The following is a 55548-nucleotide window of genomic DNA, read 5'->3' on the forward strand; positions in this document are numbered from 1 at the left end:
ACATCCCGTGTGGCGGGTTGACTTGGGTGGTGGCCGGCTGTTCCATGGGCCTCCGGTCCGGCGGGGAGACGTAAGGGTGCCTGGTGGCCCTCCCGGTCTTCAAAACCGAGGTGTCCGAGCAACTCGGGCAGGCGGGTTCGATTCCCGTCCGTCTCCGCGGGCCGCTCCGCCCCGGTGCTTCAGCCCTCATCGGACTTGCCCGGCGCTTTTGCGGCGCCCGCCCCGGGGCAGCGGCGGACGGCACCGTCCAGCCGGACGGTGCGGCCCTGCCGGTCCAGGTGCTCCAGCAGGGGGATGACGACGCGCCGGGTGGTGTCCAGGGCCCTGCGCGCCTCGCTCGCGGTGAACGGCTGCTCCAGCCCGGCCAGTACGGCTGCCGCCTGCGCGTCCGCGCCCGGCAGCAGCACGAGGCCCTCGCCGATCCTCAGCAGCGCGCCCGCCGATTCGGCCGCCGCCAGGAGCTTGGGGCTCAGCCCGAGCTGCTCCAGCCGTTCGGCCTCCGGCGCGCGGAACGGCGTACGTGCCAGATCGGCGCGTACCGCCTCGACGGCGGCCTGGGCCGCGGGCGGCAGCGTAGGGCGGGCGTGGCTCCCGTACAGCCTGCCGTCGCCGTGCCGCAGGCCCGGTACGGCCGAGGCGAGTGCCTCCACCAGGGTGCGGTCCGGCAGTCCGAGCGCCTGGCGGGCCGACTCCAAGGGCATGCCCGGCTCCAACGGGTGACCTACGGCGTGCTCCTCGACCGCCTCCCGCAGCCGCTCACGCAGCGCCGCCCAGTGCTCCGGGTCCGCCAGCCAGTCGCCCGCCACCGGGTCGCCCGGTGCCGGGACCCCCATGGCGAGCAGTTCCGCGCGCCGGACCAGTCCACGGCGGCGCAGTCCCGCAGCCCCGTCCCCGACCCCGGCGGCGGACCGGAGTTCGGCGGCCCGCGCCGCCGCAGCGCCACGGCGGGTCAGCCGGGGCGGACGGACGTCGAGGACGGTGAGCCCCGCGGGGATGCGGTGCCGCCCCGGGTCGCGCAACAGGGCCGTGTCGGCGACCCGCAGGGGCAGCGCCGTCGCCAGCCGCAGGCGCGCACTGTCGTCGCCGAGCGGACGGACCGTCACCGGCACGGCGGCCGAGCCGGCGTGCAGCATGAGTTCGCGGGGCAGGTCGCCGGAGGGGTCGCCGCGCAGCCGCACGTCGACGAGGTCGGTGGTCAGCCAGCGGTCCGGGGTGAGGAGCGCGTCCCCGCGCCGCAGGTCGCCCGCCGCGGGCCCGGTGACGTTGACCGCCACCCGGGCGACCGCGCCCACCTCCTGCGTCGGCTCCTTCAGGGACTCCAGGCCCCGCACGCGCAACGGCCGTCCGTCACGGGCGAGGTGGAGGTGGTCGCCGACCCGGACGGTGCCCGCCGCGAGCGTGCCGGTGACGACCGTGCCCCGGCCCCGCACGGTGAACGCGCGGTCGACCCACAGCCGTACGTCCGCCGCCGGATCGGGGGCGGGCAGCCCGCCCGCCAGCCGGACCAGGGCCGCCCGCAGTGCGTCGAGCCCCGCGCCGGTGACGGGGCTGACGGCCACGCACTCCACGTCGCCGAGCGAGGACTCCGCGATGCGGGCCCCGGCCTCCTTGCGTGCCGCGTCGGGGTCGGCGAGGTCGCAGCGGGAGACGGCCAGGACGCCGTGCCGCACGCCGAGGGCGTCCAGGACGGCGAGGTGCTCCTCGGACTGCGGCTGCCAGCCCTGGTCGGCGGCGACCACGAAGAGCACCGCGGGAACCGGGCCGACACCGGCCAGCATGTTGCCCACCAGGCGCTCGTGGCCGGGCACGTCCACGAAGGCCACGTCCCCCGCGCCGGGGAGCCGCGTCCACACGAACCCGAGGTCCAGCGTCATGCCGCGCCGGCGCTCCTCCGCCCAGCGGTCGGGTTCCATCTCGGTCAGGGCCCGCAGCAGCGCGGACTTGCCGTGGTCGACGTGGCCCGCGGTGGCGATGACGTGCACGTCAGCCCTCCGTTCCCGGCAGGATGCCGGCCCGGCGCACGGCCACCGCCAGCTCCTCGTCCGCCTCCTCCGGCACCGCCCGCAGATCGAGCAGGCACCGGCCCTCCTCCACGCGGGCCAGTACGGCGGGATCGGCCCGCCGCAGCAGGACCGCGTACGCGGCGGGCAACGACACGGCGGCGCTGGGCAGGGTGACGCCGGGGGCACCGCCCCCGCCGACGACCGCCAGCGAGTCGCACGCGTGGCTGTCGAACCCGTCGGCACGCAGCCCGGCGGCCAGGCGTCCGGCCCGGTCCCGCAGCCGTGCGGGGTCGGCGTGCAGCGCCGTCCGGGTCGGGGTGGCAGGGCCGCGGACGGTCGCCTCCAGGGCCGCCAGGGTCAGCTTGTCCACGCGCAGCGCACGGGCCAGCGGGTGGCGGGCGAGCCTGCGCACCAGGTCGGCGCGGCCCAGCACGAGGCCGCACTGCGGTCCGCCCAGCAGCTTGTCGCCGCTGGCGGTGACCAGGGAGGCCCCCGCGCGCAGCCAGCTCGTCGCGTCGGGTTCGTCCGGCAGCACCGGGTCGGGGACCAGCAGCCCGGAACCGATGTCGGCCACCACGGGCACGCCGAGCCGCGCCAGTTCCGCGACGGGCACGTCCCGGGTGAAGCCGGTGATGCGGAAGTTGGACGGGTGCACCTTGAGGACGAACCCGGTGTCCGGCCCCACGGCCGCCGCGTAGTCCTCCGGCGCGGACCGATTGGTCGTCCCCACCTCGCGCAGCCGGGCGCCCGTGGAGACCAGCAGGTCGGGCAGCCGGAAGCCGTCCCCGATCTCCACCAGCTCACCGCGGCTGACGACGATCTCCCGGCCCTGTGCGAGCGCCGTGGCCGCCAGCACCAGCGCCGCGGCGCCGTTGTTGACCACATGGGCCGCCTCGGCGGCGGGCACCTGCCGCAGCAGCGCCTCCAGCGCCGAACGCCCCCTGCGGGAGCGCGCGCCGGTGGCGAGATCCAGCTCCACGTCCGTCGTCCCGGAGGCGGCCAGCACCGCGTCGCGGGCCGCCCCCGACAGCGGGGCACGACCGAGGTTCGTGTGCAGCAAGACGCCGGTGGCGTTGAGCACCGGACGCAGCCCGGCGGCGGTCGCCGGGAGCGCCGCGACGGCCCGCTCGGCGAGTTCGTCGACGGGGACCTCTCCGGACCGCGCCCGCTCCTGTACCCCGGCCACCACCTCCTTGACCACGGTCCGCCCGAGCCGCTCCGCGGCCGCGGCGAGCCGGGGGTCGGCGAGCAGCGTGTCCGTGCGGGGCACCCGGCGGCGGGCGTCGGCGGGCGGGGAGGGAGCGGTGGAGGTCCGGTCGCGGTCCATCAGCAGCACCTTCGCTCTGGCCTGGCTGCGGCCAAGGGTACGGCGGCGGTGGCCGCGGGGCGCTCCCGCCACACCGGCGCGCAGCCCGGTGCCGCGGGATGCTGTGGTCCGGGGCTTGCGGTTGCCGCAGGGGCAACCTCTACCGTCCTGACCAGGGCCGGAGGGACCGGCCCGAGGAAGCGGTCGTGAGGGAGCGGCGATGGAGTGGCCGATCGCGGAGGTCGCCCGGATGTCCGGCGTCACCGCCCGGACCCTGCGGCACTACGACGAGACGGGTCTGCTGCCGCCTGCCAGGACCGGCGCCGGCGGTCACCGCTACTACGGGCAGGCGCAGCTCCTGCGGCTGCAGCAGATCCTCGTCCTGCGGACGCTGGGGCTCGGCCTGCCCGAGATCGGCCGGGTCCTCGCCCGGCAGGTCGACGAGGTGGACGCGTTGCGCGGGCACCACCGGCGGCTGCTCGCCGAACGGGACCGGCTCGACGCACTCGCCCGCACCGTCTCCCGCACGATCGCCGGACTGGAGAAATCCAGGAAGGACGGCACACCCATGGACGCCATCAACCGCCCCGACAACCTCTTCGAAGGCGTGCGGCCGGACCAGTACGGCGAGAGCCTGCGCGACTTCCCCGAGCACGCCGAAGCGGTCGCCCGCAGGACCGCCGGCATGAGCGAGGCCGAGATCGACGCCGGGCACCGCGAGCGCACCGCACAGATGATCCGGCTGGCCAAGCTGATGGCCGCCGGCGTCCCGGCCGACGGGGCACCCGCCCAGGCCGAGGCCGATGTCCAGTACCGCGCGCTCACCGCCATGCGCCCCGTCACCGCCGACGAGTACCGGGCGATCGGGCGCGCCTGCGTCGACGACGAGCGGTGGCGCACCGCGTACGAGGCGATCGCGCCGGGCCTCGCGGCCTACCAGCGCGACGTCAACCTGGCCTACGCCGACTCCCGGCTGGGCTGAGCACCCGGGTCTCGGTGGGGCCGTGGCCGGCCGCCGGTATGTGCCGGAAGCCGTTCACGCCCGGGCACCGGCGGGCCGGACCGGCCCGTGGCGGCCTCGTTCGACCATGGCGCCGCCCACCGGGCGCAGCACCCTCCGCGCACCCCCTGGCGCCAAGGGCCGCCGGGGCGTGGCTGCGTCGTGGCAAGGGTCAGTGCGGTGAGCGCGTCGCCCGGCGCGACGCACTCGGACGCCTCGCGCAGGCCGCCTCCGTCATGGGCCCGCCCACGGCGGCTCACACACGGCTGCGCCCGGCGAGGTCGGCCCGGTCATCGCAGCGTCACGCCCCGGCGCAGCGGTCGTCGTCCTCGGCGCGTGCCTCGCGCTGGGGTTTCACCACGTAGGCGGGGTCTTTCGCGGAGGTGACGCCCGCTTCGAAGGTGCCGAAGCGCTGCAGGGCGCTGCCCGCCATCAGGGCCAGTCCGCCTACGGCGGCGCGGACGCGGCTGCGCCGGGCGGGGTCGGCGCGGTCGTCGCACCGCCGGGGTGAGGGCCCGTGACGGGAGGGTGCCCGGGGGTCACGTCCCGGCGCAGCGGTCGTCGTCCTCGGCGTGGGCCTGGAGGCGTTCGCGCTGGGGTTTCACCACGTAGGCGGGGTCCTTGGTGGAGGTGACGCCCGCTTCGAAGGTGCCGAAGCGCTGCAGGACGCTGCCCGCCATCAGGGCCAGTCCGCCCACGGCGGCGCGGACGCGGCTGCGCCGGGCGAGGGTCAGCGCGGTGAGCGCACCGCCCAGGGTGAGGGCCCGCGAAGGGCGGATGCCCGGGGGTCACGTCCCGGCGGGACCGTCGTTTCCCTCGGCGCGTGCCTGGAGGCGTTCGCGCTGGGGTTTCACCACGTAGGCGGGGTCCTTCGTGGAGGTGACGCCCGCTTCGAAGGTGCCGAAGCGCTGCAGGGCGCTGCCCGCCATCAGGGCCAGTCCGCCCACGGCGGCGCAGACGCGGCTGCGCCGGGCGAGGGTCAGCGCGGTGAGCGCACCGCCCAGGGTGAGGTACTCGGACGCCTTGCGCAGGCGGTGCGGCCGGCCGGTGGTGTAGGCCTCCGTCACCAGGCCCGGGCGCCGGTCGATCAGGCGGGAGGCGACGACCTCGGCCGCCGCGCCGACCGCGCCGAGCCGCCGCGCGGGGCCCGCCTCGGCCACGGGGGCCAGGAGCATGCCCAGGCCCGCGCCGCTCGCCGCCGCCGAGCCGGTGAAGACGAACGGCAGCTCGCCACGGGCGTCGTGCCATGCCGGTACGGCCGTCTGCGACAGGAGCACGGCCGTGTACGAGGCGACGCCCGGCGCGAGCAGGGCCGCCGACAGTCCGGCCGGGCGGGCGGCCGCCCGGAGCAGCTTCCCGGGCAGCGTGGCGCGCACTCCCGCGGGCAGCACCTCGGCCGCGGCGGCCAGGGCGCTGCCCGGCCCGTACGCGACGAGGATCCAGGTGCCCACCGACATGGGCGAACTCGGCTTGGCGACCCGCAGCATGTGATGGAAGCGCTCCGGCCGCCCGAGGTCCGCGACGAGCAGGTACATGCTCGCGAGCAGGGCGCCGAAGCCGCCGACCCGGCCCGCCCGGGCCAGCCCGGGACGCCGCGTCAGGTCCGCGCCCGCCGCGAGCAGCGCGGCGCCGGCCGACAGCCCGCCGGTGAACAGGTAGGCGGGGATCTTCCACTCCCACACCGGCGGCTTGAGCACCGGACGCCCGTAGTACGAGCGGAACGTGGCCCGCGGCACCATGGGGCGCTCGCGGCTCCCGTCGTCGTCGCGGCCGCCCCGGCCGTGCCGCACGGCCCGGTCGCCGCTCACCGCCGCCTCCCGCCGAGGAACACCGCGGCCGAGGCGGCGAGCAGCGCCGACGCCGCCACGCCCGCGTGCTTCCACATCGACGCCAGGTCGCGGGTCGGCACGACCGGGTCCGGCGGGAGCCCGTACACCTCCGGGTCGTCGAGCAGCAGGAAGAACGCGCCGTCCCCGCCGACCCCGTCGTCGGGGTCGCGTCCGTACAGCTGGGCCTCGGGCACCCCCGCTTCGTGCAGCGTCTCCAGGCGCCGGTCGGCGCGTTCGCGCAGCTCGTCAAGGGGGCCGTACTGGATGGAGTCGGTGGGGCAGGCCTTGGCGCACGCCGGTTCCATGCCGTCGCGGAGCCGGTCGTAGCACATGGTGCACTTCCAGGCCCGGCCGTCGTCGGGCCGCCGGTCGATGACGCCGTACGGGCAGCCGGACACGCAGTAGCCGCAGCCGTTGCAGATGTCGGGCTGGACGACGACCGTGCCGAACTCGGTGCGGAACAGCGCGCCGGTGGGGCACACGTCCAGGCAGCCGGCGTGCGTGCAGTGCTTGCACACGTCCGAGGACATCAGCCAGCGGAACTCGCTGCGGGCCTCCGCGCCCGTCCCGGCGCCCGGCAGGTCGAAGGAGGGGAAGCCCAGGTCAACCGGGGCGGTTCCCAGGTCGCCGCCACCGCGCTTCGCAACCTCCAGGGCGTCGGCCACCACCTCCTCCGTCGCCTCCGTCGCGGACGGGCCCACGGGCAGCCCCGCCAGCCCCGCGTCCTGGCGGCCGAGCGGGCGCTGCTGCTCGATGAAGGCGACGTGCCGCCACGAACTCGCGCCGAGCATGCCGGTGTTGTCGAACGACATGCCCAGCAGGTCGATGCCGTCCTCGGGAATGGCGTTCCACTCCTTGCAGGCCACCTCGCACGCCTTGCAGCCGATGCACACGGAGGTGTCGGTGAAGAAGCCCATGCGCGGCGGGTGGTCGCGGTGGCCGGCGTCCTCGGCGGGGTCCGCGAGCGGCCCGTAGAAGCTGTTGTCCTGCGTCATGACGGCTCCTCCGGCGGGTCCGGTTCGAGGTGCGCCCGCTCGGCGCGGCCGCCGGCCGTCGCTATGCGGGTACCGGTCTCCGGCGTGATCCCGGCGCGGCGGCGGTAGTCCTCGACGTACGTGAGCAGTTCGGGCCCCCGCGGGCGCCGCCCGGGCCGGACGTCGCAGGTCAGCACCTTGCTCTCCTGGATGAACACGTTCGGGTCGGCCACCACGCCGATCAGGTCGTTGACCACGTCGCCCTTGGTGAGCCCGGTCTGGCCCCAGTGGTAGGGCATCCAGACCTGGTGGACGACCCGTCCGTCGACGCGCAGCGGCGCCATCCGGTCGGTCACCATCACGCGCGCGTCGACCGCGGTCCTGCTGGTGACCACATGGGCCCAGTCCAGGTGGCGCAGCCCGCGCTCGGCCGCCAGCTCCGGCGAGACCTCCACGAACAACTCCGGCTGGAGCTCCGCCAGGTAGGGCAGCTGCCGGCTCATCGCGCCCGCCGTGTGGTGCTCGGTCAGCCGTGCCGCGGTGAACACGTACGGGAACACCTCGGAATGCGCCTCGGGCGGCGCCGGGTTGGACGGGTTGTCGGGGCGACCGTAGACCTTGCGCACCGGGTTGCCCTGCTGGCCGTAGAGCAGGTTGCGCATCGGCGACTCGTGCGGCTCGTAGTGCGTGGGCAGCGGGCCGTCCGCGAGCCCGGCCGGGGCGAACAGCCAGCCCTTCCCGTCGCGCATCATGATGAACGGGTCGTCGCCGTCGAGCGCCTCGACGCCCGACGCGCCCTCCGGTGCCCGGTAGTCCGGCGGCTTGTTCTTCTCGAAGTCCGGGGTGTCGTGGCCGGTCCACTCACCCGCCTCCGCGTCCCACCAGACCAGCTTCTTCCGCTCGCTCCAGGGCCGCCCCTGCGGGTCGGCGGAGGCGCGGTTGTACAGCACCCTGCGGTTGAGGGGCCATGTCCAGCCCCATTCGGCGTCGTACGGGCCCGTCTCGAAGCGCGAGGTCCGGCGCCGGGACTGGTTGGTCTCGTTCGCGTAGACGCCGCTGTAGATCCAGCAGCCGCAGGCGGTGGTGCCGTCGGCCTTCAGGTCGGGGTAGCCGTCGACCGTCCGGCCGGTGCGCAGGTCGATGCCGTTGATGTGGCGCAGCACGTCCGCCGGGGACGGCTCGTCGCCCTCCGTCTCGTAGTCCCAGGCCAGGTCCAGCAGGGGGCGGTCGCGTTCGTCGGCCGAGCCGGCCAGCTTCTCCTTCAGCAGCACGCCCAGTTGGTGGAAGAACCACAGCTCCGACCGCTGGTCCCCGGACGGTTCGACGGCCTGGTCGCGCCACTGGAGCATCCGCTGCGTCTGCGTGAAGGTGCCGGCCTTCTCCACGTGCGAGGCGGCGGGGAAGAAGAACACCTCGGTGCGGCACCGCTCGGTGGCGATCTCCCCGGTCTCGATCTCGGGCGCGTCCTTCCAGAACGTGGCGCTCTCGATCATGGTGAGGTCGCGCACGACCAGCCAGTCGAGGTTCGCCATGCCCAGGCGCTGCAGCCGCCCGTGGGCCGAGCCGACCGCGGGGTTCTGCCCCAGCAGGAAGTAGCCGAAGACCTTCCCGCCGTCGACCATGTCCATCACGGTGCGGTAGGTGCCGTGGTCACCGTTGATCCGGGGCAGGTAGTCGAAGCAGTAGTCGTTCTCGGCGGTCGCGGCGTCGCCCCAGTACTCCTTGAGCAGCGAGACCGTGTAGGCGTCGGCGGCGCCCCAGAACCCCTTCTGCCCCCGGCCGCGGACCCCTTCCAGGTACGTGGCCAGGTCGTCGTGGGTGGTGTCCGGCATCGGCAGGTAGCCCGGCAGCAGGTTGAAGAGCGTGGGCACGTCCGTGGAACCCTGGATGCTGGCGTGGCCGCGCAACGCGAAGATCCCGCCGCCCGGGCGGCCGATGTTGCCCAGCAGCAGCTGGATGATCGACCCGGCCCGGATGTACTGGGCGCCCACCGAGTGCTGGGTCCAGCCGACGCTGTACACCAGCGCGGTGGTGCGCTCCCGGCCGGAGTTCTCCGTCCAGGCCCGGCACACTTGCAGGAACAGCTCCTGCGGCACGCCGCAGATGCGCTCCACCATCTCGGGGGTGTAGCGGGAGAAGTGCCGCTTGAGCACCTGGAACACGCAGCGCGGGTGCTCCAGCGTGGGGTCGGACTCGATCCCTCCCGCGGCCCCCTCGATGAACGGGCCGCCCGCGCCGTGCTGGAACGGGGCGGACGACTCCTTGAGGTGGTGGCCCGGCCGCTCATCCATGGGGGCGCTCGCGTACGTCCAGCTCGACGCGTCGTACGCGGCGGTGTGCGGGTCGTACCCGCTGAACAGCCCGTCCAGGTCCTCGGTGTCCTGGTAGCGCTCGCTCAGCAGGAAGGGCGCGTTGGTGTACGCCTCCACGTACTCCCGGAAGTCGAGGTCGTGCGTGAGGATGTGGTTGATCACGCCGCCGAGGAACGCGATGTCGGTGCCGGCCCGGATGGTGACGTGCTGGTCCGCGTGCGCGCTCGTCCGCGTGAACCGCGGGTCGATGTGGATGACCCTGGCACCGCGCGCCTTGGCCTCGATGACCCACTGGAACCCGACCGGATGGGCCTCGGCCATGTTGGATCCCATGATGACGATGCAGTCGGAGTTGACCAGGTCCTGCTGGTAGTCGGTGGCGCCGCCACGTCCGAACGAGGCTCCCAGACCGGGAACCGTGGCGGAGTGTCAAATGCGGGCCTGGTTCTCGATCTGCAGGGCGCCCAGGGCGGTGAACAACTTCTTGATGAGGTAGTTCTCCTCGTTGTCCAGCGTCGCCCCGCCGAGACTGGCCAGGCCCATGGTGCGGCGCAGCGTCCTGCCGTCCGCGTCCGTGTCCTGCCAGCCCTTGCGCCGTGCGTCGAGCACCCGGTCGGCCACCATGTCCATGGCGGTGTCCAGGTCCAGCTCCTGCCAGGCGGTGCCGTACGGCGGGCGGTAGAGCACCCGCTGCTCCCGCTGGGGCCCGGTGACCAGCTGCTTGCTGGCCGAGCCCTTCGGGCACAGCCGGCCGCGGGAGATCGGGCTGTGGGGGTCGCCCTCGATCTGCACGACCTTCTCGTCCTTGACGTACACCCGCTGCGCGCAGCCCACGGCGCAGTAGGGGCACACCGAGCCGGCCACCCGGTCGGCGCTCTCCGTGCGGGCCCCGAGTGTGGCCGACCGGGCCGACTGCGCGGCCTTTCCCCGGCCCAGCGGGTCCGTCCCGGTGAGCTGCCGGTACACCGGCCATGCCTCGATCCACCGTTTCACGCCCATCCGCGTGCTCCTTCGTGCGGGGGTCGTGCCCTTCGTCCGCCTTTTCGACGCTACCGCTCGGGGGGCCGCCCGCAAGTCCGTGGCGGCTCCCGGATCAGGCGAGGGCGCCGACGGCCGCGGCGAGCAGCCCGGAGGCACGGTCGACGTCGTCCGCGGTGGTCCAGCGCCCCACCGACAGGCGTACGGCGGCCTGGGCGCGGGCCTCGTCCAGGCCCATCGCGCGCAGCACCGGGGACGCCGTACGACTGCCGCTGTGGCAGGCCGAACCGGTGGAGGCCGCGAGCCGGGGCACCGAGGCGAGCAGTTCGTGGGCCGGGACGCCGTCGATGCTGACGTTCAGCGTGGTGGGCAGGCGGTGGCGGACGGACCCGTTGAGGTGGACCCGGCCGGGCAGCGCCCGCGTCAGGCCCTGGTGCAGGCGGTCGCGCAACGCCTCGGCACGCTCGGCCCCGCCGTCGGCGAGTTCGGCGGCCGCCAGCTCGGCGGCGGCCCCCAGCGCCACCGCGAGGGCGACGTTCTCGGTGCCGGCCCGCAGCCCGCCCTCCTGCCCGCCCCCGTACACCAGGGGCTCCAGGCGGAGCCCCGGGCGCACGTAGAGGGCGGCCACCCCCTTCGGCGCGTACATCTTGTGCCCCACCACCGTCAGCAGGTCCACCCCCAGCCCGCGCACTTCCAGCGGGACCTTCCCGGCGGCCTGGGCGGCGTCGCAGTGGAACAGCGCGCCCCGGGCGCGGGCGAGCCGGGCGAGTTCCGCGACGGGCTGCAGGGTGCCGGTCTCGTTGTTGGCGGCCATGACGGAGACCAGCACGGTGCGCCCGGTGAGGGCCGCGGCCAGCGCGGCCGGGTCGACCCGGCCCTCCCGGTCCACCGGCAGGTACGTCACCCGCACCCCGTGCAGCCGCTGCAGCGCGCGGCAGGTCTCCAGCACCGCCGGGTGCTCGGTGACCTGGGTGATCACGTGCGGACGGTCGGTACCCGCGGCGAGCACCGCGCCGCGCAGGGCGAGGTTGTCCGCCTCGGACCCCGACCCGGTGAACACGATCCCCTCCGCGGTCGCCCCGATCAGCGCCGCGACCTGGCGGCGCGCCCGCGCCAGCGCCGCGGCCGGCTCCGCGGCCCAGGCGTGCCCGCTGGAGGGGTTGCCGAACCCGGTGGTGAGGCAGGGCCCCATCGCCTCCACCACCCTCGGGTCGACGGGGGTGGTGGCGTTGTGGTCCAGGTAGACGCGGTCCCCGCCGAGGCCGGGATGCGGCGGCACCTTCATGGGCGAGGGTCCTTCCGGAGGGGGTGCGGTCAGCCGATCGCCGGCTGACCGCCGTACGCGTCCAGGACGGCGCCGGTGACGTACCCTGCGCGGTCCGAGGCCAGGAAGACGATCGCCTCGACGATCTCGTCGACCTCGGCGACCCGGCCCAGGACGGTGTTCCGTGCGACGGCCGCCAGCGCGTCCTCGCCCATCCCGACGGTTCCGGGGGTGCGGACCGGCCCGGAGGCCACGGCGTTCACCCGTACCCCGCGGGCGCCGAACTCGTCGGCCCACACGCGGGTCATGAGCTCCAGCGCCGCCTTGGAGGCCCCGTAGGCGGCGGCCCCACGGGCGGGGACGCTCGCCGCCAGGGTGCTCAGGTTGACGACCGCGCCCCGGCCGCGGGCGGCCATGCCGGGTGCGAGGGCTCCGACGAGCAGCAGGGGCGCGCGGGCGTTGACGGCCATGTGGAGGTCGAACATCCCGGCCGTGGTGCCGGCGGCGCCCGCGAACCGGTAGATGCCCGCGTTGTTGACCAGCACGTCCACCGCGCCCGCCGCCTCGGCGAGGCGCAGCACGTCGCCGGGGTCGGAGAGGTCGGCGGCGACGAACCGGGCGCGCCCGCCCGCGTTCGCCACCTCCGCGACGACCTCCGCACCGCGCTCCCCGTCCCGCCCGTGGACGACGACCTCGGCGCCCAGTGCCGCCAGCCGCAGCGCGACCCCCCGCCCGATCCCTGCTGTGGCGCCCGTGACGAGGGCGGTGGATCCGGAGAACTCCTGGGTCACGGCTGGCTCCTCGGGGCGGCGACATGGGCGGCGGACACACACGCTCCGTGTCCGCGCTGGTTGTCTACCTCACGTACCGTCACCCCCGAAGTCGGCTCGCCGCCGGGACGGCCGTTCGGGACGGCTGCCGCTGCGGCCCGGTGGTCACCGCGCCGTCGTTCAGCCCTCGCCCTCCAGGACGCCCGCGAAGTGCCGGAACCCGGTCCGTTCCCGGTGGATCGCCCACAGGGCGCGCGCCAGCGCGGCCGGATCGTTCCTCGGGTGCCCGGGCGCGATGACCCCGGGAATGATCATCTGCGCGACGTGGATGGCCTCGGCGGCCAGCGTGTCGTGCAGCATCCGCGCGTAGGCGGTCTCGGCCGCGTACGCCACGGAGGTCCCCGCGCGGGACGGCAGCGGCCGCACCGCACTGCCGCCGTTGACGAAGAGGATCGTGCCCCGGCCCAGGAAGCGCATGTCGGGCAGCACCGCGTGGACGGCCGTGACCACGCCGTACAGGGAGAACTCCAGCGGTCCCGCGAAGTCGGCGGGCGTGCTGTCCAGGAGGGGCTTCATGAAGTCCCGGTGCGGCGCGGGACTGTACTGCAGTACCTCGATCGGCCCGAGCGCTGCCGCGGCGGCGTCCAGAGCGGCCCCGAGGGCGACCGGGTCGCGGACGTCGGCGGCGAACCCCCGCGCGGTCACGCCGTCCCTGTCCAGGTCGGCCGCCAGGCAGTCCACGCGGTCCTGGTCGCGGGAGACGAGCGCGACGTCGAAGCCGTCGCAGCCGAACTGGCGCGCCGCGGCGGCGCCCAGACCCTGCCCCGCCCCGACGATGACCATGGTCGTCATGTCAGCGCGGCACGAGCTTGAGCGTCGCGGCGCGCGCGGTCCCGGCCACCATGGGCTCCACGTACTCCGCGCTGTAGTGGCCGTACTTGCCGCGGTAGGCGGCGTCGAGGCGTTCGTTGACGTCCGGGTCGTCGACCTCGACGAAGGTGACGTCCCGCTCGACGCCGCCGGCGCTGATCCGGCCCTCGTGCCGCGTCTGCGCGGCGCGGAACCAGGTGCCGCCGCGCCCGCGGTAGGCCCGTACGTACAGGTCGGCGCCGTCGCGGACCACCCAGATGGTGGTCGGCGGGTCCAGCGTGCCGGGGTCGCGCCGCGGCGCGATGGCGAGCTCGTCGGCGTGCTCGATGCGGTCCAGTTCGTCCTTCGTCCACGTCGTCATCGGCGCGACTCCTCGGCGGTGGCGGGAACCAGGTCCGTGCGTCCTGCTGCAATGATCGACAATTTCGGCCCCCGGCTGTAGCCGCGTGGGGCCAGACGGGTACCTGACCGGGCGGTTCACTCCACGGGATGGTCTGCGGTGGCTGCAGTGGCGATTGCCGGGGAGCGTGTAGGGATCGCCAGCGGGAGATACCGGGAGGGTGCGTGGGGAGGGCCGACGAGGAGATCTTCGGTGGCCCGGCCGAGGTGGGCTGGTACGTGCGGCTGCTCCCGGTCGTGGTGCTCGTCGGCGGTCTCGTCGTGGACTTCCTCACCCCGACGCAGTACACGAGCGCGTCGTTCTACTCCGTCGCCCCGGTGCTCGCGGCCCCGCTGCTGTCGATGCAGGGCACGATGGTGGTCGGTCTGGCGGCGATCGTCGCGGACGCGGCGATCCTCGCCCACTTCGGCCGGCTGCGGGGACTGAGCGGGATGAGCGAGCTGCTGACCGTCTCGCTGGTCGCCGTGGTCGCGGTGTTCATCAACCGGCTGCTGGAGGCGCGCGAGGACCGGCTGCGCTCCGCCCGCTCGATCACCGCGGCCGTCCAGCGGGCGGTGCTCCCCGAACCGCCCGCGCGGGTCCGGGACCTGCGGATCGCGGCCCGTTACGAGGCGGCGGAGGCCGAGGCGGAGATCGGCGGGGACCTGTACGCCGTCCAGGACACGTCGTACGGGCTGCGCTGCATCGTCGGGGACGTACGGGGCAAGGGTCTGGACGCCGTGGAGGCGGCGACGCTGGTGCTCGGCAGCTTCCGGATGGCGGCCGACGAGCAGGCGACCCTGGCGGACGTGGCGGGGCACATGCTGCGGGCCCTGTGGCGGGAGTTGAGCCGGCGCGAGGAGGGCGAGCAACTGGAGTGGTTCGCCACCGCGGTCCTGGTGGAGTTCCCGCACGGCGGCGACCACGTCCGGTTGGTGAACCTCGGTCACCCGGCACCGCTGCTCCTGCGGCGCGGCAAGGTGCGTGCCGCCGAGCCCTCGCGGTACGGGCTGCTGCTGGTGGAGGGCCTGGGGAAAGGAGAGGCCGTGGTGGACACGGTGCCGTTCCCGCCGGGTTCGACCTTGCTGCTGTGCACGGACGGCGTCACCGATGCCCGCGATGCCAAGGGGCGTTTCTACGACCCGCAGGCGCGGCTGGCCGGGGTGGAGCGCGGCGGGCCGGCCGAGTTGCTGGAGGCGCTGCTCGACGACGTGCACCGGCACGCGGGCGGTCCGACCGACGACGACATGGCGCTCCTCGCGGTGACGCGCGACAGCTGAGGCGGCGCCCGCCCGGTTCTCGCGCGGTCCCTTCCCCACCGGGCGAGTCGCCGACCGCCTCGGCCCCGCCCGTGCGGCGGCCGTGTGGTTCGCCGTGACCGCCGTCCCCACCTGCCTGCCGGGCGTCCGCATGCCGTCGGCGGTCACCTTCGTCGTGGCCGGCGGCTCCACGACGGAGAACCACGCCGCAGTCCTCGGCCGGCCCGCCGGACAGGCCGCTTCGCCACCGTCACGATCGGCCTCACCGGCCTGCGTCCCACCTCCCGGAACCCCACCGACCAGCCGCTGGTCACCACCGGCTGACCGCGCGGGCACGGCGCCGCGGGACGCCTCCCGGCGCGGTCCCGCGGCGCCGCGGCCCGGCCCCGTGAAATGCGGTGGAGCCGGACGGAGCCCGCTGCTTAAGGTCGGCGGATGAGCACACGCACCTTCCGCGTCACCGTCCGCGGCGCCTTCGACGGACTCACCACCGAGCAGCGCGCCGGACTCCTCGCCCGCGCACCGGAACACGACGTCCTGCGCGCCGCCTTCACCCCCGAGGGCCACCTCAGCTACGACATCGCGGCACGCCCCGCCTTCACCTTCCGCTTCGTCGACTCCGGCGAGGCGGAGGAGGACATCCTCGACGCGACCGAACGCGCGGAGGAGGCGGCCAGGGCCTGGCTGGACGAGCGCGGCTACGGCTACAAGAACCTCAGGTCCCAGGCCGAGGACCTCTCCCAGGCGCCGCTGGGCAAGCGGCAGCGCCGCGCCGCCGCACAAGGGCACGCCTGACGTCCCGCCCCCGCCCCCGCCCCCGCCCCCGCCCCCGGCGCTGTCAACCAGAGTTGACAGTGCCGCGTCTGTCAACGTAAATTGACAGACATGACCGAGGCAACCGATCTCGCCGAGCGGGCGGGCGACCGCGACCCGAGGGTCGGGCTGCGGGCCGTCGCCGCGCTGCGGCGGCTGCTGGAGCAGCTGGAGACCGTACAAGTCAGGAGCGCGCGGGCGCAGGGGTGGTCGTGGCAGGAGATCGCCCACGAACTCGGCGTCAGCAGGCAGGCCGTGCACAAGAAGTACGGGAGGCATTGAGGATGTTCGAGAAGTTCACCAAGAGCGCGCGCGAGGTCGTCGAGGGCGCGGTCGGGCACGCCGAACGGGCGGGCGACCCGACGATCGGCGAGGAGCACCTGCTGCTGTCGCTGCTCGACCTGGAGGGCACCCGGGCCTCCGCCGCCCTGGCCGCGCTCGGCGTCGACCGGCGCCGCGAGGCCCTGGAGGAGGCGCTGGGGGAGACCCGGCGCCGCGGCGGGGTCTCACGGGCCGACGCCGACGCGCTCGCCGGGCTCGGCATCGACATCGCCGCGATCGTCGCCCGCGTGGAGGACGCCCATGGCACCGGCGCGCTCGCCGCCCGCCGTGGGCCCCGGCGGTGGCGGCCCGCGGGACGACGACCCTTCACCCGCGGGGCCAAGGGCGTCCTGGAGCGCTCCCTGCGCGCCGCCGTCGCCCGGGGCGACCGTCACATCGGCGACGAGCACGTCCTGCTCGCCCTCACCATCGGCCCCGGCGTGGTCGCGGACGTCCTCGCCGAGCACGGGGCGTCGTGGGCCGACGTCGAGCGTGTGCTGGCGGCGGACGGCCAGGGCCGGGCCGAGGCGAACTGAACGCCCGCTCCCGGCGGGCAAATCGGTTGAGCGGCCGACGGCGACCGTGCTAACCCTTTCGGGTTCCACGACGTCGATCATGCCGACCCGAAGGAGGGCCGCCCCCATGGTGCCCGGACGACTGGTGAAGTTGCGCCCGATGGAGCCCACGGACGCCGAGGCGCTGTGGCGCTGGAACCACGACCCCGAGGTCATGCGCTGGATGGACGACGACTACGCCCAGCCCCTCGCACAGGTGAGGAAGCGCATGGAGGAGCGGCCCCGCAACGCCTACGGCGACGTGCTCTACGGGATCGAGGTGCCGCAGGACGGCCGGCTGATCGGCCTGGTGCGGCTGCGCGACGCCGAACCCGAGACCGGATGCGCCGAACTCGACATCTACCTCGGCGAGAAGGAGTACTGGGGTCGCGGCTACGCCACCGACGCCATGCGCACGATGTGCCGCTACGGCTTCGAGAAGATGCGCCTGCACAAGATCTCGCTCACCGTCGTGACCGAGAACGAGGCGGCGCACCACGTCTACCGGAAGGTCGGCTTCGTCGAGGAGGGCCGCCTGCGCCAGGTCTTCCGGCGCGACGGCCGGTGGTACGACATGTTCACCATGGGCCTCCTGGAGGGCGAACTCCTCGACGGAGCCGCGGGCCCGGCACGGTGGGACGCCCCGGCACTCTGATCGCGCACGGCGTGCGCTTGACGTAGCCTGGGGCGTCCATCAGCAGTGATCCGCAGACGGCACAGGGGGCCGGCGTGACGACAGCAGCATGTCCCGATCTCGAGCAGGCCCCGGCCGACGTCGCGGCCGCGCCGCCCGTCGACGGCTGCGCGGAGTGCCTGGCCGCAGGACACCACGACTGGGTCCACCTGCGGCTGTGCCTCACCTGCGGCCACATCGGATGCTGCGACAGCTCGCCGGGCCGGCACGCCACCGGGCACCACGAGGCCACCGGCCACCCGGTGATCCGCTCGTACCAGCCGGGCGAGAGCTGGCGCTGGTGCTTCGTCCACGAGTCCATGGGCTGAGGACCGGGCCCACGGCTACTCGCGCTGCAATGCCGCCTCCTCCAGGTCCAGTTCGCGCATGACGTGACGCAGCACCTCGTCGTCGATGAGGCGTTCGTCGCGGAAGCGCACGAACTCCTGCCGTTCGGCGTCCAGCATCGCGCGGCGCAGCCGCCGGTAGGCCACGCTCGGAGGCTCGGCGCCCCCGCCGGTCGGGCCGCCCAGCCGTTCCCAGGCGGCGTTGCGGCGGGCCTCCGCGGTCTGCCGCAGGGTCTCCAGCACGGCCTGGTGGGAGCGCTTGTCCCCGGCCAGTTCCTCCAGGCGCGCCAGGGCCGCCCGGGCGGCACTGTGCTGCGCGCTCGCCTCGGCCAGGGCGTCCTCGTACGCCTCCTTGTTGCAGATGCCGAGCCGCCGGATGAGCGGGGGCAGCGTCATCCCGTGCAGCAGCAGCGTGGCGACCGTGACGAAGAAGGTCAGGAACAGGATCTCGTCGCGCCCGGGGAACGGCGCGCCGCTGTCGGTGGTCTCCGGCACCGCGAAGGCCGCGGCCAGCGAGACCACGCCGCGCATGCCCGCCCAGGAGAGCACCACCGGGTACTGCCACACCGGATACGGATCGCGCGCCCGGATCCGCGGGAACACCAGCCGTGGCAGGTAGGTCGCGGGGTAGACCCACACGACGCGCGCCAGGACGGTCACCGCCGTCAGCGCGGCACCGGCCGCGACCAGCCGCCCCACGCCCGTGTCGACCGTGTCGACGATGCCCCGCACCTGGAGGCCGATCAGGGCGAAGACGAGGGCCTCCAGCACCGTGTCCAGGGCGCTCCACACCGCGTACACCTGCAGCCGGGAGGTCGCCTCCGTGTCGGGGGACCGGTGTCCCAGGTACAGGCCGGCCACGACCACGGCCAGCACCCCCGAGGTGTGCGCCTCCTCACCGACGAGGTAGGCGAGGAACGGCACGAGCAGCCCGAGCGCACTGGCCAGGTCCCCGGGCAGGAACCGGTGCCCGATGCGGGCCAGCCAGCCGATCGCCAGACCGATCAGCGAGCCCCCGACGGCCGCCATCAGGAAGACCCCGACGCCCTGCAGCAGGGTGTAGCCGGCGCCGGCCACGGACGCGATGGCCACGCGGTAGGCCGTCAGCGCGGTGGCGTCGTTCACCAGGCTCTCGCCGCCGAGCACGGTCAGCAGCCGGCGCGGAAGCCCCAGCCGGCGTCCGATGGAGGTCGCCGCGACCGCGTCGGGCGGCGACAGCACCGCGCCGAGCACCAGCGCCGAGCCCAGCGGCAGCCCCGGCACCAGCCAGAACGCGGCGTAGCCGATCGCGACCGTGGTGAACAGCACCAGCCCCACGGCCAGCAGCCCGATGGGGCGCAGGTTCTCCCGGAAGCGCAGGTAGGAACTCTCCCGTGCCGAGGAGTACAGCAGCGGGGGCAGGACCAGCACCATCACCAGCTCGGGCTCGATGGCGTACGCGGGGATGCCCGGCACGAAGGACGCGCACAGGCCGACGGCGACCAGCAGCAGCGGCGGAGACACCCCCAGACGCCGGGCGACGGCGGTGACCAGCACCGCACCGACCATGAGCGCGACGAGCGCCAGCCCCTCCACGGACGTCTCCTCCACCCCTGTGGCGGCGCACGCCGCACGTGTGGCTCGACTGTACTGGTGTCGCGGCCGGGTCTCAGTCCTCGGCGGTGGCGGCTCCCGGCACGGCCTCGGGGAGGCCGATGAACATCGTCCGGTGCAGTGCCTGGACGTGGTCCTGGGCGACCGCGGCGGTCGTCGCGCGGTCACCCTGCCGCAGTGCGCGGACCAGGGCCCGGTGCTTGGCGCTGGAGGCGCGCAGAGCGTCGAGCGGGTAGGGCAGGTAGTACCGGTAGAGCTCGCGGACGACGGCGGCGTACGGGACGACGACCGACGGTGTCCCGGTGGCGGAGGCGAGGGCGAGGTGGAACTCCTCGTCATGGCGGTGGAACTCGGCCCAGCTGGTCACCGCGTCCATGAGGTCGACCAGGTGCTCCAGTTCGCGCAGCGCGGAGTCGTCGGCGTGGCCGGCGGCGAGGTGGGCGATGCCGCACTCCAGGACCAGCCGGTGGTCGATCAGCCGGCGCACCGCGTCGGTGTCGGAGCGGTAGCTGCCGACGGCGCTGACCGAGCCCTTCGCCGGTTGCCGGGCGACCAGTGTGCCGCCGTTGCGGCCGCGGCGGCGCTCCAGCAGCCCGTCGTCGCACAGGGCCACCAGGGCCCGGCGCACCGTGATCTCCCCGACGTCCAGCGCAGCGGCGATCTCGCCGGCCTCGGGCAACCGCTCCCCGGGGGCGAGCAGGCCCAGGTCGATGGCCAGGGCTATCCGGGCGCGGACGGTGTCCAGTGCGGACAGACGGCGGATGCCGCCGAGGGCCGGGGTGCTCAGCGGCGGGCCGGCGGCTGCCACATCGAGGGCGCCGGGGGCCTGTTCAGCACCGGGCCGTTCCGCAACGACGCCACCACGCTGGCCGGGATCTCCGGCGGCGCGGCCATCGCGGCGTACTCCTTCCTCGGCTTCGACGCCGTCACCACGCTCACCGAGGAGACCGTCGAGCCCCGCAGGACCATGCCCCGCGCGATCATGCTCACCGCCCTGATCGGCGGCGGCATCTTCATCGCGCTCGCCTACACCACCCAGCTCGCCCACCCCGGCAGCCGGTTCGACGACCCCAGCTCGGCCGCCTTCGAGATCGCCAGGACCATCGGCGGCGACCTCTTCTCCTCCGTCTTCCTCGCCGGACTCGTCGTCGCCCGGTTCGCCTCCGGCGTCGCCGCCCAGGCCAGCACCTCCCGCCTGCTGTACGCCATGGGCCGCAACGACGTGCTGCCGCGCAAGGTCTTCGGCCACCTCCACCCACGCCACCTGACGCCGGCCTTCAACATCCTCCTGACCGGCGTGGTCGGGCTCATCGCCCTCCGCCTGGACGTCGCCACCTCCACCTCCTTCATCAACTTCGGCGCCTTCACCGCCTTCACCTTCGTCAACCTCAGCGTGATCGCGACGTACCTGCGCAAGCGCCGCGCGGGCGAGCACGTGGGCGTGTTCGGCTACGCCGTCGTCCCCGCCATCGGCGCCCTGATCGACCTCTGGCTCCTGTTCCACCTCGACGGCAAGGCCCTCACCCTCGGCGTCATCTGGCTCGCCCTCGGCGTTGCCTACCTCGCCTACCTGACCCGCGGCTTCCGCAGGCCGCCGCCCGAGCTCACCTTCGACGAGCGCGGCGGCGCACCGGAGGCCGGCTGACGTCCCGGCGGTCCCGTTGTCGGTGCCCACTCCTACAGTCGCGGCATGACGACTTGGATGCGCGGATCGTTCGCCGGGCACGAGGTGAATCTCGTCTTCGCCCGCGGCATGACCCTCGACGCGCTGACGCGGCGCCTGCGGGGCGCGCAGCGGGAACCGCTCATGGTCGGTGAGGCGGGCGAATGCGCGTGGGCGGTTCACGACATGCACGACTACGACGCCGATGACTACGACGCAGTGGACTACAACCGCCTGTGCCGTGACGGCGCGGAGGTCGTCGTGTTCGAGACCGAGCCCTGCAGCGCGAAGGCCCATCCGCCGTCCTTCACCTACTTCCGCGACGGCCGTACGGTCCTCTCCCTCTCCTTCGGCAGCCCGCAGCTCCGCAGCGGTGAGAACCCCGACCACCTCTCGCCCGAACTGCTGGCCGCGAACCTCATCGGTCCGGACTCGGCGTGCGCGCGGGAGGCCGACCCCGGTCACGACTGCTTCGACCACCGCGACGAGGACCACGCGCGCCTCGTGCGGGCGATCGCCGGTTTCTTCATCCTCCCCTCGCCGCCCCTGTCCCCGGAGGTCTGCGCCTGATGGCCTGGCTCACCCCGAACACGTTCGTCACCTTTGTGAGGGGCATGACGCTGCCGACGGTCGCCGCCGTCTACGCCGAGGCCGGCCGGCCTGCTCTCGCGAGCGGATCAGGGGCGGGCTGGGTCTGGCTGACCCACGACGCCTACAGTGCCCCGCGCCGGTCGCAAGCCTGGGAACTGGCGCGCGATCTCACCGGCTTCCGGCACGTACATCGTGCGAGCGACCCGGGAGGTGCGCCGGTGGAAAGCGTCTTCCTGGCCTCCACGCCCCCATGCCGCTGCCCGCACGGGCAGGACTACGTGGTCCCCCATTGCGACGAGCACCCGATCCAGTTCACCCACGCTTCGGGCGGTTTCGAGGGGACCTACTTCAACTTCGGCATGCGACGCGAGTCCCGTCGCGCGGGCGGCTCGGCCGACCTGCTCGTCCGTGAACTCCTGGACGCGGGCATCGTGGGCCGCGACACCCCGCGGTACGACGCGGACGCCGCCTTCAACGCCGACGGTACCCACACCGTGCGCATCATCGCCGACCATTTCGGGCTGCCCTCACCGCCCCTCGCGCTCGCGCCGGCGGGGTGAGACCTGAGCGTGGTGACCCGGATCACCGGGTCAGTGGCCGGTCGTGCGGAGCCGGGCGAGGGTGCGCAGGCCGCGTGCGAGGACCTCGGGATCGTCGTGGGCGGCGCCGTAACGGATGCCCGAGACGGCGTCAAGGGCGGAGTCGACAGCCAGGCGTTCGTGCTCGAGCGGGGTGAGCTCCCGCCCGTAGCCGGTCAGGAAGGCCCCGTGGAGGTCCGGTCGGCCGGACCAGGCGTCGGAGAGCCGTACGAAGTCACGGAGCGCCGGTTGCGGCTCGCTGCGCTCGAAGTCGATCACGGCGAGCCGGCCCGACCACAGCAGGTTGCGCAGTTGGAAGTCGCCGTGCGTGGGCACCAGGTCGAGAGCGGGAAGGGCGGCTGCCCGGGCCGTCAGCGCGCGGACGAACTCCTCGTCACCCGGGGCCAGGTGGGGACGGGCGCCGTCCAGGTGCAGGTCGAGCTTCCCCGTGGCAGGTCCCTTGTCCCCGGAGGCGGGCCGTGGCGGTGCGCTGCCGTGGACGGCGGCGGCGAGCGCGCCGACGCGGACGAACATCGCACGTTCCTCCTCCGGGGGCCGGACGCCGACGTGGAGCGGGCGTCCGGGGACGGCGGTCACGACGATCGCGCGCAGCCGTTCGTCGGCCGCCACCAGGCGTGGCGTGGCGGCTCCCAGGGCCCGCACCCAGGTCCGGTAGGCCGTCACCTCCCGGTGGTGGAAGCGGTCGTTCTGGTGGATCTTGACGTAGCCGACGAGGCCGCCCGCACCGCACACCCGCCACACCCGACTGCTCTCGCGGGGCCAGGACGTGTCCGTCCACCGTTCGATCGGGCCGACGGCGCGTTCCGCGAACCGTCGCACCCGGGCTTCCGGCAGGCCCGGTCCGCAGGTCATGCCCAGCCCGACTCGGTGTAGTGGCGGCCGGCCCGGATGCCTTCGATCGCGGCCCGGGTGTACGGCACGAGGCGTTCGGGGAGGGCGTTCGGGTGCCACCAGCGCCAGGACAGGCACTTGTCGGGCTCGCGGACCACCGGTTCGCCCTGCCAGCGGCGTACGCGGAAGACGAGTTGCAGCCGGGGACGGCCGCCCGGCGCGTCGACGAGGTGCACGGCGTGCGCGAACTCGGCGTCCTCCGGCCTGATCCGCAGGCCCGTCTCCTCGTCCGCCTCGCGGACCAGGCACGCGACGGCGCTCTCCTGCTCGCAGTGCCCGGCGGGGAAGTGCCACTCGCCGCCGGCGAAGGCGGAGTCGGGGTGGCGCAGTCCGAGCAGGACCTGGCCGCCGGCGTTCTCCAGGTACAGGTGCGCGCCGACGACGTGGAGGACGCCCCGCCCGGCCGCCCGGGCTCCGGTGCCCGGCGGCACGGCCAGGCGGGCGTGCCGGCGGACGAGCTCCAGGGTCGCGTGGCCCAACCGCAGCCGCGGCATGACCTCGGGCCGGAACCAGCGCAGCAGGACGCCTTCGGTCAGTCGCAGGGCGTCGGGATCGCCGTTCCAGCGGCCGCTGAAGACCTGGACCGGCAGGAGCGACCCGTCCGGCTCGTGGACGTGCTCCACCGCGAAGGCGCGCAGCGCGGGCAGGTCGAGCCCCGCCTCCTCGCGCAGTTCACGCCGGGCGGTCGCCTCCAGGGACACGTCGCCCGGCTCACGGCCGCCGCCGAGCAGTGACCAGGCGCCGGGGTTGCGGATGTCCGGGCGGTGGTTGCGCAGGTGCAGGAGGTACTCGCCCTGGTCGTTGTGGATGAGCACCGAGGCGTTGCGCGGTTCACCGGCAGCCGGTGCACCGTCGTGGATCGACGTCAAGCGAGCCTCCAAGCGAGCTCCGGGGGTGTGCGGTCACCAAGGTCAACGAGCGGGGACGGCCAACGGGAGGGCAGGTTCCGGCCTTTCTGCGCGCCCCTGTACGGGCCGCCCGCAGGAGCGGGCAGGGATGGCGCCAACTCGCAGCTTCACCAGCTAAGTTGTGTGCAGATCAGTTCGCGTATTCGAGTCCCCAGGGGATGGCCATGACCAGCGGCAGCGACGCTCCCGACGACTACGACTCCGCCGAGCAGCTCCGCCGGCGGATCGACACCACCAAGGCGCACCCGGCGCGCGTCTACGACGTCTTCCTCGGCGGCAGGGACAACTACCCCGTCGACCGTGAGGCGGCCGCGGCCGCGCTGGCCGCAAATCCCCGGGGCTACCTGGACGTGCGGCACAACCGCGACTTCCTGCGCCGCGCGGTGAACCACATCGCGGGGGAGACCGGCACACGCCAGTTCCTCGACATCGGCACCGGCCTGCCCACGCAGGAGAACGTGCACCAGATCGCGCAGCGGATCGCCCCCGACGCGCGGGTCGTGTACGTCGACAACGACCCCGTCGTCCTGGCCCACGCGCGCGCCCTGCTGACCAGCGGCCCCGAGGGACGGACCGACTACATCGACGCGGACCTGCGCGACCCCGCCGCGATCCTGCGCCAGGCGGCCGGCACGCTGGACCTCACCGAGCCCGTCGCGCTCGTGCTCGTCGCCGTCCTGCACTTCGTCGAGGACGACGAGGCGTACGGGATCGTCAAGCACCTCGTCGACGCGCTGCCCTCGGGCAGCCACGTCGTGCTGAGCCACCTCACCTCCGACCTCAACGCGGAGCAGATCGCCAAGGTCGCCAAGACCTACCAGGACCGCGGCTTCTCCTTCGTGCTCCGCGAGCACGCCGAGGTCCTGCGCTTCGTCACGGACAACGGCCTGGAGATCGTCGAGCCCGGACTCGTCCCCGTCCACCACTGGCGCCCTGACGACGTCGACGACACCCTCGCCACCCACGCCGACGCCTCGCCGGAGTTCATCGAGGGCCTCGAGGACATCGACGCGATCCGCTACCGGAGCATCACCGACGTCACGGACGCGGACATCAACGTCTACGCCGTGGTGGCCCGCAAGCCCTGACCCCGCCGTGCCCGGCGCCGCCCCTCCCGGACGGGGGGCGGCGCGGTCGTCAGCCGCGGCGGTAGATCGTGATCGAGTGCCCCACCTCGTCGATCGGCTCGCTGCCGGCGATGAGCTCGGCCAGCGCGCCCTCGGCCTTCGCGACCGAGGAGTCCGACACCACGAGCAGCCCGTGGACCTGGTCCTCGGGGACCTGGCGCGGATCGGCGGCGCGGATGCCGTAGTGGGCGGGGACCCCGCTGCCCTTGTAGACCAGCCAGACCCGCTCGCCGGGGTAGCGGTCGCGGAGCCGGTCCGCGAGGCGGCCCAGGTCCTGGCCCCAGTCGACGTTGGAGTCATGCAGGCGCAGGTGGGTCCGGGACGTGCCGCCGAAGGCCTCGTTGGAGTACTGCAGGTAGTAGGGGAAGGTACGCAGCGAGCTGACGGCGACGAAGGCGACGAGGGCCGCCGCCGCCACGTCCGCCCACCGCCGTCGCAGGGCGGTGACGCAGGCCGCGGCGACGGCCCCGAACATCGGAAGGAAGACCACGTAGCGGACGCCGAAGTCCCGTGAGCCGGTCATGGCGGCGGCCGTCAGCACGGCCGCCGGGACGAGCAGGTACGGGGCGGCGGGGCGCAGCCGGGGGAGGGCGAGCAGCGCGGCGGTGCCGGCGAGCCACAGGGCCAGCATGCCGAGCGGAGTCTTCACCAGCACCGCGGCGGGCAGGTAGTACCAGAGCGCCCCGCGGTAGTGGCGGCCGAAGAGGAAGCCCTCGAAGGTCGAGTCCTCGAAGCCGAACTGGACGGCCATCCCGTCCCGGTACGCCCGCGGGAGCGGGAGCGCGTCCACGGCCCAGCCCCGAAGTCCGTGCAGGGCCGGCAGGGTGTCCGGCGCGGTCCAGCGCAGACGCGGGTCGACGACGAGGTAGGCCGCCCACACCACTGCCACGGCGACGAGCCCGACCCCGCCCGCCGCGATCGCGGCGCGCCGCAGCGACCGGGCGGTGCCGGGCCGCTGCGCGCCCCGCGCACCAACGTGCCACACCGGCAGCGCTGCCAGGAGCAACAGGACCGGCACCGCGGGGAGCGTGCTCATCCGCGTGGCGACCGCCGCGCCCAACGCCGCACCGGCGAGCGGCAGGTACCGCCGGGGACGCTCCCGGGCCCGCCACAGCGCCCACACCGACGTCAGCAGGAAACCGGCCGCCGGGACGTCGAGGGTGGCGAGCGAGCCGTGCGCGATGACGTCCGGCGAGAACGCGTACAGGGCGAGCGCGAGCAGCCCCCCGGCGGGCCCGGTGAGATCGCGCGCGAAGGCGAGCACCACCAGCCCGAACAGCAGGGTCAGCGCGATCACCGGCAGCCGGGCCGCCAGCATCAGGCGCCAGGGATCGTTGCCCGACTCGTAGAGCACGCTGCGGCCGAGCTCCGTCTGGTCGCCCTCGAAGGCCGGGTCGAGGTGGGGGTGGGCGAACGCCAGACCACCGGCGATGAGGAGCTTGCCGAGCGGCGGGTGCTCGGGGTTGAAGCGCAGGCTGTGCTCGCGCAGATACACCGTAGCGGTGCCCACGTACACCGGCTCGTCGATGGTGGGCGTCTGCTGGACGGCCGTGGTGACCATCGCGAACGCCATCTGCGCCAGGAGCACGAGCACGGCCAGGACGTACAGCGGACGCCGGTGGCGCAGACCGGCCGGGAACCTGCGCACCCGGACCGTGGCGAGGGTGGTGGGCGTCGCCGGTTCGGGGGACACCGCGGCGGGCGAGGGCCGTTCCTGCGTCATCGTGCGCTTACCCCGTCGCCTGTACCTGTGGCGCCACCGCTCCGCGCCGGCGCCCTCCCGGTGGGCGCCGCGGGACACACTAGCCCCGCCGTCGTCACGGCGCGTGGGGTTCGGGGTGTTGCGCGGGACGTGTGCCGCACGCCGTACCGTGGGCGCATGGCAGTCCCCGAGCTGATCCGCATCGTCTCGCGTTCCTCCCCGATGGCGCTGGCCCAGGTCGAGCGCGTCCGCGCGGAACTGGCGGCGCTCCACCCCGGCATCCGGACGGAGGTCGTGCCCGTCACCACGTCCGGTGACCGCTGGATGGGCGACCTGGCCCAGCTCGGCGGCAAGGGTGCGTTCACCAAGGAGGTCGACGCCACGCTGCTGGAGGGCCGGGCCGACCTTGCCGTCCACTGCGTGAAGGACGTCCCCGCCGACCGGCCGCTGCCCGCCGGGACGGTCTTCGCCGCCTTCCTCAAGCGGGACGACATCCGCGACGCCCTGGTGCACCCCGGCGGCCTCACCCTCGACCGGCTCCCGCCCGGCACGCGCATCGGCACCTCCTCCGTACGCCGCATCGCGCAGATCATGGCCTCGCATCCGCACCTCACCTGCGTCCCCATGCGGGGCAACGCCAACCGCCGCCTGGACAAGCTCGCGGCGGGCGACGCGGACGCGCTGCTGCTGGCCGTGTCCGGGCTCGAGCGGATCGGCAGGACCGACGTGATCAGCGAGGTGCTCCCGGTCGAGACGATGATCCCGCCGATCGGCGCGGGCGTCCTCGCCCTGCAGTGCCGGGAGGGCGACGCCGGGACGATCGACGTCGTGAGCGACCTCGGCGACCCGGCCGCGCACCGGGAGACCACGGCGGAGCGGATGTTCCTCCACGTCCTGCAGGGCCACTGCAACAGCCCCATCGCCGGCTACGCCCACGCCGAACGCGACGGCCGGCTCTCGCTCCGGGCCCGGGTCTTCTCCCCGGACGGCAAGACCGTCCTCGACGCCCACGAATGGGCAGGACCGCTGGACCCCGCCACCCTCGGGACGTCGGTCGCGGTGGCACTGCTGCGGCAGGGTGCCCGCGAGCTGATCGACAGCATCGGCCACTGACGGGACCCGGGCCGCCGTCGACGCCCGGACCGCGGCGGGGAGACTGGTGGGCGCTGCCCGTCGTCCGTCACCGTCCTGGGAGAGCCGATTGTCCCGCCGCGACCCCCGTGTGCTCGTCTACACCCGCACCACCGACTACCGGCACGAGTCGATCCCCGACGGCGTCAGGGCGCTCACCGAGCTGGGAGCCGGGCACGGCTTCCGGGTGGACGCCACCGAACGGCCCGAGGACTTCGAGGGGGCCGGCCTGCGCGCGTACGACGCCGTGGTGTTCCTCTCCACCAGCGGGGAGGTGCTCAGCGACGCGGGCCGGGCCGCCCTCGCGGCGCACCACGCCGACGGCGCGGGGTTCATGGGCGTGCACGCCGCCGCCTGCACGGAGTACGACTGGCCCTACTACGGGGAGCTGCTGGGCGCGCGCTTCACGGGGCACCCGCCCCTGCAGGCGGGCACGGTCCTCGTCGAGGACGCCGCCCATCCCGCGACCGCGCACCTCGGCGCGGCGTGGAAGGTCACCGACGAGTGGTACGACTTCGACCGCAGTCCCCGCCCCGGGGTGCGGGTCCTGGCCTGCGCCGACGAGTCCTCGTACACGGGGGGCTCGATGGGCGCGGACCATCCGCTGGTGTGGTGCCACGAGTACGGCGGAGGGCCCGTCTTCTACACCGCACTGGGGCACTCCGCGCAGGCCTACCACGACGCGGCCTTCCGGGCCCATCTGCTCGGCGGGCTCCGGTCGGTGCTGCCCGCGGCGACGGACTGAGCGGGAGTCGGCGCACGGCCTCAGAGGCGTCGCAGCACGGCGACCACCTTGCCAAGGATGACCGCCTCCTCGCCGGGGATCGGGTCGTAGGCGGGGTTGTGCGGCATGAGCCAGACCCGGTCGCCCTCGTGCTTGAGCCGCTTGACGGTGGCCTCGCCGTCGATCATCGCGGCCACGATGTCGCCGTGGTCGGCGGCGTCCTGGCTGCGCACCGTGACCCAGTCGCCGTCGCAGATCGCGACGCCCGTCATGGAGTCGCCGACGACCTTGAGGGCGAACAGCTCGCCCGCGCCGACGATCTGCCGGGGGAGTACGAAGACCTCGTCGACCTGCTCCTCGGCGAGGATCGGGGTGCCGGCCGCGATCCGGCCGATCACCGGCACGCGCGCGGACGGGGAGGCGCTGACGGGCACCGCACCCGGCTCGGAGTCGTGCTGCGACGGCCAGGAGCACCGCACGCGGTAGGCGCGGGGCCGGTGCGGATCCTGCTCGAGCACGCCCTTGCGCTGCAGCACCGCCAGCTGGTGGGCGACCGAGGAGGTGCTCGCCAGCCCCACGGCCTCACCGATCTCGCGCATCGACGGCGGGAAACCGCGGCTCTCCACCGAGCCCAGGATCGCCTCGACGATACGGGTCTGACGGTTGGTCAGCCCGTCGGGGCCGGGGTTGTCCGAGCCCTGCGGGCGCCCACGGCGCACTGTCGTCCTGGTGGGCTCCATGCCCCGTCCCTCCCTGTGCGGATCTTGCTGCGATACGTAACGTTACCCTGCTCCACGGCGTTTTTGGAACGCGTGTGCGAAATTCCGTGAAGATCTGTGAGCACGCCGCGCGGAACCGGCCGGGACCACCGGCGGAATCCCGTTGTCACAAACGGAGCCGCTGCCCGGTCAGACTTTGGGGCCCGTGCGCCCGGAAGCCGCGACCGGAATGGGTCCGCAATGGCTCCGGAATTCCCCGACCCGGCCGGAAGGCCCCCCGTGGGCCCGCCACGGCAATTCGCGCGCGGCGCGGGAAATGCCTGCCGTACGGCGACGTCGCTCCTCAACCGCGCTGAATGGGGCCCGGGCGAAGTGCCCCCGGGCCCGGAGGAAATCGCCGTCTGTGTACGCTGGAACGGGCAGTCGGGCGGATCTGACGGTGGAGGAAAACGCGACGATGCAGCCAGGCGACGCGGAACGCGGCGGCTCGCTCGACGAGGCCGCGGAGGTGTTCACGGCCCTGCGCCCCCGATTGTTCGGCATCGCCTACCGGATGCTCGGCAGCGCCGCGGAGGCCGAGGACGTCGTCCAGGACGTCTGGTTGCGGTGGCAGGCCGCCGACCGCGACGCCGTGGAGAATCCGACCGCGTTCCTGACCACCGCGACGACCCGGCTGGCGATCAACGTCACCCAGTCCGCCCGCGTGCGGCGCGAGGGCTATGTCGGGCCCTGGCTCCCGGAACCGGTCGACACGCGCGCCGACCCCGTGCTCGGCGCCGAGCGCGGCGAGGCGGTGGAGTTCGCGGTCCTGCTCCTGCTGGAGCGGCTGACGCCCACCGAGCGGGCGGCGTACGTGCTGCGCGAGGCGTTCGACTACCCGTACCGGGAGATCGCCACCGTGCTGGACCTGAGCGAGGCCAACTCCCGCCAGCTCGTCAGCCGCGCCCGCAAGCACATCGCCGCCGGGCGGCGCGAACAGGTGGGGAGCGCGGAGCACCGCCGGCTCCTCGAGGCGTTCGTGGCGGCGGCCAGGGCGGGCGACCTGGCCGGCCTGGAGAAACTGCTCGCCACGGACGTGGTGAACTACGGCGACGGCGGCGGCGCCGTGCGCAACGCCTCCAAGATCCCCGTGGTCGGCAGCGCCAAGGTGGCGAGGTTCGTCACCGCCTTCGCCCCGCGCTTCTGGCCCGACACCGAGGTGGTGTGGGTCGAGGCGAACGGGCAGACCGCGGCGCTCGTGTCCCAGGCCGGCACGCCGATGGCCCTGCTGGCCATCAGCGCCTCCGAGCAGGGCATCGACCAGCTCATGTGGGTGCTCAACCCGGCCAAGCTGACCGGCTTCAGCTCCTTGGCGGCGGGCCCGGACGCGCCGTCCGCGTAGGACCGGGCCCGGGGCGGCGCCCCGGGCCGCACATGGAGACCGCCTGGCCTCCGGTCAGACGTCGGCCGCTGCCCGGCCCGGGGCGCCGTCGCCCGCCCGCAGCAGCCGGAGGAAGGCCTTGAGACCCGTGATGATCTCCTCGTTGTCCGTGAGCCGGTTGACCGTGGCCTCGAACTCCCGTGCCAGCGCGGTGATCCGGCGGTCGGTGTCCTCGGCCCGCTCGTAGACCGACACGCCCAGCACGTCCACCGTGCGCCGCAGCTCCGCCAGGGCCCGGTACTGCTCCTCGGCCTTCTCCTCCAGGACCTTGATGCCGCTGTCCGTGCGCTCGACGCCCTTCTTGAGCTCCAGCACGTCGTCGCGTGGGTAGGTGACGTCCTTCAGCAGGGTGCCCAGCCGCTGCCGCAGCTGCCCGAACCATGCGCCCGCCGGGCGGAACACCGTGCTGAGCAGGAAGAACCCGGCGATCCAGTACCCCGCGCCGTGACCGGTCGCAAGCGTCACCGCCAGCACCCCGGCCGTCGTCAGCAGGTGCCCCGACAGGGCGGCCCGCAGCATCGTCCGGGCGATCCGCGCGGCCTCGGCGTCCCGCGCCCGGGGGACCACCAGGCCCTTCTCCCGGCTCACGGCGATCTCGGCCAGCACCGCGTGCGCCCGGAAGTAGACGTTCCACGGCACCGTGAGCAGCACCAGCAGCCACAGCAGGCAGAGCACCCCCGCGCCCACGCCCAGGACCACCGGCAGCGGCGCGCCCACCGCGTAGACCAGTGCCAGCGCCCCCGCGGTCACCGCCAACGCCAGCACCGCGCCAAGGAGTCTCCCCATCGCCGTCACCAACCTCCTCCGTCCGAGGGTTCGTTGCCGCCATCGTCCCGCCCGGTCGGCCCGCGGGCATGAGTACGGCTACTCACCCCGCCTGCGCCCAGGTGCTGTGGCGCGGGGGCCGGTGGGACCGAATCGCATGCCTGCCGGAGAAGCGAGCAGCAACCGCGTGAATCCGTCCGCCGGAACGTGATTCCCCTGCCCCACGTGGCATGCGACAGGAAGGTCGTGCTCCCAGGAGGTCAGCGATGGTCCCGGTCCACCACCTCACGGCCGCCGTCGCGGACCGGGAGGTCTTCTACCGCGAGGCGGGCCCCCGCGACGCCCCCGTCGTCGTCCTGCTGCACGGCTTCCCCGCCAGCTCCCACATGTTCCGGCACCTCATCCCGCTGCTCGCGGACCGTTACCGGGTCCTCGCGCCCGACCACATCGGCTTCGGCCGGTCCTCGATGCCGTCCCTGCAGGACTTCCCCTACTCCTTCGACGCCCTCGCCGACGTGACGGCCGCCCTGCTGGAGCACCTCGGCGTCGGACGCCACGCGATGTACGTCCACGGCTACGGGGCGGCGATCGGCTGGCGCCTGGCACTGCGCGCCCCGGCGCGGATCACCGGGATCGTCACGCAGAACGGCAACGCCTACGCGGAGGGCCTCGTCGACTCCTTCTGGTCCGACGTGCGGGCCTACGCCGCCGACCCGTCACCGGGGAACGAGAAGGCCGTGCGCTACGCCCTCACCCCGGACGCCGTCCGCTGGCGGTACCTCAACGGCGTCCCCGACCCGGACCTGGTCAGCCCGGACACCTGGGCCCACGACGTCGCGCTCCTGCAGCGTCCCGGCAACGACGAGATCCAGCTGCGGCTGTTCCGCGACCACCCCCGGGACGTGGCCCTCCACCCGGCGCTGCACGAGTACTTCAGGGCCGGCCAGGTGCCGCTGCTGGCCGTGTGGGGCGCGAACGACGAGGTCTACGCCCCGGCCGGTGCCCGCGCCTTCCTCGGCGACCTGCCCGAGGCCGAGGTGCACCTCCTCGACACCGGGCACTTCGCCCTGGAGAGCCACCTGGACGCCGTCGCCGGGTACGTGCGGGGCTTCCTCGGCCGCGTCGTGCCCTGACCCCCGGGTGGCCCGGGTGGTGCGCTCAGCGGGGCCGGGTGATCGTCCGGTGCGCGACGTACGCGTCGACGCCGGCCGTCCCGTCGAGGCCCGCCGGGGCCCCGTTGACGGTCACCGGGCCGGTGCGCAGCCTGCCGGCGACGGCGCGTCCGGGGTCGGTGGACCACACCCCGCCGGACACCCGGTACTCGCAGTCGTCGGCGATCCGTACCGCGTCGTCGTCCCCGTCGTGCGGGATGACCGTGACCACCGGGCCGGAGACCTCGGCCTGGGCGATGCGCATGCGGGGGTCGACGTCCGCGAAGAGCGTCGGCGCCACGTAGTAGCCCTCCTCAAGGCCCGCGGGGACCCGGGGACCACCGGTCACCAGCCGGGCGCCCTCCTCGATGCCCAGCTCGATGTACGACATCACCCGCTGCTGCCGCTCACGGCCGGCCATCGGCCCGATGCGGGTGTCCGGTGCCCCCGGGTCACCGACCTTCAGCGACGTGACGGCTTCCTGGGCCGCCGCGACGAACTCCTCGTACCGGCGGCGCGGGGCGAGGACGCGGGTCCGATCGGCGCACGTCCCCCCGTCGTCGCCGGGTGATGCGAACAGCCCCCGCACCGTCCGCGGGGCGTCGGCGTCGTCCAGGACGATCGCGGCCGCCTTGCCGCCCAGTTCCAGCCGGACCCGCTTGAGCTGCTCGCCGGCGAGGGCGGCGACGCGGCGGCCGGCCCGGGCGGAGCCGGTGAAGGCGATCGCGTCGACGTCCGGGTGGGTGACCAGGTACTCGCCGGTGTCCCGGTCGGCGGGCAGTACGCTCAGCGTGCCCTCGGGCAGTCCGGCCTCGGCGTACAGCTCGGCCAGCAGTCCCATGCCCAGCGAGTTCTCCGGCGTGACCTTCAGGATGACGGTGTTGCCCGCCAGGAGGGCCGGGGTCAGCTGCGCCGTGGCGGCCGCGAACGGGCACTGCCAGGGGATGACCGCCGCGACCACGCCGACCGGATCGCGCCGCACGATGGTGTCGAAACCCGGGGTGGGGTCACAGGGATGGACGGCCTCCTCCCAGCCGACTTCCCCGGCGGCCTTGAGGCAGGCGTCGACCCGCCGCGTGAGGGAGGCCTGCTCCGCATCGGTGAACCGGCGGGGCGTCCCGGTCGAGGCGGACACCCGTGCGGCCGCCTCCTGCGCACGCTCCTCGCGCAGCCCGTTCACCCGCCGGATCACCTCCTGCCGTTCCTTGGGGTCCAGATGCGGCCACGGCCCGCTGTTGAAGGCGGCGCGCGCCGTGGCGACGGCGGCGTCGGCGTCGCCCGGCGCGGCCTGGGCGGCGCGTCCGACCAGGGAGCGGTCGTGGGGTGAGCGGATGTCCAGCAGCCCGGGATGCGCCGGGGCGGTCCAGGCACCACCGATGTACAGCCTGTCGTAGACGATCATCGAGTGTTCCTCTCGGAGTCCGGGTCCGGGACGGTCCTGTCGCTCCGGGGAATCGACGGGATGCCCGATATAGGCTCGTTGGCAGTGATTTCCGTGATCAGCCCGCAGCGGCGCCCCACCGCGGGGCGGGCGGGCGGACCGCAGGACGGAGCCGGGAATGAGCGCAGCGCGCGGAGCGGGCGCCCGGGCGGCCGGGGGGACCGACGAGGCGCCGCGGCCCGGGCAGGGCCGCAGGCCGGCCGCCCTGGTCCGCGGCGAGGTGCTCGCGGCCGCGCGTGAACTGCTCCTCGCCGAGGGCATGGCCGCCTTCACCGTCGAGAAGGTGGCGCGGCGCTCCGGGGCGAGCCGGATGACCATCCACAAGTGGTGGCCGTCGCGGGGCGCACTGGCCCTCGACGCCTACGTCGCCGTCGTCGACGAGCGTCTGGTCTTCGAGGACACCGGCGACATCGAAGCGGACCTGACGGCCCACATGCGGAAGTTCGTGCGGCATCTGTGCGGCACCCCCGCGGGACGGGTCGTGTCCGAACTCATCGGCTGCGCCCAGACCGATCCCCCTCTCGGCGAGCTGTTCCGCGAGCGCTACTCCGGGCCGCGCCGCGCGCGCATGGCCGCCGTCCTGGAGCGGGCGCGGGACCGGGGCCAGCTGGCGGCGGACATCGATCCCCAGGCGCTGATCGACCAGTTGTGGGGGGCCTGCTACTTCCGGCTCCTGGTGGCCGACCACCCCGTCAGCGAGGGGTTCGCGGAGACCATCGTGCACCATCTGCTGCACGGCGTGGGCGGCCATGTCACGGACCCGGCATGAAGACGGCCTTGGTCTCCAGGTAGGCCTCCAGCCCCTCGGGGCCGCCCTCGCGCCCCAGGCCCGAGGACTTCCGGCCGCCGAACGGGACCGAAGGTGCCAGTTCGAATCCGTTGACGCTCAGCTGGCCGGTCGTCACCCGGCGTGCGACCTGGTAGGCGCGTTCGGGATCGGCGCCGTGGACGCTGCCGCTGAGGCCGAAGTCGGTGGCGTTGGCGATCGCCACCGCCTGGTCGACGTCCTCGTAGGCCTGGACGGTCACGACCGGGCCGAAGATCTCCTCGCGGGCGATCGTCATGCCGGGTTCGACGTCGGCGAACACCGTGGGCAGCACGTAGTGGCCGTGCTCGTGGCCCGGGCTGCGGCCGCCGCCGGTCACCACCCTCGCGCCCTCGCGGCGGCCGCTGTCGATGTAGCCCAGGACGCGGCGCAGCTGCCGTTCGTTGAGGACGGGGCCGACCTGCGTCGTACGGCTCCAGGGGTCGCCGGCCCTGAGCAGACGCACGCGGTCGGCGTACGCCCCGAGGACCTCCGCGATCCTGGAGCGCGGCGCGAGGATGCGGGTCTGGGCGAAGCAGATCTGTCCGGCGAAGGGCATGCTCAGTGGGGTGAGGGTGTCGAGGGTGTCCTGCAGGTCCACGTCGTCGAGCAGGATCGCGGCGGACTTGCCGCCCATTTCGAGGGTGACCCGGGCGAAGCGCTCCAGTGCGGCCGTGGCGACGGCGCGGCCCGTCGGCACGCTGCCGGTGAAGCTGATCTTGTCCACGCCGGGCGAGGCCACCAGCGTCTGCGACTCCTCGCGATCCGCCGTGATCACGTTGACGGCCCCCGGCGGCAGCCCGGCCGCCTCGGCGCACTCGGCGACCACCAGGGCGTCCAGCGGGCTCTCCGGCGGCGACTTCACGACCACCGTGCAGCCTGCCGCCAGGGCCGTGGGGATCTTGTGCGCGAAGATGTTGAAGGTGGCGTTCCACGGGGCGAACAGCGCGGCGACGCCGACGGGTTCACGGGTCACACGGGCGTGCCCCCGGGAGGTGGGACGGCGGTCCTCGAACGCGTACGAGCCGGCGAGCTTGGCGAAGTAGTCGAAGCGGCTCTGGCCGGCCTGGACGAGTCCCTCGGCGAAGGCGACCGGCGCCCCGACCTGGGCCGTCCACAGACGTGCCAGCAGCGGCAGCCGCCGGCGTACCCGGTCGGCCAGCTGTCTGAGGTGCGCGGCGCGTTCGGGCGCGGACATCCGCGGCCAGGGACCCTCGTCGAAGGCCGTGCGCGCGGCGGCGACCGCGCGTTCGACGTCCCGGGTGTCCGCGAGCGGCACGTGCAGCAACTCCTCCTCCGTGGAGGGGGAGACGATGGGTGTGCGGCGGGTCCCGCTCGGGGAGACCCAGCGGCCGCCGATGTAGAAGCCCTGGCCGGTTCCCGCGGAGACTGCTGAGGACAGGTAGAACATGGCGCTTCCCTGAGGTCGGCCGGACCGCCTCCACCCCATCGGCCGGATCCGGCGATATGAGCACAGTGTCAATATAGTACGTAAGGAATGTTTCACGGGAAACATTCTTTATCGGGCAATTTGGCGCACGGAAGTGGTGTACCGGGGCATGAAGACGTGAAGAGCGGAAGCCGCGCCCACCGGTCTCCCGTGGGCGCGGCTTCCGCTTCCGTGAGGTGCGCGACCGTCCAGTCGCTGGTCAGAGGCCTGCTGTGGCCGGTCGCCAGATGTTCGGCTGGTGTCGGGGGCCGGTCGAGGGCCGGTCCCCGGCCGGGGTGTTACCGGCCGCCGCCACCGCCGCCGCCGTGGCCGCCGCCGCCGCCGTGGCCACCGCCACCGCCACCGCCACCGCCGTGTTCGGCGTAGCTGACTGCTGAGGCTGGTGAGCTCGTCGGTGCCGCGACGGCCGCTGAGGCCGCACCCCCAAGGGCGAGCGCGAGGCCTGCCATTGCGGCGAGGGGCCACTTGGAAATACGCATGAGAACTCTCCTAGCCCGGTCGGTTCCTGGGCGTGGACGAGGTTCAAAGGCCGCTGCGCCGGACGGTAAGAGCGGCGCCCCACCGATCTGCGGGTTGTGAGGTCCCGCAGTCAAGTAGGTGATGTTCGAAATGTTGCCTTTGCCACTATTTGTCCACGCTCCCCACGCTGCGACTGTCAGGTCGTGACGTCAAGGAGCGAGCCTGGTAGTGCCACTACCAGGCTCAGGGGGAGGGGGTGCCGAGGGCGGGGACGTCAGTCGCTCGGCGAGTCGTCGTCGAAGGGCTCGTCACTCCACCGGAACCAGGCCCGGTCGTCCTCAATGTGGAGCAGGAACTCGGCCACGGGCCCCGAAGGCGAGCGCAGCGACACCGCACGCCGGACCTCGTCGTAGGCCGCCTCCCACGCGGCCCAGGGCTCGTCCTCCTCGGCCGGCGCGGTCATCGCCGTCTCCATCAGGGCGAGCTCGCGCGCGAACAGCGGCCGGACCCGGTCGAACGCCGCTGCGGGCTCGAACCGCCCCGACAACCACGGGAAGTCGGCCTCCTCGACCGTGATGTCCCCGACGGGTTCCCCGTCGCTCAGCACCCGCCAGATCCCGCCCACGAACCCCATCGTGTGCTCACCGGCCCTCAGTGGCCTCGGCGCCCGCCTGCTGCGGCTCCTCGTGCAGCGCCGAGTCGGCCGCGCCCCGGGTGAAGCCCGTGAAGGCCACGCGCAGCCCCGCGCGTTCGGGCGAGCAGCAGAAGGGCCCCGCGGTGGCGGCGGCGTCCGGGGACAGCGGCGCCAGCCGGACCAGCCGCCAGGGACCGTCGTCGCGGCGGGCACGGATCGTGAGGGCGTCACCGGAACGGCTGGCGCGCACGGTCACCGCGTGCCCGGCCCAGTCGGGCACCGGCGCGAGCGACCAGTCGGACACCCCGCGGGTGACCACCGCGCCGAGGTGCGGCACGCCGTCGGACATCTCGATCCCGGCCTTGACCCAGTTCTCGGCGTCGACGCGGATCATGAGCCCCGCCTGGTCGTACAGCGTGTCGAAGTCCGCGCGGAAGGTCACCTCCATCGACGTGTCCCCCGGGAAGGCGGTGAGCAGGGCGTGCCCGTCGTCGCGCACGAAGCCGTAACCGGTGGTGCGCCAGAAGTCGCTGCGGTCACGGGTGGTGACGAGCATCCCGGAAACGTCCGCCGTGGCCTCCTGCGGGGTGTTGAGCCACGTGGCCTCGTCCCAGTCGATCGGGCGCTGCTCGTTCATGGACCGTCCTTCCGGTCGGGCGGGCCTCTGGGCAGGGTGCGTCGGGGCCGCCGGTCGCGCGGGCGGCCCCAGCGTAGATCAGCGCTCCGACAGCGGGACACGGCCGGGGGTGACGGGGCGCGAGGGCGGGTCATTCCCGCTCGGGGCCGAAGGGCGGCACCTTCGTGGCGGGACCGGGTTCCGGGCCGCCCGACAGGGCCGAGGGCCGGTCGACCGCCCGTGGCTCGTACGACAGGCCGAGACCCAGCGGCTCCCTCCGTACGGTGATCAACGCCGCGTCGTCGCCGAGTCGGCCCCCGCAGTACAGGAGAAGGTCCTCGCGTACGTGCCGCACCAGGTCCTCCGGGGTCTGTTGACCCGGCCACGACGCGATGCGCTCGGCGAGGGGGTAGAAACGGCCGGAGGCGTCACGGGCCTCGGTGACCCCGTCGGTGTAGAGCAGCAGCATGTCGCCGGGTGCGAAGGGGAAGGTGTCCACGCCCGGGTGCGAGGGCTGCAGCAGCCCCAGGCCGATGGGCGGCGCGGGCTGCGTCGGGTCGAGGGGCGCGAGGCCGTCGGCGGCCAGCCGGTACGGGGACGGGTGGCCGCAGTTGAGGATGCGGACTTCCGGACGGTCGTCGGGGAAGTCGACGAGGATCGCGGTGATGAACGACTCGACCGCCGTGTCCTCCTCCAGGCCGTCGGCGCAGCCCTGCGCCGCCTTCCAGGACACCGTCGCCTCCAGGTGCGCGTACATCGCGGGCAGCGGCGGGGCCCGGTAGGCGACGCTGCGGAACGCCCCGAGCAGCAGTGAGGCGTCGCCGATCGCCGGCAGGCCCTTGCCGCGGACGTCCCCGATGAGCAGCCGGGTGCCGCCGGGCGTGCGCACCGCCGCGTACAGGTCGCCGCCGATCCGGGCCTGGTCCTCGGCGGCCTGGTAGTCGAAGGCGATCCGCAGCGGGCCGATGCGCTCCGGCAGGGGCTGCAGGACGACCTGCTGCGCGGCCTCCGCCACCGAGCGCACCTGTTGCAGCTCGGCCTGGTGCCGTTCGCGCAGCCGGCAGAAGAGCACGGTGAGGGCCGAGACGAGGACGAGCGCGATGATCTCGCTCTGCCGGTACGACGTGGTGATGGTGCCGTCGGCCACCGACACCACGGTGAGCGACGCCACCGCCAGGGCCCCGATGAGGGCGGTGAGCCGGAGCCCGCCGAACGACGCGGTCAGTGCCGGTGCCACCACCAGGAGCGGTCCCAGGTGCCCCTCCGTGGGGATCACCAGGTCGCTGATGACGATCGCCACGATCAGCAGCACCGGGACCGCGATCAGGGCAGGGGTCCGCTCGGCTGACCAGTACGTGCCTGCGCGTGGTGCAAAACGCATATCTCTTGCTTACACCCCTCCCGTCGCCCCCGCCCGTGGCGGGACCTCGGCGGGAACGGGGAGGAGCAGCGCCGTCACGTTGTCGTGCCCGCCGGCGTCGAGCGCGTACCCGACCAACGAGCGCGCGCCGTCCAGAAGCCCGCCGCCGGGGGAGCCGGGTGCGGGAGCCAGCCGGGCCCGCAGCGCCTCCGCGCCGGGGAGGTACCGCCACAGCCCGTCGGTGCACAGCAGGAGACGGCCGGGCACCGCCGGCCGGCTGCTGCGCACCCGCGGTACGGGCTCGCCGTTCCCGGCGCCCAGCCAGCCGGTCAGGACGTCGAGTTCGCCGGTGTCGTCCTCGGTCAGCGCGATGGCCAGGCCCTCGTCCGGCAGCCAGTACGCACGGCTGTCACCGATCCACGCACACCACAGGCCGTCCGGACCGGCGACGCCCGCGACGAAGGTGCAGGCCGGTGCCTCGTCCGGTGCCACGGCGAGTGCCGCGACCGCGCGTCCCGCGCGCCCGGTGGCGTCCTCGAGCGCGACCTCCGGTACGGTCCCCGCCCGCAACGCCGAGGCCAGCGCATCCGAGGCGACCTCGGCCGCGAGCAGGGCCGCCCGCTCGGACCGGGGTGACATGGAAACCCCGTCGCACACCACCCCGATCGTCCATGCGCCGGCCGTGGTCACGGCCATCGCGTCGGCGTTCACCTCACGTCGCTTCCCCCGGTCGCTGACGCCCGCCGCGCCGCCCGCGGATACCTCCACCCGCGACCGGAACGCCGCCTGGGCGACACCGCAGTCCCAGCAGTAACCGTCCGGGGCCACCGTCCCACCGCAGCGTTCGCACGTCGGCGTACCGCCCCCCTGTCGTCCGTCCATGACAGGACCCTACGAGGGGCCGTGCGCTACGGGAGGGGCGGGGCGGGACCGAGGTCAGGACGGCGCCTGGCGCAGCGGCTCCAGCGCCTTGGTCCAGGCCAGGACCTCGTCGAGGACGACGCCGAGCTCGCCCGCGCGGCGCGGGCCGGGCTCGAAGCGGCTCATGTCGGCGAAGTCGCGGAAGAGGGAGAGCGCCACCTGGGCACGCACGGTGGCCACCCGCAGCTCGGCCATCACCAGCCGCAGGTGCTCCACCGCGCGGCTGCCGCCGACGCTGCCGTACGCGACGAACCCGGCCGCCTTGTTGTTCCACTCGGCGAAGAGGTAGTCGATGGCGTTCTTGAGCGCCCCCGGGATCGAGTGGTTGTACTCGGCCGTCACGAAGACGTAGCCGTCGAAGGAGCCGATCTTCTCCGCCCACGTGAAGGTGTGCGGCCGGCTGTACTGGCCCAGTGACGGCGGCAGCGGTTCGTCGAGCAGCGGGAGGTCGTAGTCGGCGACGTCCACCAGTTCGTACTCGGCGTCGCCGCGCAGCGTGGCGTTCTCGTACACCCACCGGGCGACGGCCTCGCCGAGGCGCCTGGGGCGTGTGCTGCCGAGGATGATGGCGATCCTGGTCATGGCGTTGCTCCTGGACGGTCCTGGTCCGGTGGCCGGGCGGGGCGCCGGAGACGGCGGACCGGCGCGTGAGGCACCTTCCATGCGCGCCCGCCGGTGAACCCGGCGGGGCCGGCGGTTCACCCGATCGCCGTGACGGCGGGGCGTGCCGCGGCTCAGCGGGTCCGGGGCTCCAGGGAGATGCGGACCGTGATGCGCTTGCCCACCGGCTGCCGCTGCACGTCGTAGCCCTCGCACAGGGCCAGGATGATCTCCAGGCCGTGCTGGCCGATCCGTCCCGGCTCGGCGGCGCGGGCCAGAGGCAGGGTGCTGCTGGTGTCCCACACGGACACCAGCAGCGTCGCCGTGTCGACGTCCACCTCGAGGTCGAGCAGACCGGGGCCCGGAGCGTACTTGCAGGTGTTGGTGATCAGCTCGCTGACGACGAGCTGTGCGGTCTCGACCGTCTCCACCGGTACCGGGACGCCGTGCTCGCCCTGGACGCGGGCGAGGAACCCGCCGGTGAAGCGCCGCGCCGCGGAGATCGCCTCCGAGTCGCCCTCGTGCGCGAATCCGGCGTGGATGCACGGCCAGTCGGCCAGGTGGGCGGGGTGGCCGTCCAGCCTCGGTTCCATGGTGGTGCCTTTCGTACTGCTTCCCGGCCGGCCGCGCTCAGGCGCGGCCAGCCGTCCGTCTACCCCGTTTTCCGCGACTGACGCTCATCCGCTTCCGGTCGCGTTCACTGGCGGGGGAGCTTGGTGACGGTGTCCAGGTAGAAGGCGTCGATGCTGTGCACGGCGCGCTCGAAGTCGTCCAGGTTGACCGGCTTGGTGACGTACGCGTTGGCGTGCTGCCGGTAGGCGCCGGTCACGTCGTCGGGCGCCGCGGAGGTGGTGAGGACGACCACCGGGACCGCGCGCAGTTTCTCGTCGTTCTTGAGGATCGTGAGCAGCTCGTGGCCGTTCATCCGCGGCATGTTGAGGTCGAGGACGATCAGGTCGGGGAGCCGGTTGGCCGGGTCGCGCAGGTACTCCAGCGCCGCGAGGCCGTCCTCGACCTGGGTCAGGTTGCGGGCACCGCGCTCGGCGAGGGCGTCCCCGATCAGCATGGCGTCCGCGGGGTCGTCCTCGACCAGCAGCACATCGTGGGGGCGGGCGGGGGCGATCATCATCATTGGCTCCGGGTCCGGTCGGTGCGCCGCGGGGGACGGTGGGGGGTGTCGCTGGTCACCAGGCCGGGCCAGCGGCGGCGGGCGCCCTGGCGGCTGATGTTGCAGGCGCGGCCGATCTGGGGGTATCCGGCACCTGCGGCGGCCGCCTGCTCGGCCGCCTGGTTCTCCAGGTGCTCGACCGCCTGCTGGAGGAGGCTGAGCATGTACAGGTACGCCAGGGCGTCCCCGCGGGCTTCGGTACCGTCGTCGGTGGCCCCGGGGACGGCGAGCGGGCGCAGGGCACGACGGGCAAGGCTCCGGGCGAGGTCGTCGACCGCGCCGATCGCCAGGGCGGCGAGCTCGTCCTCCGGCAGGCGCGGAGCGAAGTGGGTGCCAGGCATGGCCCCCACCTTAGGACCTGCACAATCGCACGACAACAAGTGTTGTCGGTGGCCGATACAGTGGTTCCGTCCTCGGGCATCCGGCGGCGGCGAGCGAAGCGGAGGGCGCACAGCGTGGCAACGGGCGAGACGATCGTGCAGGCGGCCGGCAGGCCGGAGGCGGCGCGCGTGCCCGATGACGCCTCGGGCCCGGGACGGCTGTCGGCGTGGACCACCCGGCGGTGGCTCCGGGTGGGGGTGAGCCTCGCCCTCGCGGTGCTCGCCGCGCTCGGCGCGCTCGGCATCTGGGCGCTGGACCGCAGCTCGGCCCTGACCGACCAGCTGGTCGACGTGCGCTCCCCGGCCCTGGTCAACTCGGTCCGGCTGGAAGCGGCGCTGGTGAACCAGGAGACCGGTGTCCGCGGTTACGGGCTCAGCGGGCAGCGGGAGTTCCTCGACCCGTACACCCAGGGGCTGGCGGACGAGCGGACCGCCCTCGACCGGCTGCGTCCCCTCGTCCAGGGCGACGCGCGGGCCCGCGCCGACCTCGACGCCGTCGTGGACGCGGCCACCGCCTGGCAGGGGCTGATCGCACGGCCCGTCGCCTCCGCCTCGGCCACGCCGGGGGAGCCCGTGCCGCTCGCCACCGAGCGGGCAGACGAGGGCAGGGCCGCCTTCGACCGGGTCCGCGACGCCCTCGGCTCCCAGCAGGAGCACCTGCGGCAGGCCCGCATCACCGCCGGCACCCAGCTCGACGCCGCCGTGCGGCTGCGCAACGTGGTGTTCACCTCCATCGCCGCCGTCATCGTGCTGCTGGCCGTGCTCGTCTTCGAGGGCCTGCGCCGCGGCATCACCAGGCCCCTGGAGCTGCTGGGCACCGAGGTCCGGCACGTGACGCGGGGCCGCTTCGACCACCCCATCACCGTGAACGGCCCGGCCGACCTGCGCCGGCTCGGCGGGGACGTGGAGGGCATGCGGCGCCGGCTCGCGGAGGAGCTCTCCTTCGCCGAGCGGGCCCGGCAGCTCCTCGACGAGCAGTCCGCCGACCTCAAGCGCTCCAACGCCGAGCTGGAGCAGTTCGCCTACGTCGCCTCGCACGACCTGCAGGAGCCGCTGCGGAAGGTGTCGAGCTTCACCCAGCTCCTGCAGCGCCGCTACGGGGACCAGCTGGACGAGCGGGCCGACCAGTACATCGCGTTCGCCGTCGACGGCGCGAACCGCATGCAGACCCTCATCAACGACCTGCTGGCGTTCTCCCGGGTGGGCCGGGTCCACAACCAGCAGGGCACCGTGGACCTCGAGCGGATCGCCGGCGCGACGGAGGAGGCGCTGAGCGTCGCCCTGGAGGAGTCCGGCGCCGAGATCACCCGCGACCCGCTGCCCACCGTCGTCGGCGACACCACGCAACTGGGCATGCTCTGGCAGAACCTGATCTCCAACGCGGTGAAGTTCCGCCACCCCGACCGGGCACCGCGGATCCACGTCGCGGCCCGGCGCGACGGCGACCTGTGGCGGTTCTCCGTCACCGACAACGGCATCGGCATCGACCCCGAGTTCGCCGAGAAGGTCTTCGTGATCTTCCAGCGGCTGCACACCAAGGACGCCTATCCCGGCAACGGGATCGGGCTGGCCATGTGCAAGAAGATCGTCGAGTTCCACGGCGGCACCATCGGCATCGACCCGGAGTACGGCCCCGGTACCCGCATCGCCTTCACCCTCCCCGCACAGCGGCCCGACCCCGGGCAGGAGTCCGGAACCGCGTCCGGAACCGCGTCCGGAACCGCGTCCGCCGCCGCGGACGACGCCGGAGGCACGGGGGAGCCCCGACCGTGACGACACCCCCCACGCCGCTCAACCCTGTCGCGCACCACCGGATCCTGCTCGTCGAGGACGACGCCGGCGACGCCCTGCTGGTGACCGAGATGCTCGCCGACACCTCGCTGCGGTACACGCTCGTCTGGCACAAGACCCTGGCGGACGCCTGCTTCGAGCTGTCCGCGCGGGCCGCCGACTGCGTCCTGCTCGACCTGCACCTGCCCGACGCAGCGGGCCCCGGTGCCGTCGCCGAGATCCAGCGCGCCGACCCGAACACCGCCGTCATCGTGCTGACGGGCCTGGCCGAGGGGCAGGCCGGTTCCGAGGCCCTGGCCACCGGCGCCCAGGACTACCTCGTCAAGGGCAAGGTCGAACCGGAACTCCTGCAGCGCGCCGTGCGCTACGCCGTCCAGCGCAAGCAGGCCGAACGGGCCGGCGCCGACCTGCAGGCCGGAAGGCTGCGCGCACAGGAGAACGCCCGCCTCGAACGGGGCCTGCTGCCGCAGCCCCTGCTGGCCACCCCCGCCGTCACCGCCACCAGCCGCTACCTCCCCGGGCGGGAGAGCGCCCTGCTGGGCGGCGACTTCCTCGACGTGGTGCAGACCGACGACGGGCGCGTCCACGCCGTGATCGGCGACGTCAGCGGCCACGGCCCCGACGCCGCGGCACTCGGCGTCTGCCTGCGCATCGCCTGGCGCGCGCTGACCCTGGGCGGCCACCGCGGCCCGGAACTCCTGCGCCTGCTGGAGCGCATGCTGGTCGCGGAACGTTCGCACCCCGACCTGTTCACCACGTGCACCCTGCTCACCCTGGACTTCGCCGCGTCCAGGGCCACGGTGCACCTGGCCGGGCATCACGAGCCCCTGCTGACCACCGGCGGCGTCACGCGACCGGTCCAGGCGGCCCACGGCGTCGCCCTCGGCATCGCACCGGGTCTTGACCAGTGGCCCGCCACGGCCTTGGACCTGCCGGAGCGGGGGACCCTGACGCTCTACACCGACGGCCTCATCGAAGGCCATGCCGGCCCCGGCGGTGAGCGGCTCGGCGCGGAGGGGCTGCTGCGCCTGCTGGCCCGCACCTCCGTGACGGCGCCCGACGCGCACCTCGACGCGCTGATCGGGCAGGTCCGTGACCTGGACGGGGAACGCCACACGGACGACCTGGCGGTGCTGCGCCTGGACTGGGGCGCGGCGGGTGACGGCGCGGCCGTGCCCGCCGACGGTTCAGCCGGCGCGGCGGTGAACGGCCGGGGCCACTGACTCCAGGCGCTCCAGGAGCAGTCCCTCGCGCGTGGACCAGGGGCAGATCTCCACGCTGTCCACCCCGCACATCTCCATCAGGGTCTCGGCCACCAGCGCCCCCGCCAGCGACTGGCCCGCGCGGTGCCGTGAGATGCCCGGGAGCTTGGCGCGCCCCGCCGGGCCCTTCGCGGCCAGGACGGGCACGATCTGCCGCACCTGCTTCAGCGTCAGCCGGTCCGGGCCCTCGTCGGAGGTGCCGCGGGCGGCCGCGAGCCGCGCCAGCTGGGTGAACGTCTTGGAGGAGGCCAGCACCCGTCCGTCCCGCGGCGCCCGCGGCAGCGCGTCGCCCAGTTCGCCGACCGACGCGCGTAGACGGTCGCGGACCTCGTGCAGCCGCCGCTTGGAGGTGACGGCGTCCACCAGGTCCCAGCGGCGGTTGACGGCGCGGGCTCCGAGGGGGAGCGAGTGGACCGCGTGCGGCTGCTCTCCGGTGCCGGCCGCGATCTCCAGCGTCCCGCCCCCGATGTCCAGCACCAGCAGCGGCCCACCGTCCCGGCCCGCCCACTCGCGGGCGGCCACGTAGGCCAGCCGGGCCTCCTCCTCGCCCGACAGCACCCGCAGCCGCATGCCCGTGGTCCGTGCGACCTGCGCGATGACCTCGTCGCGGTTCGGCGCGTCCCGGATGACGGAGGTGGCGAAGGCGTACACCGAGGGCAGCGAATGCCCGCCGTCGGCCGCCAGGGTCCGCGCCACCGCGTGCTGGACGCTGCGCACCCCCGACCTGTCGAGCCGTCCCGCCGCGTCGAGCGTCTCGTGCAGCCGCAGCCGCACCTTGCGTGCCAGTACCGGTTCCAGCGGCGAGCCGGCCCGTCGTTCCACGATCGTGAGCAGGGCGCTGTGGCACCCGACGTCGAGCACTCCCGTTCTGCGTACCTTCCTCTGCGTCTTCAAGCCCTACCTCCACCCCTCATCGACACCGCACCCTCCTCATTCCCCGGATCGACGGCTGTGCCTCCCCGGAGACGGGCGGGCGCCGTCCTATTCAGGGCCCCGCGGGCGCGCAAGTCAAGATCCTTTGACGAGATCGTTGCGGAGAGCACCCGATCGGTCACGGCCGCGCCGGTACGGCTCCGGGGGCTGGAGCGGCGAATTCCGCGCAGGTGGCGGCTGGTTGCGCCGTCACGGCGCCGTCACCGCGTTCTCACCGCGTTCTCACCGCGTCCTCACCGCGTCCTCACCGTGCCGGCTACGCCAGCTGCGCCAGTGCGGCCGCCGTCAGCGCGGTCACGCCCGCGGGGACGGCGAGCCGGGGATCGGGACGGAACCCGGGGGAGTGGTTCGGCGGCAGGGCCGCCATCTTGGCCGCGGCGCCCGTACCCGGGGTCCGCGCCCACTGCTCCGGGCCGACGCACCCGAGCATCCAGTAGGCGGTGCGCACCCCGGTCGCGCCGTGCAGACCGGCGCCGGCCGGGCCGTACAGCGGGAAGTCCTCGGTGGCCGTGGACGCGGGCCAGACGGCGACGCGGGCGGCGCCGAGGGTCCGCTCGTGAGCGCCCCGCACGGCGGCCGCGGTGCCGGGGTCGGCAAGCGTGGGCTGCGACTGCGCGAGGACCCGGACGGAGGGTTCGCGCGGGCAGCCGGAGGCCGCGCACTCGGCGGCGACGATGCGGTGCACGGCCGCCGTCACACGCTCCAGCGCCTCGTCGCCGAACGCGCGCACCGAGACCTCCAGCGTGGCCGAGGCGGGCACCACGTTGCCCCGGGTGCCGGCGTGGAGCGAGCCCACCGTCAGCACCACCTGCTCGGCCGGACTGGTCTCCCGCGACACCACGGTCTGCAGCCTCAGCACGATCGCGGCCGCGGCGACCACGGGGTCCACCGCCAGGTGCGGGCTGGCCGCGTGGCCGCCCGAGCCGTGCACGACGACCTCGAGCAGCCGGCTGCCCGCCAGCACCGGTCCGTGCGCGTGGGCGACCATCCCGGCCGGCAGCGGCGCGGTGTGCTGGGCCAGGACGACGTCGGGGACCGGGAAGCGGGTGTACAAGCCGTCCTCCAGCATGGCGCGGGCCCCGTCGAGGGTCTCCTCCGCGGGCTGGCCGACCGTCACCAGCGTGCCCGACCAGTGATCGGTGGCGCCGGCGAGCAGCGCCGCCGTACCGCCGAGGCACGCCAGGTGCAGGTCGTGGCCGCACGCGTGCATGACGGGCACCGGGCGGCCCTCGCCGTCGAGGGCGACGGCCTCGCTGGCGTACGGCAGACCGGTGGCCTCCAGGACCGGCAGCGCGTCCAGTTCGGCGCGCAGCATCACCACCGGGCCGGGGCCGTTGCGGAGCAGCAGGTTGCCGAGCATCGCCGCGGGCGGACCGGAGATCCGCCCCTGCTCCGCCTGCTCGGGGTCGCCCAGGCGCACCGCGCTCCACAGGTCGGCGGCCGCGCCGGGCTCGCCGTTGGCGCCCAGGCGCAGCGCGGCACAGGACCAGCAACCCTGCGTTCCGGCCGTCATGACCGGGCCCACGACCGCCTGGTCGCCGAAGGCCCAGGCGGGCAGCAGGCGCACGCCCTCGGGTACCCCGGCCTCGAGCAGCCGCAGGGCGGTCCCGGGGGCCCCGGTGGTCAGGACCACGTCGTAGCCGGCGAGGTCGTCCCAGCCGTCGTCGCCCGTCACGTCCCACCGGACGACCTCCACGGGGCAGCCCGCGCCCTCCAGCTCCGCCGCCTCGCGCAGCGCCTCGGCGAAGGGGTCGGCGCCCGGACCCGTGGCGGCCGGGAGCGCGAGCGCGGCGCAGCCGTTGCGGACCAGGCTCAGCGCGCACCACCGGGCCACCGGGTCGTCGCCCAGCACGGCGACGCGGGTGTCGCGGAAGCGCCGGAACCGGTTCCCGGCCTCCCCGGCGTAGTGGTCGATGTAGTCGACCTGCGCCGCGAAGCGCTCCGCCACCTCGGGAGCCAGTTCGTCGAGGCCGTCGCTGCCCGGGAGGACCTCGCGGGCGAAGCCCCTGGCGTACCGGGCGCCCACCAGCTCACCCACCATGCCCTGCTGCCGCTCGCCCAGGCCCGCGCAGATCTCCTCGACCCGGTTCGTCCCGTTCAGGTGGGGAACGACCAGCGTGGCGAACCGGTAGGCCGATCTGCCCCGCAGATTGAATCCACCGTGGCATCTACGCGTGTCGACCCGTTGCCGTGAAAAAGTCCGCCGGACTCCTCCGGCCGACTTCGGGCATTGCTCCACGAATGTGCGGAAGTCGGTGCGGAGCGGTGCGGGGAAACACGGCGCTTTCGCGCCTGCGCCCTAGCGCGGTCCGTCCGCCGGGTGGGGGCCCGGGATGCCCGCCGCGGGGCGGTCCGTTGCGGCAGGGGACGTACAGATGCGAGGACCCGGCGTAAAAACGCGCCGCGTCGGGTAAACAGGGCTCCGTGGCCGTCTCCGTCAGGAGGCGACTCCGGGTCACGCAGTCGGCGTGGCTCGGCGGCTGGCACGTGAAGGATGGACGCGGTGGCGACAGGCGTCGTGAAGTGGTTCAACTCGGAAAAGGGCTTCGGCTTCATCGCACAGGACGGAGGTGGCCCCGATGTGTTCGCGCACTACTCGAACATCGCCGGCAACGGCTACCGCGAACTGGTCGAGGGTGAGGCCGTGACGTTCGACGTCACCCAGGGACAGAAGGGACCGCAGGCGGAGAACATCATCCGCAACTGACGGTCCGCGACCGGGGTGGCCGGGTCGTCACCGGCAGCGCGCACATGGCTGCCGGAGAGGCCTGGCCACCCCGTCCCCGTCTTCGGCCCCGCCCCTGCCCCACTCGTGGACCCCGCCTCCGGGCCGGCGTCCGGGGCGAGGACACTGGGGCGGTATGACGCACTGGTACGAGCGACGCGACGTCGAGGACGGAATCGTCCGCATCAGCGAGCCGCACGCCCACGAGATCGTGAAGGCCAACGTGTGGTGGCTGCACGGCTCCGAACGCGACCTCGTGGTGGACGCCGGTCTCGGGGTGGTGCCCCTGCGCCGGGAGGTCCCGGACGTCTTCGCGAGGGAGCCGCTGCTGCTCCTCACCCACGCACACCTCGACCACGTCGGCGGCGCCCACGAGTTCACCGAGCGCGTCGCCCACACCGCGGACGCCGTGGCTCTGGCGCGCGGCGTGCCGGCGAGCCTGTACGGGCCCGAACTCGCCGAACGGCTCGGCACCGAGGACGTGGGCGCGTCCTTCCCGGACCTCCTCCTCGACGCCCTGCCCGGCCCCGGGTACGACCCCGGCAGCTACGGCATCGGCCCGGTGACCCTCACCCGCACCCTGAGCGGGGACGAGCGGATCGACCTCGGCGACCGAACCCTCACCGTCCTCCACCTCCCGGGGCACACGCCGGGCTCCGTCGCCCTCCTCGAGGAGCGCACGGGGGCGCTGTACTCCGGCGATGCCGTCTACGACGGCTACCTCGTCGACGACCTGCCCGAGTCCGACGTGACGGCCTACCGGCGCACCGCGGCCTTCCTCGCCGACCTGGACGTCTCCGTTGTCCACCCCGGCCACGGGCGGAGCTTCGGCCGTGACCGGCTGCGCGAGGTGGCGGAGCGCTACCTGCGCCGCAGCGCTCCCGCGGACCGCTCCTGACCGTGCTCCGCCGGGGTCAGCGGGCCGCGGGTACGGGTGGGGGCCTCAGGCCAGCCGCAGGGTGACGTAGGCGATGGTGTCCCCGGGCAGCACGTAGCGTTCGACCTCGACGAAGCCCCGCGCCTCCGCGAAACGCAGCCCCTCGGTGTTGGACGCCAGGACGACCGTCTCGACCGCCGCCGCGCCCAACTCGCGCGCCCGGTCGATCCCCCGGGTGTAGAGCCGCATGCCGAAGCCCTGCCCCCGGTGGTCGGGCAGCACCCGGGCGATGACCGTGGCCGTGGCCTCCTCGCCGGTGGGCGGCCGCACGGTCGTGCAGCCCACGACGGCGTCACCGAGGTAGGCGACCTCCAGGTGGTTGCGCTGCGATCGCTCGCGCACGTCGTCGAGGGAGAGCGGGCCGGTGGGGATGATCGTGTTGTGGACGAACCGCCAGTCCTCGAGCATGGCGTCGCCATGGGGCCGTTCGATGCGAAGGGTCGACATCGCAGCAGGAAACCGGTGGACGGCGAGCGGCGTCAACCGCATTTGCCGGAGGCCGGACGGCCTGCGACGCGTCGCGCGGCGCGGTGGGGGAGCGCAGCGGTTAGCGTGGGCCGGGATCCGGAGGAGAGCCCTGGTGCAGACCACCCTTGCCGTGTTGTTCGCGCTGCTCGCGGCCGTCAGCAACGCCCTGGCCACCGTGCTCCAGCGCTACGCGGCCCGCACGGTCCCGCTCTCGGTGGGGCTGCGTCCGGCCCTCATGGGCGAACTGCTGCGCAAGCCCGTGTGGCTCGCCGGATTCGGCGCGGTGATCGCGGCGGCCGCGTTCCAGGCCCTGGCCCTGCTCAACGGCGCGCTCTCGCTCGTCCAGCCGCTGTTCGTCCTGGAGTTGCCCTTCGCCCTGTTCATCGGCGGCCTGGTGCTGCGCCGCCGGCTTCCGCCGCGTGGCTGGGCCGCCGTCGCCGCCATGGTGGTGGGGCTGGGCGTGGGGCTGTGGGCCGCGTCACCGAGCGGCGGGGTCGACCGGCCGCGCACCGGCCTGTGGGCGATGGCGGTGCCGAGTTGTGCCGCCGCCGTCCTGGTGCTGGTCGGCACCGCCGTCCGGCGTCCCGAGGGCCGGGTGCGCGCCGCCTGCTTCGGGCTGTCGGCGGCCATCTGCTACGCGCTGACCGCCGGGCTCCTGAAGGACGCCACGCAGGTGTGGGCCACCGACGGTGCGGCCGCCTTCTTCACCGCGTGGCAGACCTACGGCTTCGCGCTCGTCGGGGTCGCGGCCGTCTTCCTCCTGGAGAACGCCATGCAGTCCGGTCCCCTGGTGGCCTCCCAGCCCGCGCTGACGCTGGGGGACGCGACCGTGAGCCTCGCGCTGGGCGTGACGGTGTTCGAGGAGCGCCTGCGGGGAGGCTGGTGGCTCCTGCCCATGCTGCTGGGCGCGCTGCTCGTGGTGGCGGGCGCGTTCGTCCTGGTCCGGGTCCCGCTCGTCCGCACGCTGGTGGCGCCGGACGCACCCCGCTGAGCGGCACCCGGCGGGCGTCCGCGGTCCGCCCCGCCGCGCGTTCAGTCGAAGCCGAGATCCCGCAGATTGGTCTTCGCCAGCTCCACGATCTCGTCCGCCCGCCCGGACAGGATCGTTCGGGTCGCGAAGAGCGTGAACCCCTTGAGCTGGCCGTAGGTGATCTTCGGGGGCAGCGACAGCTCGTGGCGCGCGGTACGGGCGTCGACCAGCGCGGGGCCGTCGTGGTCGAGCGCGGCCGAGAGCGCCTCGGCGAGCTGGCCCGGCTGTTCGGCCCTGGCGCCGAACAGCCCCGCCGCCCGGGCGACCCCGGCGTAGTCCGCCTCGCCCAGGTCGGTGCCGAAGTTGACGATGCCCGCGGCCTTCATCTCCAGCTCCACGAAGGAGAGCGCGGTGTTGTTGAAGACCACGATCTTGACGGGCAGGTTCAGCTGACGGAGTGTGAGCAGCTCCCCGAGGAGCATGCTCAGGCCGCCGTCTCCGCACAGGGCCACGACCTGGCGTCCCGGATGGGAGGCCTGGACGCCGATGGCGTGCGGCAGGGCGTTGGCCATCGTGCCGTGGTTGAACGAGCCGATGAGCCGCCGGTGGCCGTTCATCGTCAGGTAGCGGGCCGCCCACACCGTGGGGGTGCCGACGTCGGCGGTGAAGACGGCGTCCGGGGTCGTGAGCTTGTCGACGGTGGCGGCGACGTGCTGGGGGTGCATGGGGGAGTCCGAAGGACCGGCCGCCGCGAGGTGGTCCAGCCGGCCGCGCACCTTCCGGTAGTGGCCGGTCATCCGGTCGGCGAAGGACCGGTCGGCCCGGGGACGGAGCAGCGGGAGCAGCGCGGCGGCGGTGTCCTTGACGGTGCCGACCAGCGGCACGTCGACGTCGGTGCGCCGCCCGATGTGCTCGCCGCGGACGTCGACCTGGACGACCGGCACGTCGGGGCCCGGGTAGAACTGGCGGTACGGGAAGTCGGTGCCGAGCATCAGCAGCGCGTCGCAGTGCTCCATCGCCCGGTAGCCGGAGCTGTAGCCGATCAGGCCGGTCAGACCCACGTCGTACGGGTTGTCGTGCTCCAGGAACTCCTTGCCGCGCAGCGCGTGCACCGTCGGCGCCTTCAGCGCGTCGGCCAGGGCCACCGCCTCGTCGTGCGCGTCGTGGCAGCCCGCGCCGCCGAGGATGGTGACCCGTTCCGCCCTGTTGAGGACCTCCGCGGCGCGGGCAAGGGCGGCGTCGTCCGGCCGCACGTGCGAGGAGGTCCCGACCACGGGCCGGGGCGGGACAGGCAGGTCGATGCCGGCCAGGAACAGCTCGCCCGGGATCACCAGCACCGCGACGCCCCTGCGCTCCAGCGCCGAGCGCATCGCGATGCGCAGCAGCCGCGGGACCTGCTCCGGCAGGCTCGCCATCTCGCGGTAGACGCTGCACTCGCGGAACAGTTCCTGCGGATGCGTCTCCTGGAAGTACTCGCCGCCGATCTCGGCCCGCGGGATGTGCGCGGCGATCGCCAGCACCGGCACACGGCTGCGCTGTGCGTCGAACAGCCCGTTGATGAGGTGCAGGTTCCCCGGTCCGCAGCTGCCCGCCGCCACCGCGAGCCGTCCGGTGACCGCGGCCTCGCCCGCCGCGGCGAAGGCCGCGGTCTCCTCGTGCCGCACGTGGGCCCACGCGACGGTCCCGTTGCGGCGCAGGGCGTCGGTGAAGCCGTTCAGCGAGTCCCCCGGCAGGCCGTACACCCGCCGTACACCGGAGGATGCGAGAGCCGCGACCATGACATCTGCGACGGTGGTACCCAAGAGGACTCCCTGGCGGCTCGTCGGAACGGCGCGGTGCCCGCGGCACCCCGGACATTTTGTGACATCCCGTCCGGTCCGCGGGAGCGACACGGCGCTCAGAGGATCTGCAGGGTCTCGCCGGGACGCGGCGCGTGAGGCGCCGGGGCGCCGGGGCGCCGGGCGGAGCCTTGTCAGATCCACCCGCGGCGGGTGGCCTCCATGGCGATCTGGAAACGCGTCTGGGCGCCGAAGCGCTGCATGAGCCGGGTGACGTGGCGCTGGACGGTCCGTTCGCTCCAACCCAGGGCGCGGCCGGCCGATTTGTCGGTGGCGCCCGCGGCGAGCAGCGTCAGCAGTTTCGCCTCCTCGGCGGACAGCCCGTCCGGCGCCGGCTCCAGCCTTCCCGGGGAGGCGCCGTTCGCCGGGAGGCGTACCTGAACCGCGCGCTCCCAGACCGCCTCGAAGAGGGCGATCAGCGCGTCGAGCAGGGGGGAGGGGTGGATCAGGTAGGACGCCGTCACCGCGTCGTCGCCGGGGCGCAGCAGGGGGATGATGGCCAGCCGGTCGTCGGAGATGGCCAGCTTCATCGGCAGGCCGGCCGCGACCCGGGCCTGTTCGCCGTGCCGGACGCCGACGGTGACGTCCGCGAGCCAGCCGGGCAGGGCGAGCACGGTGCTGTCGTAGATGACGCGGTAGGCGACGCCGCGCTTGAGCAGTTCGAGCTCGATCGGGTTGGGCTCGGTGTGCTCCTCGACCGACGCGTACGGCGGCCGGTCGAAGCCCCGGACCTGCGTGCGCGTGCTCTGCTGGAGCTGCGCCCAGCGGCGGTTGACGTCGTCCCGCCCCGAGACGACCTCGACCAGCTCGCCGGGGTTCACGAACCGCGTGCCCGCGCGGTACAGGTCCATCAGGCCGGAGACATGGGAGCGCACGTCGTTCAACGCCCGTTCCCTGTCGCGCAGTACGGCTTCCAGGGCGCTGTCCGGTGAGACCGCGGCGTAGGTGACGGGGCGTCCGGTGGAGCGCACGGCGAGGCCGAGGGAGACCAGCGACCGCACGCTGCGCCGCGTCGCGGGAGCGGGCAGCCGGCAGTCGTGGGCCAGGTCTGCGACCGTGGCGTGTACCCGGCGCACGAGGGACTCGTACACCGATTCGTCCTGCCGGCTCAGGCCGATGGATTCGAGCATGGTCCGCGGTCCGCCTTCGTGCTCTCTTCATGTGTCGTACTTCCGTCACCTGACGGGAAGTCGCCCGGCGATCATCTTGTCAGCCCGGTGAACCGGATGTCAGCGTTCCCCGCGGTACGTCGACATTCCGGTTCGAGGACGTGGACACACGTCGCACGAAGGAGCGCCCATGCCGCCGCCCGCCCGCCGCTCGCTCCGACAACGGCGCCACCGCGTCTGGTTGCCGGCCCTCGGGTTGTGCACGCTGCTGCTCACGGCGCTCCCGGCCGCGGCACAGGAGAACGGTCCGGTGGCGCCGGGCCCGGTGAAGGCCGGCCGGGAGAAGATCGACCCCACGCTGCTGCGCAGGATGGACGCCGTCCGGGCACGGGGTGACGGACGCGTCGAGGCGGCCGTGGTGCTGCGCGACCGCGCAGGACTCCCCGGGCAGGCCGCGGACCCGGGCGCGGTGCGGGACGAACTCACCCGCAGCGCACGGTCCGTGCAGTCCCCGGTCGTGGACCTCGTCGAGTCGCGCGGCGACCAGGTGCTCAACACCTTCTGGCTGAAGAACATGGTCCTGGTGAAGGTCACGCCGCAGACCCTCCAGGAGCTCGCCTCCCTCGCCCCGGTCGACCACATCATCCCCAACTTCACCCTCCAGGCGCCCCCTGCCGAGCCGGACAAGGACGCCAAGGCGACCCGCGCGGCGGCCGCCGCGCCGAGCACCTGGGGCCTGACGAAGATCGGCGTCGACAAGGTGCGCGCCGAGCAGGGGCCCACCGGCGAGGGCGTGCGCGTCGCCGTCCTGGACACCGGCGTCGACATCGACCACCCCGACCTCGCCGGGAAGCTCACCACCGACGACGCCAAGGACCCTGCCCACCCCGGCGGCTGGCTGGAGTTCAGCGGGACCGGTGAGCCCGTGGCCTCCCTCCCGCACGACAGCAGCTACCACGGCACCCACGTGGCGGGCACCATCGCGGGCGGCGACGCCTCGGGCACCGCGATCGGCGTCGCACCGGGCGCCGACCTCATGGCCGGA

General features: G+C 73.9%; 56 protein-coding genes and 1 tRNA gene (1 of these 57 only partly in view). 24 read left to right on the forward strand and 33 right to left on the reverse strand.

Features of this window, described 5'->3' with window-relative positions; translation table 11 throughout:
- The first annotated feature begins 64 nt into the window (after positions 1-64).
- Positions 65-158, forward strand: a tRNA-Sec gene (locus ABZ312_RS12625).
- A 21-nt stretch (positions 159-179) separates the two neighbouring features.
- Here the strand turns inward: ABZ312_RS12625 and selB are convergent.
- Together selB and selA are read right to left on the reverse strand one after the other, a co-directional pair.
- A complete protein-coding gene (gene selB / locus ABZ312_RS12630; RefSeq protein ID WP_500437572.1) occupies positions 180-1982 on the reverse strand; it encodes a selenocysteine-specific translation elongation factor in 1803 nt (600 codons plus the stop codon).
- Position 1983: 1 nt separating this feature from the next.
- Positions 1984-3330, reverse strand: coding sequence for an L-seryl-tRNA(Sec) selenium transferase (gene selA, locus ABZ312_RS12635; RefSeq protein WP_500331822.1), 1347 nt, complete (start codon positions 3328-3330; stop codon positions 1984-1986).
- A gap of 199 nt (positions 3331-3529) precedes the next feature.
- Between selA and ABZ312_RS12640 the strand changes: the two genes are divergently transcribed.
- A complete protein-coding gene (locus ABZ312_RS12640; RefSeq protein WP_500331820.1) occupies positions 3530-4291 on the forward strand; it encodes a MerR family transcriptional regulator in 762 nt (253 codons plus the stop codon).
- A 319-nt stretch (positions 4292-4610) separates the two neighbouring features.
- Here the strand turns inward: ABZ312_RS12640 and ABZ312_RS12645 are convergent, their stop codons facing one another.
- The 9 genes from ABZ312_RS12645 to ABZ312_RS12685 form a co-directional block, all read right to left on the reverse strand.
- Positions 4611-4742, reverse strand: coding sequence for a hypothetical protein (locus ABZ312_RS12645; RefSeq protein WP_500331818.1), 132 nt, complete (start codon positions 4740-4742; stop codon positions 4611-4613).
- A gap of 106 nt (positions 4743-4848) precedes the next feature.
- Positions 4849-4989 (reverse strand): hypothetical protein, encoded by a 141-nt coding sequence (locus ABZ312_RS12650; RefSeq protein WP_500437573.1) that lies wholly within the window; start codon positions 4987-4989, stop codon positions 4849-4851.
- A 108-nt stretch (positions 4990-5097) separates the two neighbouring features.
- Positions 5098-6048, reverse strand: a complete 951-nt coding sequence (gene nrfD, locus ABZ312_RS12655) for an NrfD/PsrC family molybdoenzyme membrane anchor subunit (protein ID WP_500437609.1) — start codon at positions 6046-6048, stop codon at positions 5098-5100.
- A 65-nt stretch (positions 6049-6113) separates the two neighbouring features.
- Positions 6114-7133 carry a 4Fe-4S dicluster domain-containing protein gene (locus ABZ312_RS12660; RefSeq protein WP_500331816.1) on the reverse strand — a complete coding sequence of 340 codons (1020 nt, stop codon included), beginning with the start codon at positions 7131-7133 and terminating at the stop codon, positions 6114-6116.
- The gene (gene fdh / locus ABZ312_RS12665; protein WP_500437574.1) at positions 7130-10423 is read right to left on the reverse strand and encodes a formate dehydrogenase; all 3294 of its coding nucleotides are present in this window, start codon (positions 10421-10423) and stop codon (positions 7130-7132) included. The genes ABZ312_RS12660 and fdh overlap by 4 nt, the downstream gene beginning before the upstream one ends.
- A 94-nt stretch (positions 10424-10517) precedes the next feature.
- Positions 10518-11687 (reverse strand): cysteine desulfurase family protein, encoded by a 1170-nt coding sequence (locus ABZ312_RS12670; protein WP_500437575.1) that lies wholly within the window; start codon positions 11685-11687, stop codon positions 10518-10520.
- Between the two features lie 29 nt (positions 11688-11716).
- Positions 11717-12457: an SDR family NAD(P)-dependent oxidoreductase gene (locus tag ABZ312_RS12675; protein WP_500331811.1), complete on the reverse strand. Its 741-nt coding sequence runs from the start codon at positions 12455-12457 to the stop codon at positions 11717-11719.
- 159 nt (positions 12458-12616) lie between these two features.
- Entirely contained in the window at positions 12617-13288 is a 672-nt protein-coding gene (locus tag ABZ312_RS12680) for an SDR family NAD(P)-dependent oxidoreductase (RefSeq protein ID WP_500437576.1), read from the reverse strand.
- 1 nt (position 13289) lies between these two features.
- A complete protein-coding gene (locus ABZ312_RS12685) occupies positions 13290-13667 on the reverse strand; it encodes a DUF2255 family protein (protein WP_500331807.1) in 378 nt (125 codons plus the stop codon).
- Between the two features lie 203 nt (positions 13668-13870).
- Here ABZ312_RS12685 and ABZ312_RS12690 point away from each other — a divergent pair, with 203 nt between their 5' ends.
- The 6 genes from ABZ312_RS12690 (at position 13871) to ABZ312_RS12715 (ending at position 17634) form a co-directional block, all read left to right on the forward strand.
- Positions 13871-14965 carry a PP2C family protein-serine/threonine phosphatase gene (locus ABZ312_RS12690; RefSeq protein WP_500331805.1) on the forward strand — a complete coding sequence of 365 codons (1095 nt, stop codon included), beginning with the start codon at positions 13871-13873 and terminating at the stop codon, positions 14963-14965.
- A 414-nt stretch (positions 14966-15379) separates the two neighbouring features.
- Complete coding sequence (locus tag ABZ312_RS12695; RefSeq protein WP_500331803.1) at positions 15380-15739, forward strand: DUF6204 family protein; 360 nt, start codon at positions 15380-15382, stop codon at positions 15737-15739.
- A gap of 90 nt (positions 15740-15829) precedes the next feature.
- Positions 15830-16039: an HTH domain-containing protein gene (locus ABZ312_RS12700; RefSeq protein ID WP_018557908.1), complete on the forward strand. Its 210-nt coding sequence runs from the start codon at positions 15830-15832 to the stop codon at positions 16037-16039.
- A gap of 2 nt (positions 16040-16041) precedes the next feature.
- Positions 16042-16614 carry a Clp protease N-terminal domain-containing protein gene (locus ABZ312_RS12705; RefSeq protein ID WP_500437577.1) on the forward strand — a complete coding sequence of 191 codons (573 nt, stop codon included), beginning with the start codon at positions 16042-16044 and terminating at the stop codon, positions 16612-16614.
- Between the two features lie 106 nt (positions 16615-16720).
- The gene (locus tag ABZ312_RS12710) at positions 16721-17287 is read left to right on the forward strand and encodes a GNAT family N-acetyltransferase (RefSeq protein WP_500331799.1); all 567 of its coding nucleotides are present in this window, start codon (positions 16721-16723) and stop codon (positions 17285-17287) included.
- A gap of 74 nt (positions 17288-17361) precedes the next feature.
- Positions 17362-17634, forward strand: coding sequence for a UBP-type zinc finger domain-containing protein (locus tag ABZ312_RS12715; RefSeq protein WP_500331797.1), 273 nt, complete (start codon positions 17362-17364; stop codon positions 17632-17634).
- Between the two features lie 15 nt (positions 17635-17649).
- Here ABZ312_RS12715 and ABZ312_RS12720 read toward each other — a convergent pair whose 3' ends face one another.
- Complete coding sequence (locus ABZ312_RS12720) at positions 17650-19227, reverse strand: Na+/H+ antiporter (protein WP_500331795.1); 1578 nt, start codon at positions 19225-19227, stop codon at positions 17650-17652.
- A 73-nt stretch (positions 19228-19300) separates the two neighbouring features.
- The gene (locus ABZ312_RS12725; RefSeq protein ID WP_500437578.1) at positions 19301-20053 is read right to left on the reverse strand and encodes a FadR/GntR family transcriptional regulator; all 753 of its coding nucleotides are present in this window, start codon (positions 20051-20053) and stop codon (positions 19301-19303) included.
- Between the two features lie 18 nt (positions 20054-20071).
- On the opposite strand from ABZ312_RS12725, the gene ABZ312_RS12730 reads away from it, so the two are divergent.
- From ABZ312_RS12730 to ABZ312_RS12740, 3 genes are read left to right on the forward strand one after another with little or no spacing between them, the layout of a single operon-like run.
- On the forward strand, positions 20072-20890 hold the full coding sequence (locus ABZ312_RS12730; protein ID WP_500359609.1) for an APC family permease: 819 nt from the start codon (positions 20072-20074) through the stop codon (positions 20888-20890).
- Positions 20891-20935: 45 nt separating this feature from the next.
- Positions 20936-21478, forward strand: coding sequence for a hypothetical protein (locus ABZ312_RS12735; RefSeq protein WP_500437579.1), 543 nt, complete (start codon positions 20936-20938; stop codon positions 21476-21478).
- Positions 21479-21522: 44 nt separating this feature from the next.
- Complete coding sequence (locus ABZ312_RS12740; protein WP_500331789.1) at positions 21523-22059, forward strand: hypothetical protein; 537 nt, start codon at positions 21523-21525, stop codon at positions 22057-22059.
- A 30-nt stretch (positions 22060-22089) separates the two neighbouring features.
- Here ABZ312_RS12740 and ABZ312_RS12745 read toward each other — a convergent pair whose 3' ends face one another.
- A complete protein-coding gene (locus tag ABZ312_RS12745; RefSeq protein WP_500331788.1) occupies positions 22090-22917 on the reverse strand; it encodes a phosphotransferase family protein in 828 nt (275 codons plus the stop codon).
- Positions 22918-22946: 29 nt separating this feature from the next.
- Positions 22947-23858, reverse strand: a complete 912-nt coding sequence (locus ABZ312_RS12750) for an NUDIX hydrolase (RefSeq protein ID WP_500437581.1) — start codon at positions 23856-23858, stop codon at positions 22947-22949.
- 203 nt (positions 23859-24061) lie between these two features.
- Here ABZ312_RS12750 and ABZ312_RS12755 point away from each other — a divergent pair, with 203 nt between their 5' ends.
- On the forward strand, positions 24062-24985 hold the full coding sequence (locus ABZ312_RS12755; protein ID WP_500331784.1) for an SAM-dependent methyltransferase: 924 nt from the start codon (positions 24062-24064) through the stop codon (positions 24983-24985).
- Between the two features lie 49 nt (positions 24986-25034).
- Here ABZ312_RS12755 and ABZ312_RS12760 read toward each other — a convergent pair whose 3' ends face one another.
- The gene (locus ABZ312_RS12760) at positions 25035-26747 is read right to left on the reverse strand and encodes an ArnT family glycosyltransferase (RefSeq protein WP_500437583.1); all 1713 of its coding nucleotides are present in this window, start codon (positions 26745-26747) and stop codon (positions 25035-25037) included.
- Positions 26748-26903: 156 nt separating this feature from the next.
- Between ABZ312_RS12760 and hemC the strand changes: the two genes are divergently transcribed.
- Both hemC and ABZ312_RS12770 read left to right on the forward strand, forming a co-directional pair.
- Positions 26904-27839: a hydroxymethylbilane synthase gene (gene hemC, locus ABZ312_RS12765; RefSeq protein WP_500331780.1), complete on the forward strand. Its 936-nt coding sequence runs from the start codon at positions 26904-26906 to the stop codon at positions 27837-27839.
- A gap of 88 nt (positions 27840-27927) precedes the next feature.
- Positions 27928-28602: a ThuA domain-containing protein gene (locus ABZ312_RS12770; RefSeq protein ID WP_500331778.1), complete on the forward strand. Its 675-nt coding sequence runs from the start codon at positions 27928-27930 to the stop codon at positions 28600-28602.
- Between the two features lie 20 nt (positions 28603-28622).
- Here ABZ312_RS12770 and lexA read toward each other — a convergent pair whose 3' ends face one another.
- The gene (gene lexA / locus ABZ312_RS12775; protein WP_500331777.1) at positions 28623-29321 is read right to left on the reverse strand and encodes a transcriptional repressor LexA; all 699 of its coding nucleotides are present in this window, start codon (positions 29319-29321) and stop codon (positions 28623-28625) included.
- A 436-nt stretch (positions 29322-29757) separates the two neighbouring features.
- Between lexA and ABZ312_RS12780 the strand changes: the two genes are divergently transcribed.
- Positions 29758-30681 carry an RNA polymerase sigma-70 factor gene (locus ABZ312_RS12780; protein WP_500331775.1) on the forward strand — a complete coding sequence of 308 codons (924 nt, stop codon included), beginning with the start codon at positions 29758-29760 and terminating at the stop codon, positions 30679-30681.
- A 54-nt stretch (positions 30682-30735) separates the two neighbouring features.
- On the opposite strand, the gene ABZ312_RS12785 is transcribed toward ABZ312_RS12780, so the two are convergent.
- Positions 30736-31506, reverse strand: coding sequence for a hypothetical protein (locus ABZ312_RS12785; RefSeq protein ID WP_500437585.1), 771 nt, complete (start codon positions 31504-31506; stop codon positions 30736-30738).
- Positions 31507-31751: 245 nt separating this feature from the next.
- Here ABZ312_RS12785 and ABZ312_RS12790 point away from each other — a divergent pair, with 245 nt between their 5' ends.
- Positions 31752-32618, forward strand: a complete 867-nt coding sequence (locus tag ABZ312_RS12790) for an alpha/beta fold hydrolase (RefSeq protein WP_500331771.1) — start codon at positions 31752-31754, stop codon at positions 32616-32618.
- A gap of 25 nt (positions 32619-32643) precedes the next feature.
- On the opposite strand, the gene ABZ312_RS12795 is transcribed toward ABZ312_RS12790, so the two are convergent.
- The gene (locus ABZ312_RS12795) at positions 32644-34038 is read right to left on the reverse strand and encodes an aldehyde dehydrogenase family protein (protein WP_500437586.1); all 1395 of its coding nucleotides are present in this window, start codon (positions 34036-34038) and stop codon (positions 32644-32646) included.
- Between the two features lie 157 nt (positions 34039-34195).
- On the opposite strand from ABZ312_RS12795, the gene ABZ312_RS12800 reads away from it, so the two are divergent.
- Positions 34196-34846 (forward strand): TetR-like C-terminal domain-containing protein, encoded by a 651-nt coding sequence (locus ABZ312_RS12800; RefSeq protein WP_500331767.1) that lies wholly within the window; start codon positions 34196-34198, stop codon positions 34844-34846.
- On the opposite strand, the gene ABZ312_RS12805 is transcribed toward ABZ312_RS12800, so the two are convergent.
- Positions 34830-36293 (reverse strand): aldehyde dehydrogenase, encoded by a 1464-nt coding sequence (locus tag ABZ312_RS12805; RefSeq protein ID WP_500437588.1) that lies wholly within the window; start codon positions 36291-36293, stop codon positions 34830-34832. The two genes, ABZ312_RS12800 and ABZ312_RS12805, sit on opposite strands and share 17 nt — an antisense overlap.
- Before the next feature lie 251 nt (positions 36294-36544).
- On the opposite strand from ABZ312_RS12805, the gene ABZ312_RS12810 reads away from it, so the two are divergent.
- Positions 36545-36709: a hypothetical protein gene (locus tag ABZ312_RS12810; protein WP_500437590.1), complete on the forward strand. Its 165-nt coding sequence runs from the start codon at positions 36545-36547 to the stop codon at positions 36707-36709.
- Positions 36710-37065: 356 nt separating this feature from the next.
- Here ABZ312_RS12810 and ABZ312_RS12815 read toward each other — a convergent pair whose 3' ends face one another.
- From ABZ312_RS12815 to ABZ312_RS12850, 8 genes are all read right to left on the reverse strand, one after another.
- Positions 37066-37425, reverse strand: a complete 360-nt coding sequence (locus ABZ312_RS12815) for a hypothetical protein (protein ID WP_500360252.1) — start codon at positions 37423-37425, stop codon at positions 37066-37068.
- Positions 37426-37432: 7 nt separating this feature from the next.
- A complete protein-coding gene (locus tag ABZ312_RS12820; RefSeq protein WP_500332369.1) occupies positions 37433-38062 on the reverse strand; it encodes a DUF1349 domain-containing protein in 630 nt (209 codons plus the stop codon).
- Between the two features lie 130 nt (positions 38063-38192).
- Positions 38193-39422: a PP2C family protein-serine/threonine phosphatase gene (locus tag ABZ312_RS12825; RefSeq protein ID WP_500332370.1), complete on the reverse strand. Its 1230-nt coding sequence runs from the start codon at positions 39420-39422 to the stop codon at positions 38193-38195.
- Positions 39423-39431: 9 nt separating this feature from the next.
- Positions 39432-40283, reverse strand: coding sequence for a PP2C family protein-serine/threonine phosphatase (locus ABZ312_RS12830; protein ID WP_500332371.1), 852 nt, complete (start codon positions 40281-40283; stop codon positions 39432-39434).
- A gap of 54 nt (positions 40284-40337) precedes the next feature.
- The gene (locus ABZ312_RS12835) at positions 40338-40904 is read right to left on the reverse strand and encodes an NADPH-dependent FMN reductase (RefSeq protein ID WP_500437592.1); all 567 of its coding nucleotides are present in this window, start codon (positions 40902-40904) and stop codon (positions 40338-40340) included.
- Between the two features lie 152 nt (positions 40905-41056).
- A complete protein-coding gene (locus ABZ312_RS12840) occupies positions 41057-41515 on the reverse strand; it encodes an ATP-binding protein (protein WP_499509268.1) in 459 nt (152 codons plus the stop codon).
- Positions 41516-41619: 104 nt separating this feature from the next.
- Positions 41620-42051 carry a response regulator gene (locus tag ABZ312_RS12845; protein WP_500332378.1) on the reverse strand — a complete coding sequence of 144 codons (432 nt, stop codon included), beginning with the start codon at positions 42049-42051 and terminating at the stop codon, positions 41620-41622.
- Complete coding sequence (locus ABZ312_RS12850; RefSeq protein WP_500332373.1) at positions 42051-42431, reverse strand: hypothetical protein; 381 nt, start codon at positions 42429-42431, stop codon at positions 42051-42053. Before ABZ312_RS12850 ends, ABZ312_RS12845 begins: the two co-directional genes overlap by 1 nt.
- 114 nt (positions 42432-42545) lie before the next feature.
- On the opposite strand from ABZ312_RS12850, the gene ABZ312_RS12855 reads away from it, so the two are divergent.
- Positions 42546-44243, forward strand: a complete 1698-nt coding sequence (locus ABZ312_RS12855; protein ID WP_500437593.1) for a sensor histidine kinase — start codon at positions 42546-42548, stop codon at positions 44241-44243.
- A complete protein-coding gene (locus tag ABZ312_RS12860; RefSeq protein ID WP_500332375.1) occupies positions 44240-45484 on the forward strand; it encodes a PP2C family protein-serine/threonine phosphatase in 1245 nt (414 codons plus the stop codon). Before ABZ312_RS12855 ends, ABZ312_RS12860 begins: the two co-directional genes overlap by 4 nt.
- Here the strand turns inward: ABZ312_RS12860 and ABZ312_RS12865 are convergent.
- Both ABZ312_RS12865 and ABZ312_RS12870 read right to left on the reverse strand, forming a co-directional pair.
- A complete protein-coding gene (locus ABZ312_RS12865; RefSeq protein WP_500332376.1) occupies positions 45449-46417 on the reverse strand; it encodes a Ppx/GppA phosphatase family protein in 969 nt (322 codons plus the stop codon). The genes ABZ312_RS12860 and ABZ312_RS12865 overlap by 36 nt on opposite strands.
- Positions 46418-46712: 295 nt before the next feature.
- The gene (locus ABZ312_RS12870) at positions 46713-48497 is read right to left on the reverse strand and encodes an amidohydrolase (RefSeq protein WP_500437594.1); all 1785 of its coding nucleotides are present in this window, start codon (positions 48495-48497) and stop codon (positions 46713-46715) included.
- Positions 48498-48959: 462 nt separating this feature from the next.
- On the opposite strand from ABZ312_RS12870, the gene ABZ312_RS12875 reads away from it, so the two are divergent.
- Positions 48960-49163 (forward strand): cold-shock protein, encoded by a 204-nt coding sequence (locus tag ABZ312_RS12875; protein WP_018557881.1) that lies wholly within the window; start codon positions 48960-48962, stop codon positions 49161-49163.
- 154 nt (positions 49164-49317) lie between these two features.
- Positions 49318-50079 carry an MBL fold metallo-hydrolase gene (locus ABZ312_RS12880; RefSeq protein ID WP_500359903.1) on the forward strand — a complete coding sequence of 254 codons (762 nt, stop codon included), beginning with the start codon at positions 49318-49320 and terminating at the stop codon, positions 50077-50079.
- A 45-nt stretch (positions 50080-50124) separates the two neighbouring features.
- On the opposite strand, the gene ABZ312_RS12885 is transcribed toward ABZ312_RS12880, so the two are convergent.
- Positions 50125-50565: a GNAT family N-acetyltransferase gene (locus ABZ312_RS12885; RefSeq protein WP_500328912.1), complete on the reverse strand. Its 441-nt coding sequence runs from the start codon at positions 50563-50565 to the stop codon at positions 50125-50127.
- A gap of 133 nt (positions 50566-50698) precedes the next feature.
- Between ABZ312_RS12885 and ABZ312_RS12890 the strand changes: the two genes are divergently transcribed.
- Positions 50699-51577, forward strand: coding sequence for a DMT family transporter (locus tag ABZ312_RS12890; protein ID WP_500359902.1), 879 nt, complete (start codon positions 50699-50701; stop codon positions 51575-51577).
- 41 nt (positions 51578-51618) lie between these two features.
- On the opposite strand, the gene poxB is transcribed toward ABZ312_RS12890, so the two are convergent.
- On the reverse strand, positions 51619-53358 hold the full coding sequence (poxB, locus tag ABZ312_RS12895) for a ubiquinone-dependent pyruvate dehydrogenase (RefSeq protein ID WP_500328910.1): 1740 nt from the start codon (positions 53356-53358) through the stop codon (positions 51619-51621).
- A 170-nt stretch (positions 53359-53528) separates the two neighbouring features.
- Positions 53529-54524: a helix-turn-helix transcriptional regulator gene (locus tag ABZ312_RS12900; protein WP_500328909.1), complete on the reverse strand. Its 996-nt coding sequence runs from the start codon at positions 54522-54524 to the stop codon at positions 53529-53531.
- Between the two features lie 169 nt (positions 54525-54693).
- Here ABZ312_RS12900 and ABZ312_RS12905 point away from each other — a divergent pair, with 169 nt between their 5' ends.
- Positions 54694-55548: the 5' end (the start) of a S8 family serine peptidase gene (locus tag ABZ312_RS12905; RefSeq protein ID WP_500437596.1), read on the forward strand. Its footprint extends 2595 nt past the window's final position; only the first 855 of its 3450 coding nucleotides appear in the window; it begins with the start codon at positions 54694-54696; the stop codon falls past the right edge of the window.

Source organism: Streptomyces sp. NPDC006207 (assembly GCF_040613835.1).
In the GTDB taxonomy this organism is placed as follows: domain Bacteria; phylum Actinomycetota; class Actinomycetes; order Streptomycetales; family Streptomycetaceae; genus Actinacidiphila.

Bases quoted from the DNA above. Each gene is read 5' to 3' on its own strand.
- selA (WP_500331822.1), bottom strand. From the start codon at position 3,330: ATGGACCGCGACCGGACCTCCACCGCTCCCTCCCCGCCCGCCGACGCC.
- ABZ312_RS12640 (WP_500331820.1), top strand. From the start codon at position 3,530: ATGGAGTGGCCGATCGCGGAGGTCGCCCGGATGTCCGGCGTCACCGCC.
- ABZ312_RS12645 (WP_500331818.1), bottom strand. From the start codon at position 4,742: ATGGCGGGCAGCGCCCTGCAGCGCTTCGGCACCTTCGAAGCGGGCGTC.
- ABZ312_RS12650 (WP_500437573.1), bottom strand. From the start codon at position 4,989: ATGGCGGGCAGCGTCCTGCAGCGCTTCGGCACCTTCGAAGCGGGCGTC.
- nrfD (WP_500437609.1), bottom strand. From the start codon at position 6,048: ATGGTGCCGCGGGCCACGTTCCGCTCGTACTACGGGCGTCCGGTGCTC.
- ABZ312_RS12660 (WP_500331816.1), bottom strand. From the start codon at position 7,133: ATGACGCAGGACAACAGCTTCTACGGGCCGCTCGCGGACCCCGCCGAG.
- ABZ312_RS12670 (WP_500437575.1), bottom strand. From the start codon at position 11,687: ATGAAGGTGCCGCCGCATCCCGGCCTCGGCGGGGACCGCGTCTACCTG.
- ABZ312_RS12680 (WP_500437576.1), bottom strand. From the start codon at position 13,288: ATGACGACCATGGTCATCGTCGGGGCGGGGCAGGGTCTGGGCGCCGCC.
- ABZ312_RS12685 (WP_500331807.1), bottom strand. From the start codon at position 13,667: ATGACGACGTGGACGAAGGACGAACTGGACCGCATCGAGCACGCCGAC.
- ABZ312_RS12695 (WP_500331803.1), top strand. From the start codon at position 15,380: ATGAGCACACGCACCTTCCGCGTCACCGTCCGCGGCGCCTTCGACGGA.
- ABZ312_RS12700 (WP_018557908.1), top strand. From the start codon at position 15,830: ATGACCGAGGCAACCGATCTCGCCGAGCGGGCGGGCGACCGCGACCCG.
- ABZ312_RS12705 (WP_500437577.1), top strand. From the start codon at position 16,042: ATGTTCGAGAAGTTCACCAAGAGCGCGCGCGAGGTCGTCGAGGGCGCG.
- ABZ312_RS12710 (WP_500331799.1), top strand. From the start codon at position 16,721: ATGGTGCCCGGACGACTGGTGAAGTTGCGCCCGATGGAGCCCACGGAC.
- ABZ312_RS12735 (WP_500437579.1), top strand. From the start codon at position 20,936: ATGACGACTTGGATGCGCGGATCGTTCGCCGGGCACGAGGTGAATCTC.
- ABZ312_RS12740 (WP_500331789.1), top strand. From the start codon at position 21,523: ATGACGCTGCCGACGGTCGCCGCCGTCTACGCCGAGGCCGGCCGGCCT.
- ABZ312_RS12755 (WP_500331784.1), top strand. From the start codon at position 24,062: ATGACCAGCGGCAGCGACGCTCCCGACGACTACGACTCCGCCGAGCAG.
- ABZ312_RS12760 (WP_500437583.1), bottom strand. From the start codon at position 26,747: ATGACGCAGGAACGGCCCTCGCCCGCCGCGGTGTCCCCCGAACCGGCG.
- hemC (WP_500331780.1), top strand. From the start codon at position 26,904: ATGGCAGTCCCCGAGCTGATCCGCATCGTCTCGCGTTCCTCCCCGATG.
- lexA (WP_500331777.1), bottom strand. From the start codon at position 29,321: ATGGAGCCCACCAGGACGACAGTGCGCCGTGGGCGCCCGCAGGGCTCG.
- ABZ312_RS12780 (WP_500331775.1), top strand. From the start codon at position 29,758: ATGCAGCCAGGCGACGCGGAACGCGGCGGCTCGCTCGACGAGGCCGCG.
- ABZ312_RS12785 (WP_500437585.1), bottom strand. From the start codon at position 31,506: ATGGGGAGACTCCTTGGCGCGGTGCTGGCGTTGGCGGTGACCGCGGGG.
- ABZ312_RS12790 (WP_500331771.1), top strand. From the start codon at position 31,752: ATGGTCCCGGTCCACCACCTCACGGCCGCCGTCGCGGACCGGGAGGTC.
- ABZ312_RS12795 (WP_500437586.1), bottom strand. From the start codon at position 34,038: ATGATCGTCTACGACAGGCTGTACATCGGTGGTGCCTGGACCGCCCCG.
- ABZ312_RS12800 (WP_500331767.1), top strand. From the start codon at position 34,196: ATGAGCGCAGCGCGCGGAGCGGGCGCCCGGGCGGCCGGGGGGACCGAC.
- ABZ312_RS12805 (WP_500437588.1), bottom strand. From the start codon at position 36,293: ATGTTCTACCTGTCCTCAGCAGTCTCCGCGGGAACCGGCCAGGGCTTC.
- ABZ312_RS12815 (WP_500360252.1), bottom strand. From the start codon at position 37,425: ATGGGGTTCGTGGGCGGGATCTGGCGGGTGCTGAGCGACGGGGAACCC.
- ABZ312_RS12820 (WP_500332369.1), bottom strand. From the start codon at position 38,062: ATGAACGAGCAGCGCCCGATCGACTGGGACGAGGCCACGTGGCTCAAC.
- ABZ312_RS12825 (WP_500332370.1), bottom strand. From the start codon at position 39,422: ATGCGTTTTGCACCACGCGCAGGCACGTACTGGTCAGCCGAGCGGACC.
- ABZ312_RS12830 (WP_500332371.1), bottom strand. From the start codon at position 40,283: ATGGACGGACGACAGGGGGGCGGTACGCCGACGTGCGAACGCTGCGGT.
- ABZ312_RS12835 (WP_500437592.1), bottom strand. From the start codon at position 40,904: ATGACCAGGATCGCCATCATCCTCGGCAGCACACGCCCCAGGCGCCTC.
- ABZ312_RS12840 (WP_499509268.1), bottom strand. From the start codon at position 41,515: ATGGAACCGAGGCTGGACGGCCACCCCGCCCACCTGGCCGACTGGCCG.
- ABZ312_RS12845 (WP_500332378.1), bottom strand. From the start codon at position 42,051: ATGATGATCGCCCCCGCCCGCCCCCACGATGTGCTGCTGGTCGAGGAC.
- ABZ312_RS12850 (WP_500332373.1), bottom strand. From the start codon at position 42,431: ATGCCTGGCACCCACTTCGCTCCGCGCCTGCCGGAGGACGAGCTCGCC.
- ABZ312_RS12870 (WP_500437594.1), bottom strand. From the start codon at position 48,497: ATGGTGGGTGAGCTGGTGGGCGCCCGGTACGCCAGGGGCTTCGCCCGC.
- ABZ312_RS12880 (WP_500359903.1), top strand. From the start codon at position 49,318: ATGACGCACTGGTACGAGCGACGCGACGTCGAGGACGGAATCGTCCGC.
- ABZ312_RS12885 (WP_500328912.1), bottom strand. From the start codon at position 50,565: ATGTCGACCCTTCGCATCGAACGGCCCCATGGCGACGCCATGCTCGAG.
- ABZ312_RS12900 (WP_500328909.1), bottom strand. From the start codon at position 54,524: ATGCTCGAATCCATCGGCCTGAGCCGGCAGGACGAATCGGTGTACGAG.